The 56,543-nt window shown below is 73.5% G+C and carries 49 protein-coding genes, 1 tRNA gene and 1 pseudogene (2 of these 51 only partly in view); 19 read left to right on the top strand and 32 right to left on the bottom strand.

Annotation, left to right across the window (positions count from 1 at the left end; translation table 11 throughout):
• Positions 1-134 carry the 5' end (the start) of an ATP-binding SpoIIE family protein phosphatase gene (locus CRV15_RS13440; protein ID WP_003955388.1) on the bottom strand. 2,059 nt of this gene lie to the left of the window's left edge, so 134 of the gene's 2,193 nt are visible here — the first part of the coding sequence; it begins with the start codon at positions 132-134; the stop codon falls past the left edge of the window.
• Between the two features lie 256 nt (positions 135-390).
• On the opposite strand from CRV15_RS13440, the gene aspS reads away from it, so the two are divergent.
• The 4 genes from aspS to CRV15_RS13420 all read left to right on the top strand — a co-directional run bounded on the left by aspS (position 391) and on the right by CRV15_RS13420 (position 5,433).
• A complete protein-coding gene (gene aspS / locus CRV15_RS13435) occupies positions 391-2,172 on the top strand; it encodes an aspartate--tRNA ligase (RefSeq protein WP_003955389.1) in 1,782 nt (593 codons plus the stop codon).
• 310 nt (positions 2,173-2,482) lie between these two features.
• The gene (locus CRV15_RS13430; RefSeq protein WP_003955391.1) at positions 2,483-3,076 is read left to right on the top strand and encodes a SigE family RNA polymerase sigma factor; all 594 of its coding nucleotides are present in this window, start codon (positions 2,483-2,485) and stop codon (positions 3,074-3,076) included.
• Complete coding sequence (locus CRV15_RS13425; RefSeq protein WP_003961165.1) at positions 3,051-3,905, top strand: hypothetical protein; 855 nt, start codon at positions 3,051-3,053, stop codon at positions 3,903-3,905. Before CRV15_RS13430 ends, CRV15_RS13425 begins: the two co-directional genes overlap by 26 nt.
• Before the next feature lie 676 nt (positions 3,906-4,581).
• Positions 4,582-5,433: a L,D-transpeptidase family protein gene (locus CRV15_RS13420; RefSeq protein WP_003961166.1), complete on the top strand. Its 852-nt coding sequence runs from the start codon at positions 4,582-4,584 to the stop codon at positions 5,431-5,433.
• Positions 5,434-5,637: 204 nt separating this feature from the next.
• Here the strand turns inward: CRV15_RS13420 and metG are convergent, their stop codons facing one another.
• Positions 5,638-7,251, bottom strand: a complete 1,614-nt coding sequence (metG, locus tag CRV15_RS13410; RefSeq protein WP_003955393.1) for a methionine--tRNA ligase — start codon at positions 7,249-7,251, stop codon at positions 5,638-5,640.
• A gap of 154 nt (positions 7,252-7,405) precedes the next feature.
• Between metG and CRV15_RS13405 the strand changes: the two genes are divergently transcribed.
• Together CRV15_RS13405 and CRV15_RS13400 are read left to right on the top strand one after the other, a co-directional pair.
• Entirely contained in the window at positions 7,406-8,059 is a 654-nt protein-coding gene (locus CRV15_RS13405; RefSeq protein ID WP_003955394.1) for a response regulator transcription factor, read from the top strand.
• Positions 8,060-8,091: 32 nt separating this feature from the next.
• A complete protein-coding gene (locus tag CRV15_RS13400; RefSeq protein WP_003955395.1) occupies positions 8,092-9,342 on the top strand; it encodes a sensor histidine kinase in 1,251 nt (416 codons plus the stop codon).
• Here the strand turns inward: CRV15_RS13400 and CRV15_RS13395 are convergent.
• On the bottom strand, positions 9,323-11,569 hold the full coding sequence (locus tag CRV15_RS13395) for a VWA domain-containing protein (RefSeq protein WP_009996923.1): 2,247 nt from the start codon (positions 11,567-11,569) through the stop codon (positions 9,323-9,325). The genes CRV15_RS13400 and CRV15_RS13395 overlap by 20 nt on opposite strands.
• A gap of 393 nt (positions 11,570-11,962) precedes the next feature.
• On the opposite strand from CRV15_RS13395, the gene CRV15_RS13390 reads away from it, so the two are divergent.
• Complete coding sequence (locus tag CRV15_RS13390; RefSeq protein WP_003955397.1) at positions 11,963-14,035, top strand: PhoX family protein; 2,073 nt, start codon at positions 11,963-11,965, stop codon at positions 14,033-14,035.
• 93 nt (positions 14,036-14,128) lie between these two features.
• Entirely contained in the window at positions 14,129-14,515 is a 387-nt protein-coding gene (locus CRV15_RS13385) for an RNA-binding S4 domain-containing protein (RefSeq protein ID WP_009996924.1), read from the top strand.
• A gap of 59 nt (positions 14,516-14,574) precedes the next feature.
• Here the strand turns inward: CRV15_RS13385 and CRV15_RS13380 are convergent, their stop codons facing one another.
• The 6 genes and pseudogenes from CRV15_RS13380 to CRV15_RS13355 all read right to left on the bottom strand — a co-directional run bounded on the left by CRV15_RS13380 (position 14,575) and on the right by CRV15_RS13355 (position 20,279).
• Positions 14,575-15,627 (bottom strand): endonuclease/exonuclease/phosphatase family protein, encoded by a 1,053-nt coding sequence (locus CRV15_RS13380; RefSeq protein ID WP_003961167.1) that lies wholly within the window; start codon positions 15,625-15,627, stop codon positions 14,575-14,577.
• 203 nt (positions 15,628-15,830) lie between these two features.
• Positions 15,831-16,067, bottom strand: coding sequence for a hypothetical protein (locus CRV15_RS13375; protein WP_003955401.1), 237 nt, complete (start codon positions 16,065-16,067; stop codon positions 15,831-15,833).
• A gap of 146 nt (positions 16,068-16,213) precedes the next feature.
• Positions 16,214-17,464: a helix-turn-helix domain-containing protein gene (locus CRV15_RS13370; protein ID WP_003961168.1), complete on the bottom strand. Its 1,251-nt coding sequence runs from the start codon at positions 17,462-17,464 to the stop codon at positions 16,214-16,216.
• Positions 17,465-17,533: 69 nt separating this feature from the next.
• Positions 17,534-18,007 carry a PPOX class F420-dependent oxidoreductase gene (locus tag CRV15_RS13365; RefSeq protein WP_003955403.1) on the bottom strand — a complete coding sequence of 158 codons (474 nt, stop codon included), beginning with the start codon at positions 18,005-18,007 and terminating at the stop codon, positions 17,534-17,536.
• Positions 18,008-18,087: 80 nt separating this feature from the next.
• Positions 18,088-19,617 (bottom strand): annotated as a pseudogene (locus CRV15_RS13360) (MDR family MFS transporter); the annotation flags it as partial.
• 152 nt (positions 19,618-19,769) lie between these two features.
• On the bottom strand, positions 19,770-20,279 hold the full coding sequence (locus CRV15_RS13355) for a MarR family winged helix-turn-helix transcriptional regulator (protein WP_003955405.1): 510 nt from the start codon (positions 20,277-20,279) through the stop codon (positions 19,770-19,772).
• Positions 20,280-20,473: 194 nt separating this feature from the next.
• Here CRV15_RS13355 and CRV15_RS13350 point away from each other — a divergent pair, with 194 nt between their 5' ends.
• A complete protein-coding gene (locus CRV15_RS13350) occupies positions 20,474-20,701 on the top strand; it encodes a hypothetical protein (RefSeq protein WP_009996931.1) in 228 nt (75 codons plus the stop codon).
• Between the two features lie 367 nt (positions 20,702-21,068).
• On the opposite strand, the gene CRV15_RS13345 is transcribed toward CRV15_RS13350, so the two are convergent.
• From CRV15_RS13345 to CRV15_RS13305, 10 genes are all read right to left on the bottom strand, one after another.
• Positions 21,069-21,947 (bottom strand): RNA polymerase sigma factor SigF, encoded by an 879-nt coding sequence (locus CRV15_RS13345; protein ID WP_009996932.1) that lies wholly within the window; start codon positions 21,945-21,947, stop codon positions 21,069-21,071.
• Between the two features lie 236 nt (positions 21,948-22,183).
• Entirely contained in the window at positions 22,184-23,191 is a 1,008-nt protein-coding gene (locus CRV15_RS13340; protein ID WP_003961170.1) for an RNA polymerase sigma factor SigF, read from the bottom strand.
• 262 nt (positions 23,192-23,453) lie between these two features.
• Complete coding sequence (locus CRV15_RS13335) at positions 23,454-23,747, bottom strand: Dabb family protein (RefSeq protein ID WP_003955410.1); 294 nt, start codon at positions 23,745-23,747, stop codon at positions 23,454-23,456.
• Between the two features lie 49 nt (positions 23,748-23,796).
• Positions 23,797-23,961 carry a hypothetical protein gene (locus CRV15_RS35920; protein ID WP_009996934.1) on the bottom strand — a complete coding sequence of 55 codons (165 nt, stop codon included), beginning with the start codon at positions 23,959-23,961 and terminating at the stop codon, positions 23,797-23,799.
• 419 nt (positions 23,962-24,380) lie between these two features.
• The gene (locus CRV15_RS13330; RefSeq protein ID WP_003961171.1) at positions 24,381-26,639 is read right to left on the bottom strand and encodes an N-6 DNA methylase; all 2,259 of its coding nucleotides are present in this window, start codon (positions 26,637-26,639) and stop codon (positions 24,381-24,383) included.
• Positions 26,640-26,655: 16 nt separating this feature from the next.
• Positions 26,656-27,315: a hypothetical protein gene (locus CRV15_RS13325; protein ID WP_003955414.1), complete on the bottom strand. Its 660-nt coding sequence runs from the start codon at positions 27,313-27,315 to the stop codon at positions 26,656-26,658.
• 457 nt (positions 27,316-27,772) lie between these two features.
• Positions 27,773-27,860 (bottom strand) — tRNA-Ser (locus CRV15_RS13320).
• 88 nt (positions 27,861-27,948) lie between these two features.
• Positions 27,949-28,377 (bottom strand): tRNA adenosine(34) deaminase TadA, encoded by a 429-nt coding sequence (gene tadA / locus CRV15_RS13315; protein WP_003955415.1) that lies wholly within the window; start codon positions 28,375-28,377, stop codon positions 27,949-27,951.
• A 210-nt stretch (positions 28,378-28,587) separates the two neighbouring features.
• Entirely contained in the window at positions 28,588-29,115 is a 528-nt protein-coding gene (locus CRV15_RS13310; protein ID WP_003961173.1) for a tRNA adenosine deaminase-associated protein, read from the bottom strand.
• Positions 29,116-29,294: 179 nt separating this feature from the next.
• Positions 29,295-29,564: a hypothetical protein gene (locus tag CRV15_RS13305; RefSeq protein ID WP_003961174.1), complete on the bottom strand. Its 270-nt coding sequence runs from the start codon at positions 29,562-29,564 to the stop codon at positions 29,295-29,297.
• A gap of 73 nt (positions 29,565-29,637) precedes the next feature.
• Between CRV15_RS13305 and upp the strand changes: the two genes are divergently transcribed.
• Positions 29,638-30,273: a uracil phosphoribosyltransferase gene (gene upp, locus CRV15_RS13300; RefSeq protein WP_003955418.1), complete on the top strand. Its 636-nt coding sequence runs from the start codon at positions 29,638-29,640 to the stop codon at positions 30,271-30,273.
• A 51-nt stretch (positions 30,274-30,324) separates the two neighbouring features.
• Here the strand turns inward: upp and CRV15_RS13295 are convergent, their stop codons facing one another.
• Both CRV15_RS13295 and CRV15_RS13290 read right to left on the bottom strand, forming a co-directional pair.
• On the bottom strand, positions 30,325-30,951 hold the full coding sequence (locus CRV15_RS13295) for a LytR C-terminal domain-containing protein (protein WP_029182984.1): 627 nt from the start codon (positions 30,949-30,951) through the stop codon (positions 30,325-30,327).
• 114 nt (positions 30,952-31,065) lie between these two features.
• Complete coding sequence (locus tag CRV15_RS13290) at positions 31,066-31,362, bottom strand: type II toxin-antitoxin system VapB family antitoxin (protein ID WP_003955420.1); 297 nt, start codon at positions 31,360-31,362, stop codon at positions 31,066-31,068.
• 98 nt (positions 31,363-31,460) lie between these two features.
• Here CRV15_RS13290 and CRV15_RS13285 point away from each other — a divergent pair, with 98 nt between their 5' ends.
• Positions 31,461-33,011, top strand: a complete 1,551-nt coding sequence (locus CRV15_RS13285; RefSeq protein ID WP_009996938.1) for a helicase HerA-like domain-containing protein — start codon at positions 31,461-31,463, stop codon at positions 33,009-33,011.
• A gap of 157 nt (positions 33,012-33,168) precedes the next feature.
• On the opposite strand, the gene CRV15_RS13280 is transcribed toward CRV15_RS13285, so the two are convergent.
• From CRV15_RS13280 to CRV15_RS13265, 4 genes are all read right to left on the bottom strand, one after another.
• Positions 33,169-34,701: a M28 family metallopeptidase gene (locus CRV15_RS13280; protein ID WP_003961176.1), complete on the bottom strand. Its 1,533-nt coding sequence runs from the start codon at positions 34,699-34,701 to the stop codon at positions 33,169-33,171.
• A gap of 152 nt (positions 34,702-34,853) precedes the next feature.
• Positions 34,854-35,450, bottom strand: a complete 597-nt coding sequence (locus CRV15_RS13275) for an HhH-GPD-type base excision DNA repair protein (protein ID WP_003955423.1) — start codon at positions 35,448-35,450, stop codon at positions 34,854-34,856.
• Positions 35,451-35,610: 160 nt separating this feature from the next.
• Positions 35,611-35,814 (bottom strand): hypothetical protein, encoded by a 204-nt coding sequence (locus tag CRV15_RS13270; protein ID WP_003961177.1) that lies wholly within the window; start codon positions 35,812-35,814, stop codon positions 35,611-35,613.
• Positions 35,815-35,980: 166 nt separating this feature from the next.
• Positions 35,981-36,679, bottom strand: a complete 699-nt coding sequence (locus CRV15_RS13265) for a GmrSD restriction endonuclease domain-containing protein (RefSeq protein ID WP_029182985.1) — start codon at positions 36,677-36,679, stop codon at positions 35,981-35,983.
• Positions 36,680-36,970: 291 nt separating this feature from the next.
• Between CRV15_RS13265 and CRV15_RS37415 the strand changes: the two genes are divergently transcribed.
• Positions 36,971-38,251, top strand: coding sequence for a helix-turn-helix transcriptional regulator (locus tag CRV15_RS37415; RefSeq protein WP_009996942.1), 1,281 nt, complete (start codon positions 36,971-36,973; stop codon positions 38,249-38,251).
• Positions 38,252-38,396: 145 nt separating this feature from the next.
• On the opposite strand, the gene CRV15_RS13255 is transcribed toward CRV15_RS37415, so the two are convergent.
• Complete coding sequence (locus CRV15_RS13255) at positions 38,397-39,134, bottom strand: TetR/AcrR family transcriptional regulator (RefSeq protein ID WP_003961179.1); 738 nt, start codon at positions 39,132-39,134, stop codon at positions 38,397-38,399.
• Between the two features lie 250 nt (positions 39,135-39,384).
• Here CRV15_RS13255 and CRV15_RS13250 point away from each other — a divergent pair, with 250 nt between their 5' ends.
• The 3 genes from CRV15_RS13250 to CRV15_RS13240 all read left to right on the top strand — a co-directional run bounded on the left by CRV15_RS13250 (position 39,385) and on the right by CRV15_RS13240 (position 42,728).
• A complete protein-coding gene (locus CRV15_RS13250; protein ID WP_003961180.1) occupies positions 39,385-40,899 on the top strand; it encodes an MFS transporter in 1,515 nt (504 codons plus the stop codon).
• A 480-nt stretch (positions 40,900-41,379) separates the two neighbouring features.
• Positions 41,380-42,075 carry a hypothetical protein gene (locus CRV15_RS13245; RefSeq protein ID WP_003961181.1) on the top strand — a complete coding sequence of 232 codons (696 nt, stop codon included), beginning with the start codon at positions 41,380-41,382 and terminating at the stop codon, positions 42,073-42,075.
• Positions 42,076-42,098: 23 nt separating this feature from the next.
• Positions 42,099-42,728, top strand: a complete 630-nt coding sequence (locus CRV15_RS13240) for an RES family NAD+ phosphorylase (protein ID WP_003961182.1) — start codon at positions 42,099-42,101, stop codon at positions 42,726-42,728.
• 25 nt (positions 42,729-42,753) lie between these two features.
• Here the strand turns inward: CRV15_RS13240 and CRV15_RS13235 are convergent, their stop codons facing one another.
• Genes CRV15_RS13235 through CRV15_RS13220 form a run of 4 tightly spaced genes read right to left on the bottom strand, consistent with a single transcriptional unit; the run spans position 42,754 to position 49,923 of the window.
• Positions 42,754-43,446: an FHA domain-containing protein gene (locus CRV15_RS13235; protein WP_003961183.1), complete on the bottom strand. Its 693-nt coding sequence runs from the start codon at positions 43,444-43,446 to the stop codon at positions 42,754-42,756.
• Positions 43,443-45,620 carry an AAA family ATPase gene (locus tag CRV15_RS13230; protein WP_009996944.1) on the bottom strand — a complete coding sequence of 726 codons (2,178 nt, stop codon included), beginning with the start codon at positions 45,618-45,620 and terminating at the stop codon, positions 43,443-43,445. Before CRV15_RS13230 ends, CRV15_RS13235 begins: the two co-directional genes overlap by 4 nt.
• 26 nt (positions 45,621-45,646) lie before the next feature.
• A complete protein-coding gene (locus CRV15_RS13225) occupies positions 45,647-47,266 on the bottom strand; it encodes a hypothetical protein (RefSeq protein ID WP_003961185.1) in 1,620 nt (539 codons plus the stop codon).
• Positions 47,263-49,923 (bottom strand): serine/threonine-protein kinase, encoded by a 2,661-nt coding sequence (locus CRV15_RS13220; protein WP_009996946.1) that lies wholly within the window; start codon positions 49,921-49,923, stop codon positions 47,263-47,265. The genes CRV15_RS13225 and CRV15_RS13220 overlap by 4 nt, the downstream gene beginning before the upstream one ends.
• Before the next feature lie 336 nt (positions 49,924-50,259).
• Here CRV15_RS13220 and CRV15_RS13215 point away from each other — a divergent pair, with 336 nt between their 5' ends.
• Entirely contained in the window at positions 50,260-51,348 is a 1,089-nt protein-coding gene (locus CRV15_RS13215; RefSeq protein ID WP_044972215.1) for a macro domain-containing protein, read from the top strand.
• A 25-nt stretch (positions 51,349-51,373) separates the two neighbouring features.
• Here CRV15_RS13215 and CRV15_RS13210 read toward each other — a convergent pair whose 3' ends face one another.
• Positions 51,374-52,249, bottom strand: a complete 876-nt coding sequence (locus CRV15_RS13210) for a 4Fe-4S single cluster domain-containing protein (protein WP_003961188.1) — start codon at positions 52,247-52,249, stop codon at positions 51,374-51,376.
• A 336-nt stretch (positions 52,250-52,585) separates the two neighbouring features.
• On the opposite strand from CRV15_RS13210, the gene CRV15_RS13205 reads away from it, so the two are divergent.
• The 3 genes from CRV15_RS13205 to CRV15_RS13195 are packed head-to-tail and all read left to right on the top strand — an operon-like array spanning position 52,586 to position 55,891.
• On the top strand, positions 52,586-53,407 hold the full coding sequence (locus CRV15_RS13205; protein ID WP_009996952.1) for a hypothetical protein: 822 nt from the start codon (positions 52,586-52,588) through the stop codon (positions 53,405-53,407).
• Positions 53,404-54,300, top strand: a complete 897-nt coding sequence (locus CRV15_RS13200) for a hypothetical protein (protein WP_003961190.1) — start codon at positions 53,404-53,406, stop codon at positions 54,298-54,300. Before CRV15_RS13205 ends, CRV15_RS13200 begins: the two co-directional genes overlap by 4 nt.
• Complete coding sequence (locus tag CRV15_RS13195; RefSeq protein WP_230864148.1) at positions 54,278-55,891, top strand: hypothetical protein; 1,614 nt, start codon at positions 54,278-54,280, stop codon at positions 55,889-55,891. Before CRV15_RS13200 ends, CRV15_RS13195 begins: the two co-directional genes overlap by 23 nt.
• A gap of 153 nt (positions 55,892-56,044) precedes the next feature.
• Here CRV15_RS13195 and CRV15_RS13190 read toward each other — a convergent pair whose 3' ends face one another.
• Positions 56,045-56,543 carry the 3' portion of a hypothetical protein gene (locus CRV15_RS13190; protein WP_003955031.1) on the bottom strand. Its footprint extends 215 nt past the window's final position, so only the last 499 of its 714 coding nucleotides appear in the window; its start codon lies beyond the right edge, outside the window — the gene reads right to left on this strand; it ends in the stop codon at positions 56,045-56,047.

Genomic DNA, 56,543 nt, shown 5'->3' with positions numbered 1-56,543 from the left:
GACTCCGGGCAGAGACGGGAGTCGGGCAGCTCAAGCAGCCGGGCGGCCTCCGCGTCGAGGGTGACCGTCCCGGCTGCGTTGTCCCACCGCCACAGGCCGGTCGCGATGGCGGCCAGGACGTCCTCGGTGCGCATTGCCTCACTTTATTCCGATCCGCGGGCGGGTCACCCGTCCGGTACCACCCACGGGGGACACGGGATCGCACCCGCGATCCCCTGGGGATATCGGGGGTGCGCGACAGGCGGACCGGGGCGGGCGCCGTGCCGCGGCGGGGTCCGGTGGTGCGACGCGGTGAGTGACGTGTCTATGCCAGTGGGCCGGTTCGGGGGCGGGCGGTAACCTGGACGGGCCCGGCTCCTGAACAAAATCACCAAGACTGGATGAACGAAGATGCATCGGTACAGGTCCCACACCTGCGGCGAGCTCCGCGCCTCTGACGTCTCCACGGACGTCCGGCTGAGCGGCTGGCTGCACAATCGCCGAGACCTGGGCGGCATCCTCTTCATCGATCTCCGCGACCACTACGGCATCACCCAGCTGGTGGCCCGCCCGGGCACCGCGGCCAACGAGGCGCTGAGCCACCTCACCAAGGAGACCGTCGTCCGCGTCGACGGCACGGTCGTCGGCCGGGGCGCGGACAACGTCAACCCCGAGCTGCCCACCGGTGAGATCGAGATCGAGGTCACCGGGATCGAGGTGCTGGGCGCCGCCCAGCAGATCCCGTTCACGATCAACGCCGACGACGGGGTCAACGAGGAGCGCCGGCTGGAGTACCGCTTCCTCGACCTGCGCCGTGAGCGCATGCACCGCAACATCATGCTGCGCACCGCCGTCATCTCCGCCATCCGGCACAAGATGACCGCCCTCGGCTTCAACGAGATGGCGACGCCGATCCTCGCCGCGACCTCCCCCGAGGGCGCGCGCGACTTCGTGGTCCCCTCCCGGCTCAACCCGGGCAAGTTCTACGCGCTGCCGCAGGCCCCGCAGCAGTTCAAGCAGCTTCTGATGATCGCGGGCTTCGACCGCTACTTCCAGATCGCGCCCTGCTTCCGGGACGAGGACGCCCGCGCCGACCGCTCGCCCGGCGAGTTCTACCAGCTCGACGTGGAGATGAGCTTCGTCGAGCAGGAGGACGTGTTCCAGCCCGTCGAGAAGCTGATGACGGAGCTGTTCGAGGAGTTCGGCGGCGGTCGCCATGTCACCTCGCCGTTCCCGCGGATTCCGTTCCGCGAGGCGATGCTGAAGTACGGCTCCGACAAGCCGGACCTCCGCGCCCGGCTGGAGCTGGTGGACATCACCGATGTCTTCGAGGGCTCCGCGTTCAAGGCGTTCGCGGGCAAGCACGTCCGCGCGCTGCCGGTGCCGGACGTCTCCGCCCAGCCGCGCAAGTTCTTCGACCAGCTCGGCGAGTACGCCGTCGAGCAGGGCGCCAAGGGCCTGGCCTGGGTCCGGGTCGCGGAGGACGGGACGCTCTCCGGCCCGATCGCCAAGTTCCTCACCGAGGAGAACGTCAAGGTCCTCACCGAGCGTCTGGGCCTGGCCGCCGGGCACGCCGTGTTCTTCGGCGCGGGCGAGGCCGCCGAGGTCTCCAAGATCATGGGCGCGGTCCGGGTCGAGGCCGCCAAGCGCTCCGGCCACTTCGAGGAGGGCGTCTTCCGGTTCTGCTGGATCGTGGACTTCCCGATGTACGAGAAGGACGAGGAGACCGGGAAGATCGACTTCTCCCACAACCCCTTCTCCATGCCGCAGGGCGGGATGAAGGACCTGGAGGAGAAGGACCCGCTGGACATCCTCGCCTGGCAGTACGACATCGTCTGCAACGGCATCGAGCTGTCCTCCGGCGCCATCCGGAACCACGAGCCCGAGATCATGCTCAAGGCGTTCGAGATCGCCGGGTACGAGCGGGAGACGGTCGAGCGCGAGTTCGCGGGCATGCTCCGCGCCTTCCGTCTGGGCGCCCCGCCGCACGGCGGCATCGCCCCCGGCGTCGACCGCATCGTGATGCTGCTCGCCGACGAGCCGAACATCCGCGAGACGATCGCGTTCCCGCTCAACGGCAACGCGCAGGACCTGATGATGGGCGCCCCGAGCGTGCTGGAGGAGTCCCGTCTCCGCGAGCTGAACATCGCCCTGCGCAAGCCGCCGGCCGGGAAGAACTCCGCCGCGGAGTGACCCCGCCGCCCCCGCTGTGACGCACCGGCGCCCGCCGCCGGACCGCCGCGCCGACGGGGAGCCGTCCGCCCCGGGCCCGTACCGACCACCTCGGTACGGGCCCGGGGCCGTTTCGTTGCGGGACCGCACGGCTTCGTTCCGGGACCGCACGGCTCGTCCTCGGGATCGCGGTCCGTCCTGGGGATCATGGTCCGTTCCGGGGATCGCGGTCCGTTCCGGGAAATCACGGCGGGCGGGCAACCGGCCCCCCGCTCCACCGCGTTCTCCAGATGTGACCAACGGAGGACAGACCCGGGGCGGGGGCGGTGGGATGCGATCCTTCGGCGACAGCGGTGGTGCCGGTGGCAGCAGCGGCGCCGGGAGCGGCGGCGGCGGGGACTTCGAGACCTTCGTCGCCGCACGGGGGCCGCGGCTGCTCAGAGTGGCGTGGCTGCTGACCGGAGACGCCCATCTCGCCGAGGACCTGCTCCAGACGGTGCTGGCGAAGGTGTGGCCCAAGTGGCAGCGGATCGCCACCGACAGCCCCGAGGCGTATGTGCGCAAGGCGCTCGTGCACACCCACGCGAGCTGGTGGCGCCGCCGCTGGCGCGGCGAGGTCCCCCACGGGGAGCTGCCCGACGCGGTCGGGGCCGCCGACGCCTACGCCTCGGTGGACCTGGAGCAGTCGCTCGCCGCCGCCGTCCGCGCCCTGCCGGTGCGGCAGCGCGCGGTGGTCGTCCTGCGCTACTTCGAGGATCTGAGCGTCGAGGAGACGGCCGCGACCCTGGGCTGCGCCCCGGGCACGGTCAAGAGCCAGTCGGCCAAGGCCCTGCGCTCCCTGCGGGCGAGCGTCCCGGGCATGGCGTCCGACAGTGATGACGCGAAGGAGGAGAGCATCGATGGCAGCTACGCGCGATCCGCTTGAGCGCGCCGAACACGATCTGCGCACCCTGCTGGAGCTGGGCACCCCCCGGCTGACCGCCCCCGAGGGGCGCGTCGGCCAGATCCGGGCCCGCGTCGTCCGCAACAGACGCCGCCGGGCGGGGGCGGTGCTGGTGACGATGTCCGCGCTGGCGGTGACGGGGCTTCTGGTGCCGCACGCGCTCCAGGGCGACCCGGGCGGGGTGCGGCAGTCGGTGCCGCCCGCCGCGCCCCCCCCGCTGATGACGCCCGAGGACCGGGAGGTGCGGTTCAACGGCCTGGAAGGGCTCACCCTGAAGGCGCCCGCGGCCTGGCACGCCCTGGAGGTCGGCCGGGACTACGCGCCGCTCGTGGAGCCCGGGGGCTTCCTCGGCACCCAGCGGCTCACCGCCCGGCCCCCGTCCTGTGTCCCGGTGGACGAGGGCGCCTGTCCCCCGTTGAAGCGGCTGGGGGAGCGGGATGTGCTCATCAGGGTGTCGGGGTTCAAGGCGGTGGCGGAGACCTGGAATGGCCAGCCCTTCCAGCGCTCGGAGTACGTGGACGGCTTCTGCGAGCAGATCGGCGGCACCCGGTCGTACATGAAGAGCTTCGCCGTCGAGAGGGCATCGGGCGGCCTCGGCGCCGTCATCCAGGTCTGCGCCGGGGAGAAGACCTCCACCGCCACGATGACCAGGGTTCGGTCGGTGGCCGACAGCGCGCGCTTCCCCCAGGAAGGCGGCGTGTCCGCGCCCACCGCGTCCGCACCCGGGGGAGCGGACGAGAAGAGCACCTCGGGCACGGCGGACGGCCGCTCCGGCTCGGCCCCGGACCGGCAGCCGCCCCGGACGCCCTGACGGCCGGGACGCCCTGACGGGTGCGGGGGCCTGATGGGCCGGGTGCCCGGTGGCCGTCCCGGACTCCGCCCCGGCGGAACGGGGGCGGGCCCCCGCGGTCCGGGTCCCGGCCCGGGTCCGTGATGCCCGGTGGCCCGGGGACGGTGGCGTCGGCTCCACGCGGGACCATGACCGTCCCGGACGGTGGGCCGCCCCGGCGGAACGGGGCCCGACGGAACGGGGCCCGACGGCCGGGAGCCCGGGGCCGGAGCGCCAGCGCCCAGGGTCTCGACGGCCCGGGGCCGTGAGGTCCGCTGGCTCCGGCGGTGGGTCGGGTCCCGACCAGGGGCACGGCGCCCGATGGCTTCGGTGGGCCGGTGGGCCGGTGGCCTGGAATGCCAGGGGCGGTCGACCATCCGCCCCCGGCGTCCCGGGCCCGACGGCTCGCGACCCCGGCGTCCCGGGGCCCTGATTCCCGGTGGCTCCGGCGGCCCGGTGGCGGGCCGGGGCCGTGACGGCCCGCAAGCCGGTGGCCCCGGCCCCGCAGCACCGGCCCCGTCGGCCCGACGGCCTGAGGCGCTGACGGACCGGGTGCCCAGCAAGGGGCCCCGGGGCCCGCCGCCCCGGAGGTCCGCCGCCCGACGACTTGATGCAGCTCGTTGCAGCTCGTTGCCACTCGATGAGAAGAGGACCGATCGTGTCCGCACGCACTCCGTCCGTCCCCCTCCCCGCGCGGGTCCGTGCCCGTGCCGCCCTCGCCGCCGGGCTCGCGGCGGCGGCGCTGCTCACCGGCTGCTCGGCCGGTGCCGGTGGGGTCCGCCCCGCGGCGGAGCCCCCTCGGTCGTCCGGACCCTCCGGACCGCCCGGAGGGAAGCCGGAGGCCGTCTCCGACCGGAAGGCCGCCGCCGCGGGCGGGGCCGGTGCCCGGGTCCGTGCCGGGGACGACAGGCCGCGCCTCGCGATACCCGGCCTCGGCCCCCGGACCATGGCCCGCGTCGGGCAGCGCACCCGCCAGGTCTTCGTCGTCAGCGCCGACGGGGCGGGTGCCAACCGCTCCACCGCCGCCCTCTGGGAGCGGCACCCCGCCGAGGGCTGGCGGCGCACCGCCGGGCCCTGGCCCGCCCGCAACGCGCTCAAGGGCTGGACCGACGACCACCGGATGGACGACCTGCGCTCGCCCACCGGCGTCTACGGGCTCACCGACGCGGGCGGGCTGCTGCCCGACCCGGGCACCGAGCTGCCCTACGACCGGGGCCCGGCGTTCCAGGCGCCGCCCGGGACCAACTTCGACGGCGAGCCGCTGACCGGGGCCTTCGACCATGTCGTCGCGATCAACTACAACCGCGTCCCCGGTCGGACCCCGCTCGACTGGGAGACCCCGCTCGGCCTCGGCAAGGGCCGGGGCATCTGGATTCACGCCGACCACGGCGGCGCCACCCGGGGCTGTATAGCGGTCGCCCGGACGAAGGTCGCCGAACTGCTGCGGAAGCTCGACCCCGGCGCACGGCCGGTGATCGCCATGGGTCCGGAGACGACCCTGGCCCGCTGACCGCCGTTCGACCGCTGCCGCTGCCGCTGCCGCTGCCGCTGCCGCTGCCGCTGCCGCTGCCCCCCGTTCGACTGCTGCTGCCGCCGACCGCCGCGCCTCCGGCACGGATTCCGTGCGTCCGGCGGCGCCCGCGCACGACTGAGGCCGCGGCCCCGGGACATCCCCGGGGCCGCGGCCTCAAGCCTGTCGGCCGACGAGCGGCGGCTACTGGTCCTTCTTCTCCTCAAGCCGCGGGAAGAGCACCGCGCCCTTGGTCACCGTCGCCCCGGCGGGCAGCAGCCCCCACGTACCGGCGTCCTGCACCCGCTGCTCGGCGAGGGCGCCGAGCGCGGCCTCGGCGCCCAGCGAGTCCCACAGCGCCTGCGAGGTCCGCGGCATCACCGGGTTCAGCAGCACCGCGACACCGCGCAGCGCCTCGGCGGCCGTGTAGAGGATCGTCGCCAGCCGGGCCTGCCCCTCGGGCGAGGTGTCCTTGGCGACCTTCCACGGCTCCTGCTCGGTCAGATACCCGTTGACCTGCTTGACGAAGTCGAAGACGGCGAGGATGCCGCCCTGGAAGTCGATCTCGTCGCCGATCTTCCGGTCGGCCTCGGCGACGGCCTTCGCCAGGCCCTCCTGGACCGCGCGCTCCGCCTCGCCGGCCGCGGTGGCCTCCGGCAGCGAGCCGCCGAAGTACTTGCCGACCATGGCGGCGACCCGGGAGGCCAGGTTGCCGTAGTCGTTCGCCAGCTCGCTGGTGTAGCGGACGCTGAAGTCCTCCCAGGAGAACGAGCCGTCCTGGCCGAACGAGATCGCGCGCAGGAAGTACCAGCGGTAGGCGTCGACGCCGAAGTGCGAGGTCAGGTCCTGCGGCTTGATGCCGGTCAGATTGGACTTCGACATCTTCTCGCCGCCGACCATCAGCCAGCCGTTGGCGGCGACGCGGCCCGGCACCGGCAGCCCGTTCGCCATCAGCATCGCGGGCCAGATGATCGCGTGGAAGCGCAGGATGTCCTTGCCGACGAGGTGCACGTTCGCCGGGAAGGTCGAGGCGAACTTCTCCGGGTTCTCGTTGTAGCCGACGGCGGTGGCGTAGTTGAGCAGCGCGTCGATCCACACGTAGATCACGTGCTTCTCGTCCCACGGCACCTTCACGCCCCAGTCGAACGTCGACCGGGAGATCGACAGGTCCTGGAGCCCCTGCTTGACGAAGTTCACGACCTCGTTGCGGGCGGACTCGGGCTGGATGAAGCCCGGGTTCGACTCGTACAGCTCCAGCAGCTTCGGGCCGTACTCGCTCAGCTTGAAGAAGTAGTTCTCCTCCTTGAGGAGTTCCACCGGCTTCTTGTGGATGGGGCAGAGCTTCTGCCCCGCGTACTCGCCCTCGCCGTCGATCAGATCGCCGGGGAGCTTGTACTCCTCGCAGCCGACGCAGTACGGGCCCTCATAGCCGCCCTTGTAGATCTCGCCCTTGTCGTAGAGATCCTGGACGAACTCCTTCACCCGGTCCGTGTGCCGCTTCTCGGTGGTCCGGATGAAATCGTCGTTCGCGATGTCCAGGTGCTCCCAGAGCGGCTTCCACGCCTCCGAGACGAGTTTGTCGCACCATTCCTGGGGGGTGACGCCATGCGTCTCGGCCGTGCGCATGATCTTCTGACCGTGCTCGTCCGTGCCGGTGAGGTACCACACCTTCTCACCGCGCTGGCGGTGCCAGCGGGTGAGCACGTCGCCTGCGACGGTCGTATAGGCGTGGCCCAGGTGAGGAGCGTCGTTGACGTAGTAAATGGGGGTCGTGACGTAGTACGCCGCCCCCTGCTTCTCGTATCCAGTGGCCGCCATGGGCGAAATCCTACTGGTCTCCGGAAGTCCGTCTCACCCGTGAACGCCCACCCGGAACGCTCACCTGTGAACGGGGGGGCGGCGGAGCGGATACCGAAAAGCGGGCGGAGGATCGGGGGTACGGGGCAGGACGAGGGAAAGGGGCGGGACGCGGATGCGGATTCTGGTCGCCGAGGACGAGAGGGCGCTGGCGGCACTGGTCGCCACCGGGCTGCGGCGGGCCGGTTTCGCCGTGGACACCGTGCACCGGGGCGACGAGGCGCTGGAATGGCTGGGGCTGTACGACTACGACGTGGTCGTCCTCGACCGCGATCTGCCCGGGCTGCACGGGGACGAGGTCGCCCGCGCGCTCGTCGCCGCCGCCGCGCGCACCCGGATTCTGATGCTGACGGCGGCCACGGCCGCGCGGGAGCGGGTGGCGGGGCTCGACCTGGGGGCGGACGACTATCTGGGGAAGCCCTTCGACTTCCCCGAGCTGGTCTCCCGGGTCCGCGCGCTGCGGCGGCGCAGCGCCCGCCCCGTGCCGCCGCTGCTGGAGCGGCGGGGGATACGGCTGGACCCCGCCCGCCGCGCCGCCGAGCGGGAGGGCCGGGCGCTGGATCTGTCGCCGAAGGAGTTCTCGGTGCTCCAGTTGCTGCTGGAGGCGGACGGCGCGACCGTCTCGGCGGAGGAGCTGCTGGAACGGGCGTGGGACGTGCACACCGACCCGTTCACGGGCGCGGTACGGGTCTGCATGAGCAAGTTGCGGGCGAAGCTGGGGGAGCCGCCGTTGATCGGGACGGTGCAGGGTGTGGGGTACCGGCTGTGACGGGACGGACCCCCGGGCGGCCGGGGTCGCGGATGTCCGGCGGCGGTCGCCGCGGCGGCGGTCCGTCGCGCGGCGGGCCGTCGCACGTCGGACCCGGGCGGCTCGGGCCGGGCTCCGCCATCCGGCTGCGGATCGCGCTGGTCTACGGGGTGGCCTTCCTGGTGCTCGGCGGGGTGCTGCTGGCGCTGGTCAACCTGTTCGCCCGGGCCGGGACGGCGTCGGAGGCGGCGGAGATCGCCCGCCGGGCGGAGGGCTCCCCGGGGCCGGTGCCCGTGCCCATCGCGGGGGCCGACCCGGTGGGGGGCGGTGAGCTGGCCCGGCTGACCGGGACGGTGAGCGACGCCGCCGCCGGGCAACTGCTCTTCTGGTCGTTCACCGGGCTGCTGGCGACGGCGCTGTGCGCGGTCGTCGTGGGCTGGTGGACCGCGGGGCGGGTGCTGCGGCCCGTCCATGAGATGACGGCGAGGGCCCGGCGGCTGTCGGAACGCAATCTGGGCGAACGGATCGCGGCGAGCGGCCCCGACGACGAGCTGAAGGAGCTGGGGGACACGCTGGACGCGCTGCTCGCCCGGCTGGAGGGGGTCATGGACAGCCAGCGGCGGTTCATCGCGAACGCCTCGCACGAGCTGCGGACCCCGCTCGCCACCCAGCGGGCCGCGATCCAGGTGGGGCTCGACCCGGAGCACCCCGAGGACGTGGCGGCCACGCGCGAGATCCTGCTGGAGGCCAATCTCCGCAGCGAGCGGCTGATCGACGGGCTGCTGACGCTGGCGCGGGGGGAGCGGGGGCTCGGCGGTTCGGCGGACGACCGGGAGGACGTGGACCTCGGCGGGGTCGCCGTGGAGGAGGCGGGCCGGTACGGGGTGGGCGGCGCCGCCGTGCGGGTGGTGCGCGCCGGTCCGGTCCGGGGGAACCGGGCCCTGCTCGGGCGGCTCGTGGGCAATCTGGTGGCGAACGCGGTGGCCTACAACGTGCCGGACGGAACGGTGTCCGTGCGGGTGGAGGGCGGGGTGCTCACCGTGGAGAACACCGGCCCCGTGGTGGAACGGGACCAGGTCCCGGCGCTCTTCGAACCGTTCCGGCGGGGGGAGGGCCGGGACCGGATGGGTCCCGGCGCCGGTCTCGGACTCTCCATCGTCCGGTCGATCGCCCACGCCCACGACGGGGAGGTGACGGCCCGGCCCGGGCCCCGGGGCGGGCTGACCGTCACGGTGTCGCTGCCGCTGTCCGGGCCCGCCGGGGGAGGCGGGCCCGGGGACGGGGTCAGGGGCGCCAGGCCGTGAGGAGCCCGTCGTACAGCGCGGCGTCCGTCAGCGCGGCGGGCTCGGGGCCCGCGTGGAAGAACCCGGCGTTGGGCGCGGCGAGCCGGCGCAGATAGTCGAACGCCTTGGCGTCGCGCTCGCCGAACGCCACGAACTGCCAGAACATCCCCGGCTCGGCCGTGGCCGCCGAGGCGAGCGCTGCGGTGGCGGCGGTCTTGGACTCGGGCGCGCCGTCGGTCTGGAAGACGACGAGGGCGGGGGCGCCGGGGGCGGCCTTGGCGTGCCGGGCGAGGACCTCCTCGACCGCCAGGTGGTAGCTGGTGCGCCCCATCCGGCCGAGGGAGCCGTGCAGCTCGTCGATCCGGCCCCTGTGGGCGGTGGCCGTCAGCTCGCCGGTGCCGTCGATCTCCGTGGAGAAGAAGACGACCTCGACCCGGGCGGCCTCGTCGAGGTGCGCGGCGAGGGCGAGCACGCGCTCGCCGAGGTTCTGGGCGCTGCCGTCCTTGTAGTACGGCCGCATCGACCCCGACCGGTCGAGCACGAGATACACCCGCGCGTCGCCCTTCGCGGCGACCCCGGCCCGCTCCAACGCCTTCCCCGCGGCCGCCCACCGCCGCCGGAGCCCCACGGGCACGATGTCGGCCCGTGGCCGGGGCGTGCTCGCCAGGGTGGCGGGCGCCCGCTCCTCGTCCTCGTCGCCGGGCTCGGTTTCCGCTTCCCGCTCGCTCCGCTCCTCGGCCTGCGGCGGGGGGGCGCTCTCCACGCGGCTTGAGGTGGGCGCCTCGGCGCTGGGCTGTGCTTCCGGTGTGCTTTCCGCCGCCGCTGCCGCCGGGGTGGCGGGCGCCCGCTCCCCGGCCTCGTCGCCGGGCCCTGCTTCCGCTTCCCGCTCGCTCCGCTCCTCGGCCGCCGACCGGGACGCGTCAACGACTCCGGCCGCGCTCTCCCCGCTGCCCGCGACGGGCTGCTCGGCCTGCGGGGTGGTGGCCTCGGGGGCGGTCTCGGTGCCCGGCCCGGTCTTGTCGGCGGTGTCGGGCGCCTCGGCCGCGCTCTCCCCACCGTCCGCGACGGGCTGCTCGGCCTCCGGCCCGGTGACCTCCGGGGCGGTCTCGGCGCCCGGCTCGGGCCCGTCCGTGGCGGCGGTCTCGGTCCGGGCCCCGGCCTCGGGGGCGGCTTCCGGGCCCGGTCCGGTCTCGTTCCGAGCGTTCTTGGCAGTCTCGGCCGCCGTCTTCCCGCCGTCTGCGGCGGGCTCCCCGGCCTGCGGCCCAGTGACCTCGGGGCCCGTCCCGGTCCCGGTCGTGCCGGGTGCGTCGGCCTCGGGCGTGGTCCGTGTCGTGCCCGTGGTCATCGGCTCGGCGCCGGGGGCGGTCTCCGGGCTGTCGGGCTCGGTCTCGTCCGGAGTGTTTCCGCGGGCTTCGGCCGCCTGCCGGTCGGTGTCCGGCTCGGGTGCGACGAGGCCCGCCGTCTCCGGCTCGGCGCCGGGGACGACTGCCGAGCCCGGTCCGGTCCCGGTGGCGGTGGTCTCGGGTACCTCGGCTGTCCCGCGGTCGGTCTCCGGCTCAGGCGCGTCCAGGACGGTACCGGTCCGCGCTCCGGCCTCGGCGCCCGGCCCGGGCCCGTCCGCGACGGCGGTCTCCGTCCGGGCCCCGGCCTCGGGGGCGGCTTCCGGGGCACCCGGCCCCTCCGCCACGGGTACGGGCTCTTCGGCGACCGGGCCGGTCGTCACGGGAGCGGCTTCGTCCGGAGCGGACCCGGTCTCGGGGGCAGCGCTCTCGGGTGCCCCAGCCGTCCCGCGACCGGTCTCCGGCTCCGATTCCGACTCCGGCTTCGGCTCGGCCGCCCCGGCGGCCACGGGTTCGTTCTCCGCCTCGGGCACATTGTCCGGCGCGGGCCCGCCCGTGGTGGCGGCGGTGGGCTCGGGGGTGGCCTTCTGCGCGGGGACGGTGGGCTGCGGCTCCGGCGGGGTCGGTTCGGTGCGGAGCTGGGCCGGGACCGAGGCGGCGCGGGGCCGGGCCTGAGGAGTGTCGAACGCGGCCGAGACCAGGTCCGCCGCCCGGTCCTCCGGTGTGCGCGACACCGTGGGCCCGGCCGGATCCGATGCGTCTCCCGTCACCGCGGCCTCCGCGACGGCATCCCCGGCGGGGGCTTCCGCGCGGTCGGACTGGGGCGGTACGGAAGGTGCCGCCCCCGCCTCGGCGGACTCCGAACGATCGCGGCGGAACACCTTGCGCAGCAAGTTCCGAATGCCCATGTGCGGGGCCTTTCGCATCGGTTGTGTGGAGTTTTCTCCGCACTTGCACCAGGTCGTCCGTACCGGACACCAGGTCGTCAGTGACGCGTACCCGGGGTGTCCGTGCTCAGTCCCGGCCAGGGCGGACACGTAAGGTTAGCCGCCACCCGCCGCAATCCCCCGCAGGGGCGGTGCACCCCACCCGGGAGCTGACGCCCGTACCCCGCGCCCCGGCACGGACTCGGCACGGCCCCGGCCCCCGACACCCGCCTGGCCGGTATTCGCCCTTCTCATCCTGGGATTCATCCCGCGTTCACTCCGCGTCCGCCACTTCGCACCGATTCACCCCTAACGTCTCGCCCGGAGGGTTTCCGACAGACTGTCGGCGCCGGTGTGCGCCGGAGGAGGATTCAAGTGCGCAGACTGCTGCCGCTTCTCAGCACCGCGCCGCACGCGGGCGGACGTTCCGCACTCACCTGCCGCTACCGCTGTGGCGACGCCTGCTTCCAGGAGGTGCCGAACACCAGCGACAACGAGTACGCGGGTGACATCATCGCCCGCGCCCTGTCACGGCGTTCCATGGTGCGGGCCGCCGCCGTCGTGACGGTCGCCGCCGCGGGGGCCTCGGCCGCCCTCGGCGGGCCGGGCGCGGGCCGGGCGGTCGCCGCCCCCGCCACCCGCGGCGGCCAGGGGCACGGCCATGGCCACGGCCACGCCGCCGACGGCGCGCGCGGCCTGCGCTTCCCCCCGGTCGCGCCGAACAGGAACGACAAGGTCACCGTCCCGTCCGGGTACACGCAGGACGTCGTGATCCGCTGGGGCGACCCCATCCTGCGGGGCGCGCCCGCGTTCGACCCGGAGCGGCAGTCGGCGCGTGCCCAGGCGGGCCAGTTCGGCTACAACAACGACTTCCTCTCCCTGCTCCCGCTGCGCGGCGAGCGCGGCCGTCAGGTCCTCGTCGCGAACCACGAGTACACCGACGAGGTGCTGATGTTCCGCGGGTACGACCCGGCGAACCCCACCCGGGAGCAGGTGGAGATCGCCTGGGCCGCGCACGGCCTCTCCGTGGTGGTGGTCGAGGAGGAGCGCGGCTCGGGACGGCTCACCCCGGTCCGCCGCCACCACCTCAACCGGCGGCTCACCGCGACCAGCCCGTTCAAGGTCACCGGCCCGGCGGCGGGCAGCCCGCTGCTGCGGACCTCGGCCGACCCCACGGGCACCCGGGTGCTGGGCACCCTCAACAACTGCGCGGGCGGCACCACCCCGTGGGGCACGACGCTGCACGGCGAGGAGAATTTCAACCAGTACTTCGCGAACGCCACCAGCGCCACCGACCAGCGGTACGGCCTCGGCAGCGGGGCCTCCGAGCGCAAGTGGGAGCGGTTCGACCGGCGTTTCGACGCCGCGAAGGAGCCCAACGAGTCGCACCGTTTCGGCTGGGTGGTGGAGCTGGACCCGTTCGACCCGGACTGGACGCCGCGCAAGCGCACCGCGCTGGGCCGCTTCAAGCACGAGGCGGCGCAGCCCCGGCTGACCGACGACGGCCGTCCGGTGGTCTACATGGGCGACGACGAACGCTTCGACTACTTCTACAAGTTCGTCTCCTCGCGGCGGATGCGCCGGGGCGACTCGCGGGCCGCGCGCGAGCACAACCGCACCCTGCTGGACGAGGGCACGCTCTATGTCGCCAAGTTGACGGGCGACAGCCCCGAGGACATCGACGGTTCGGGCAGGCTCCCCGCCGACGGCGAGTTCGACGGCTCGGGCGTGTGGATTCCGCTGGCGACGGGCGAGGTGTCGCATGTCCCGGGGATGACGGCTGACGAGGTCTACGTCTTCACCCGGGTCGCCGCCGACAAGGTGGGCGCGACGAAGATGGACCGCCCGGAGGACGTGGAGCCGTCCCCGCGCACCGGCCGGGTGTATGTCGCCCTGACCAACAACAAGGACCGGGGCGCGGCGGGCAAGCCCGGCGCGGACGAGGCCAATCCGCGCAACGCGAACAAGCACGGCCAGATCCTGGAGCTGGCGGAGCACTGGGACGACCCGGCGTCCGACGGGTTCGCCTGGCGGCTCTTCCTGGTGGCGGGCGACCCGAAGGACCCGTCCACCTACTTCGCGGGCTTCCCCAAGGAGAAGGTCAGCCCGATCTCCTGCCCGGACAATGTGGCCTTCGACGACCACGGCAATCTGTGGATCTCCACGGACGGCAACCAGCTCGGCTCGCACGACGGCCTCTTCGGGGTGGCGACCCACGGGGAGCGGCGCGGTGAGCTGAAGCAGTTCCTGACCGTGCCGACCGGGGCCGAGACCTGCGGCCCGGTCATCCAGGACCGGCGGGTGCTGGTCGCGGTGCAGCACCCGGGCGAGGTGGACGGGGCCTCCGTGGAGAAGCCCGCGAGCACCTGGCCGGACGGTCCCGGCAGGCTGGTCCGCCCCTCGGTGGTGGCGGTCTGGCGCAAGGACGGCCGGGACATCGGCGTCTGAGCCGCCCGCCCTCCGGGTGGCCCACCGCCCCCGGCACGGCCCACCGGCGGAAATCCCCGCCCGTGGGCCGTGCCGGGGCCGTACAGTCGGGGCATGGATACCGAAGGGACGGCAGGGACCGTACGGGTCGACTCCTGGATCTGGTCGGTACGGCTGACCAAGAGCCGCTCCCAGGCGTCGACGGCCTGCAAGGCCGGACATGTCCGGATCAACGGCACCCGGGTGAAGGCTTCCCAGACCGTCAAGCCGGGGGATCAGGTCCGCCTCTTCCACGCGGGCCGCGAACGGATCGTCGTCGTCACCAAGGTGATCGCCAAGCGGGTGGGCGCGCCGGTCGCGGCCGAGTGCTACGTCGACAACAGCCCGCCGCCCCCGTCGAAGGAGTTCACCGCGCCGGTCGCGGTCCGGGCCCGCGGCATGGGCCGCCCGACCAAGCGGGACCGCCGGGAGATGGAGAAGCTCCAGCAGCCCCCGCACTGACCTCCTGGGTGCTCCGTGCTCCAGTGCTCTCGCGCTCCCGCTCTCCCGCGCCCCCGTGCTCAGCGGGACGCGTGCAGCTCCAGACCGACCAGCAGCGCGCGGTGATCGGTGTCCGGCAGCTCCAGGAAACGGGCGCCGCGCACCGAGAGGTCCCGGCCGATCAGCACATGGTCGATCTGCGCGCCCAGCGGCCGGAACACGGCCGTGGGCCAGGACGGGGTGCGTGAGGCCCCGCCGAGCGCGGCGCTGTCGCGCAGCCCGCCCGCGTCCAGGACCCGGCGGAAGCCCGCGTGGTCCTGGGTCGCGTTGAAGTCCCCGGCGACGATCGCCGGGGCGTCCTTCACCCCGGCGGCATACGCGCGGATGTGCCCCAGTTCACGGTGCCAGTCGTCCACCATGCCGGGGATGGGCGGCAGCGGATGGACGAGCTGGAGCCGCACCTCGCGCCCCGCGATCTCCGCGACCGCGCCCGGCATGGCGAGACTCCCCGGCACACCGGCCGTCTTCCGCAACGGGTGCTTGCTGAGGATTGCCGCGCCGTCCGCGCCATAGCCCTCGACGACATGGCGGTACGGGTACTCCGCGCGGGGGATCTCCTCGGCGAGCGCGCGGGAGCAGGTGATCGGGCACTCCTGGACGAAGACCAGGTCCGGCTGTTCCCGCCGGACGGTGGCGACCAGCGCGGGGGCGGCGTTGCCGTACTCCACGTTCGAGGTGAGCACGGAGAGCCGGGCGATCACCGGGCCGGAGGGCCGGTCCGCGAGCCCGGTGTCGTACGGCCGGACGAACCACTCGACGACGGCGAGCACCAGCACCGCCCACACCAGCCCGAACCGCCAGCGGGCCAGCAGCGCGAGCAGCAGGGCGGCGCCCGCGGGCAGCAGCAGCCAGGGCAGGAAGGCCAGGAGCTGCGGCACGGGGGTGACCCCGTCGGTCCCGGCAGCCCGGCAGCCGACGACCGCGGTCACCACGAGGAGCAGCAGCCCCGCGCACCAACGGGCGGCCCGCGACCGCCCGCGCGGCGCCTTCGGCCCGCTCGGGGCGGGTGCCGTGGCACCGGGCCCGGTGTCCGTCGGTATCGCCTCCGATGTCGTCGAAATGACGCGGTCCACGGTGTTCCTTCCGGCAGCGCTGCGTGTGCCTGTCCCGCCCACCAGTCTCACCGATCACCGCGCGGAACGGCCCGGAGCCCCGGGGGAGTCGGCCCCGCCCCGGTCAGACCCGCTCGGCGAAGCCCGCGCCGACAAGACCCAGGAAGGACACCCAGGTCACGACGGTGAGACACGACGCGGACCACCACACCCCCCACCCCCGCTCACCCTTCACCGCGCCCCCAGCTCCCGAACCGCCGCCGCCGCGCGATGTCCGCCTGGATCTCGGCCCGCACCCGTTCGAGCGCGGGGCGCCCCGCGTCCCGGCTGCCCCGGCTTCTCAGCCCCAGGGGCGGCCCGCCGGACTTGAGCGGACAGTCCGGCAGTGGACAGCGGCAGGGGCCGAAGGCGAGGACGTTGTCCTCCGTCCCGTGATGGAGGTGGGGACGGCGCTCGATCATCCGCCCACCTGCTTCCCCTGCGGCATCGACGTCTTCGCCGGCTCCATGTCGTCACACTCCGTCCCGATTCGTTCGTCCAGGAGCACGGAACGCTAGAGGGCGGCGAGCACGGGAAGGGGGACGGGGCGTCCCCCCACCCGATGGGATTACGCGGCTACGCCGATCGATTCGGCGAGGGACACGGCCTCGGACTTGAGAGGGCCCGTCGCCGTGCGGGTGAGTTCGGCCGCGAGCCCGCGAGCCATGGGGACATACCGGATGGCCTCGGGGCTGACACGGAACGCGTGCCCCAGATAGTGCAGGGCCGCCGCCGACTCCTGCTTCTGCACATGCCCGGCCGCGATGTCCAGCAGCAGCCGGGAACGGCGCTCCAGTGAGCCGATCGCGGCCGGATCGACGGTCTGTGCGCGCCGCAGGGCCTCACCCGGGGACATGAGTCCCACACTCGTACTCACCCGGTGGATGACCACGTTGGAGCCGTCGAAGGCCGACGGGGTGTGTGTATAGCCCCCGGGCAGCCGGGCCGCCGTACGGTCCGCCTCGGCCAGATAGCGTTCGGTGTCTCCGGCCCGGCCGTCCAGCCCGCAGGAGATGGCCGCCTGGAGATTCAACGCGCCGTACACGCCCAGGACTTCCGCGTCCCCGTCTTCCAGCCGGTCGCGCAGCAGCGCCATCCCGTTCTCGTCCGTCCGCACGGCTTCCTCGGCGAAGCCCGCCGCGCGCTGGCCGATCGCCGTCGACCAGGCCGCCAGGGCCAGGCTGACGGGCTGGTCCGCCTCTTCGCTGTGTGCCCGTCCCCGGTCGAGCGCGACCCAGTACAGCTCGGGTTCGCAGATGTGCGCGAGCAGTCGCTGCACCAGCCGGTAGAGGTCGGCGGTGGCGGCGTGGGCGGCCCGGCGCTCCGCCCCCGTGTGGGCCCGTACACAGGCGTGCGCGTCCCGGACCAGCTCCGGCAGCAGCGCCCCGACCTCGGTCCGCTGATGCCTGCTGCGGTGCCAGAGCCGCCACGCCTCCTCCACCCGTCCCTTCAGAACCTCGGCAGACCCCGGCGGCACGGCAGGATCTCCGGCGAACGACACACTGTGCAGCGCCTCTCTGATCCCGGGGACGCAGGCGTGGGACAGCTTCCCGACGGCGTCCGCCGGAATGGCCAGGTCCGCACCGGTGAGCCTGGCCACATCGCTGACGCGAAGCGCGTTGGCCAACTGCACGAGATGGGTGATCGACCGGATCTCCCGGACCCCGGTCTCGATCTTCTTGAGCCAGTCGGGCAACTTCCCGACCAGCCCGGCCAGCACGGGGCGGCTCATCCCCCGGCGTTCCCGGAGGAGACGGATGCGCTCACCTGTTGTCAGTTCTTCGGGCAGTTCCGACAGGTCCTTGGACGTGTCCTTCATCGTTGCTCCCTGACATTGGTAGCAGTCCTCACGAGCGTACGCCCGGCGTCCTGACCCGATCTGCCCCGATCAGTGGTCGCCGTCGGCGACCCGCGCCGGGAAGCCGCCCGTCGCCACCGGCCCCCACCGCCGGGGCGTGACCCGGATCAGCGACTTCCCCTGACGGAGCATCGCCGCGCGGTACTCCGCCCAGTCCGGGTGCTCCCCCGCGATCACCCGGAAGTACTCCACCAGCGGCTCCACCGAGTCCGGCGCGTCGATCACCTCCGCGTCGCCGTCGATCTGGACCCAGGGGCCGTCCCACTCGTCGGAGAGGACGATCACACTCACCCGGGGATTCCGCTTCGCGTTGCGCGTCTTCGCCCGTTCCGGATAGGTGGAGACCACGATCCGCCCCGACCCGTCGACCCCGCAGGTCAACGGGGAGCCCTGCGGGGAGCCGTCCGAACGGGTGGTGAGCAGGATCGCCCGGTGCCGGGGGCGGACGAAGTCCAGCAGGGCGGCCAGGTCCACCGTGGTGTTGGTGGCGATATGGGGTGCCATGGGGCGCAGCCTAGGGCAGCTCCCGGGGCGGGAGGGCCGAACGGCCGCCCGCCGCCGAGGAGTCGTCAGGAGTCGGCGCGGGCGTTCCCGCCCGCAGGCGCGTCCGCGGGGGCGTCGCTCTTCAGCGCGACCTCCTTGATGAAGACCGTCACCACCAGCGCGACCAGGGCGAACGGCGCCGAGTAGAGGAAGACGTCCGCGACTCCGTGCCCGTACGCGCTCTCCATCACCGCCCGCAGCGGCTCCGGCATGGCGGACAGGTCCGGGATGGCCCCGGTGTCCGCGCCCGACTGCCCGAGGGCCGCGCCCTCGGGGCCCAGCTCCTTCAGACCGTCCTCGACATGGCCGCTGACCCGCGTGCCGAGCACCGCGCCGAGCGCGGAGACGCCGACCGCGCCGCCCAGCGAGCGGAAGAAGACGACGACGGAGGAGGCGGCGCCCAGGTCGGCCGGGGAGACCTGGTTCTGGGTGCACAGCACCAGGTTCTGCATCATCATGCCGAGCCCGAGGCCCATGACCGCCATCGCCGCGGCGAGCTGCCCGTACGGGGTGTCGTGGCGGATGGAGCCCAGCAGCGCGAGGCCCGCCGTCAGCAGCGCGCCGCCGCCGACCAGCCATGCCTTCCAGCGGCCCGTCCGGGTGATGATCCAGCCGGAGACGGTGGAGGAGAGGAAGAGGCCCGCGATCATCGGGATGGTCGCCAGGCCGGACATGGTGGGGGAGAGCCCCCGGGCGAGCTGGAAGTACTGGCTGAAGAAGACCGTGCCCGCGAACATCGCCACACCGACGAAGAGCGAGGCCGCCGACGACAGGGCGATGGTCCGGTTCCGGAACAGCCGCAGCGGGATGATCGGCTCGCTCGCCCGGGACTCCACCCGGAGGAAGAGCGCGCCGAGCGCCACCGCGCCCGCGACCATCGCGGCGGTCTGCCAGGAGGCCCAGCCGTAGCTGTCGCCCGCGAAGGTCACCCAGATCAGCAGCAGCGAGACCGCCGCGCTGATCAGCCCGGCGCCCGCCCAGTCGATCTCGACCCGGCGCCTGACCACCGGCAGGTCCAGCGTCTTCTGGAGCACCACCAGCGCGATCAGCGCGAACGGCACACCGACGTAGAAGCACCAGCGCCAGCCGAGCCAGTCGGTGTCCGTGATGACCCCGCCGAGCACCGGTCCGCCGACCGTCGCCACGGCGAAGGTCGCGCCGAGGTAGCCGCTGTAACGGCCGCGCTCCCGGGGCGAGATCATCGCGGCCATGATGACCTGCGACAGCGCGGTGAGGCCGCCGACGCCGATGCCCTGGACCACCCGGCAGGCGATCAGCATCCCCGTGGACTGGGAGAGCCCGGCGACCATCGAGCCGGCTATGTAGATCAGCAGGGATATCTGGACGAGCAGCTTCTTGCTGAAGAGGTCGGCCAGCTTGCCCCAGAGCGGGGTGGTGGCCGTCATCGCCAGCAGCGCGGCCGTCACCACCCAGGTGTACGCGCTCTGCCCGCCGCCGAGATCGCTGATCATCTGCGGCAGCGCGTTGGACACGATCGTCGACGACAGCATCGCGACGAACATGCCGAGCAGCAGCCCGGAGAGCGCCTTCATGATCTGCGGATGGGTCATGGGCGCCGGGGCGGTGCCCCCGGCCGTCGCGGGCGTGCCCGTCGCGTTCGTCGTATGCGTCGGGCTGTTCGTACTCGTCGGGCCGGTTGTCGGGGTGCCCCTTCCCTGGGCGTCCGCTCCGGCGGATGTGGTCGCGGCCATCGGGGCCTCCTTCAGCTCTCGGGTCCGTCGTGGGGGAGCGCACGGCAGACCCCGAAGGAGTCGCGCAGCCGGGCGAGCATGCCGATCAGTTCACCGACCTCGTCGTCGGTCCAGTCGTGGAGCCTGCGGGCGAACAGCTCGGTCGTCCGCCGGTGCAGCTCGGTGAGCATGTCCCGGCCGCCGGGGGTCAGCCGCAGGATGCGGGAGCGTCCGTCCTGGGGGTCGGGGGCGCGTTCGACCCAGCCGCGGTCGACGACATGGGCCACATGTCTGCTGGAGACCGAGGCGTCGACGCCGAGCAGCTCGGCGAGTCCGCTCATCCGGAGTTCGCCGTGGCGGCCCAGCAGGGCCAGCACGGCGGCGGGTCCGGAGGGGCACTCGACGGGCAGGGAACGGGCGAGCCCGCGCCGCAGCACGCCGATGGCGCTGAGGTGGCGGGCCAGCTCCGCGTACTGGCTCGGTGCGGCCACGGTGTTCGTCCCCCCGGGTTCCAGGTCTCCAGGTCCGGAGACCCCATACATCCATTGCTTAGGGCAACGATATATTCGGATGGTTGCCGCAAGCAAACTAATGCGGAGGCATCGGCCCGGTACGGCGGTGGGAGAGCGGACGAGGGAACGGGCGCGGGCGCGGACCGGCGCCGGCGCGCCACGCCGAAGTGCCCCGGGGCGCCCCGAGTTGGGCCCGGTACCCGGGTTCGCTAGGGTCGTGCCCCATGGCACACAACCCCCATGCCCCCCAGGGCCAGGACCCGCAGGGGTACCAGGACCCGGCGGGCAGCACCCAGATGTTCCGCGCGTTCGTCGACGAGGGCGCGCCCGCGGGGCGCCGGTCGGCCGCCGCCGCCCCGCAGTCCTCCGGCCCCCGGGCCGGGCTGATCATCGGAGTCGTCGCGGGCGTCGTCGTCCTCGGCGCGGTGGCCTGGCTGGCCTTCCTCGGATAGGTCCCGTCCGGCCCCGGCACTCCGCTGAACGGGCGGCTCAGCGCGTCCCGGGGCGGGCGTGGCGCGGGGCGCGCCCGCCGTGCGGGTGGCGGCACGGGGCGGTACCGGGACCGGGGAGATCCTCGGGTCCCGTTGTCTTCGGTTCTGGTGCGTCCGGTCTGGTGCGTCCGGTTCCGGACGGTCTTCCGGCGGGGACCCGGACGGGTGCCCCGGTGGGGGAACGGCCCGGTGGGCCCGGCCCGGGGATCAGGCCGTTCCGGGCGGGCACGGTCCGGGAACAGAGACCGTCCCGGTCGGGCTCAGCCCGCGGTCGGTCCAAACGGTCGGACTGTCCCGGACGGGCTCAGGCCGCGGTCGGTCCAAACGGTCAGTCCGCGATCAGACCGTCCCGGAGCTGCGCGAGCGTCCGCGTCAGCAGCCGCGAGACATGCATCTGCGAGATGCCGACCTCCTCGCCGATCTGCGACTGCGTCATGTTCGCGAAGAACCGCAGCATGATGATCTGCCGTTCCCGGGGCGGCAGTTTGGCCAGCAGCGGCTTCAGGGACTCGCGGTACTCCACGCCCTCCAGCGCCGTGTCCTCGTACCCCAGCCGGTCCGCGAGCGAGCCCTCGCCGCCGTCGTCCTCCGGGGACGGCGAGTCCAGCGAGGACGCGGTGTACGCGTTGCCGACGGCCAGCCCGTCGACGACCTCCTCCTCCGACACCCCCAGTACCGCGGCGAGTTCGGGCACGGTCGGCGAGCGGTCCAGGCGCTGCGCCAGCTCGTCACTGGCCTTGGTGAGCGCGAGCCGCAGCTCCTGGAGCCGCCGCGGCACCCGCACTGACCAGGAGGTGTCCCGGAAGAAGCGCTTGATCTCGCCCACGACCGTCGGCATGGCGAACGTCGGGAACTCCACGCCCCGTTCGCAGTCGAACCGGTCGATCGCCTTGATCAGACCGATCGTCCCGACCTGGACGATGTCCTCCATCGGCTCGTTGCGGCTGCGGAAGCGGGCCGCGGCGTACCGGACCAGGGGCAGGTTCAGCTCGATCAGGGTGTCGCGCACATAGGTGCGCTCGGGGCTGACGACCGGTCCGTCGGGTCCCTCCGCGGCCTCCGCGTCCAGGGCGCGCAGCCGCAGGAACAGGGAGCGGGACAGGGTACGGGTGTCGATGGTCCCCGAGCTGTCGGCTGTGGCCGGCGCGGGTGCGCTCGGTACGGGCGGAAGCGTGAGCACCTTCGAGCTGCCCTGTTCTTCGGACATGCCACCCCCTTTGAGGTCGCGTACGGTCGCGGGTGGCCGCGACCAACGGAGGAACGCAGCCTGCACCTGAAATACCGGCCACACGGCTGCGGCAAACGCGTCTTCCGCAGAATGTCACATGTCGGCAACACGCCGAAGAGATAAATCGACACTGCTCTGGAGAATCGCCGCAGCGTGCGAGGGGTGCGCCAGGGTCCTCCCGGGGGACCGGTCCCTACCGGGTCTACCCGTTCCGGCTACGCTTCGATCCTGTTTGCGGATCGCAATCGGGCGAAGCTCCTGGCCAACAGTCTTGACACATGCATCTGGGAGACCCCCAACTCCTGGCTGATCTGTGACTGCGTCAGATTGCTGTAATAACGGAGCATCAAGATCCGCTGCTCACGCTCGGGCAGTTGCACCAGCAGATGGCGGACGAGGTCCCGGTGTTCGACCCCCGCCAGCGCCGGGTCCTCGTATCCGAGCCGGTCGAGCAGGCCCGGCAGGCCGTCGCCCTCCTGCGCGGCCTCCAGGGACGTGGCATGGTAGGAGCGGCCCGCCTCGATGCAGGCGAGCACTTCGTCCTCGCCGATGCGCAGCCGTTCGGCGATCTCCGCGGTGGTCGGGATTCGGCCATGCGCCGTGGTCAGATCCTCGGTCGCGCCATTGACCTGGACCCAGAGTTCATGGAGTCGCCGGGGGACATGGACCGTGCGGACATTGTCGCGAAAGTAGCGTTTGATCTCGCCGACGACGGTGGGCATGGCGAAGGTCGGGAACTGTACACCCCGGTCCGGGTCGAAGCGGTCGATCGCGTTGATGAGTCCGATCGTGCCGACCTGGACGACGTCCTCCATCGGCTCGTTGCGGCTGCGGAAGCGGGCGGCGGCGTACCGGACCAGCGGGAGGTTTGCCTCGATCAGGGCTCCGCGCACCCGGGTGTGCTCGGGGGAGCCGGGCTCCAGCGTCTTCAGCTCGGCGAAGAGCACCTGGGTGAGCGCGCGGGTGTCGGCCCCCCGGCCGCCTCCCGGGCGGGCCTCCGCCGGCTCCGTCGTCTCCGCCGTCTCCTGCGGGTCCCCGCCCGGCCCCCCGTCCGCCGCGGCGCCGGTGCCGTCGGTGCCGTCGCGGGTCCCCGTCCCCCCTCCGGCCCCGTTGTCCGGGGTGTCGTCGGTGTCGTTCTGCCGGGCGGGGGTGACGGTGGCGGGCGGGCTGTCGTCCGGGCGCTCGTTCTGGGGCAGTGCTTCAGGCGCGGTGCTGGCCGGCACAGTGACGCCACCCCTTCGCGGTCATCGGTCATCGGTCATCGACGACAACTCATCCATCAAAAGCGGTCATAGCATCACAAGACATGTCCACTGTGTGCAAGCACCCGATAACACCGTGTTGAAGGCAAGTTGGGCCCCTTAATGTCAAAGGACCCCCTGCCCTGAGGGCAAGGGGTCCCGGGGGGTGCCGTCCGATCGGCACTCGCTCCTGTGTGCGAAAGTCCGTACGCGTGTCTGACGGACGGCTGTGCGGGAAGCGGGCTCAGATCTCGTAGTCCGCGATCACCCAGGTGGCGAACTCCCGCCAGCGATCGGCGGCGGCCTGGTGGGCCGGGTGCTGGAGATAGCGCGTCAGCGCCGCGTGGTCGGCCACGGCGGAGTTGATCGCGAAGTCATAGGCGATGTCCCGGTCGGTGATGTTCCAGGCGCACTCCCAGAACTCCAGTTCGGGCACCAGACCGCCCAGCTCCTCGAAGGCCCGCACCCCGGCGGCCACCCGCGGTTCGTCCCGGGCGACGCCCTCGTTCAGCTTGAAGAGGACCAGATGACGGATCACGGAGGGGCTCCTCGGTGGGGCGGGGCGGGTGCGGTGTCCTGCGCCGACCCTATTCGAGCAGCTCGGACAGGAAGTCGCCGACGCTCTTCGCGGCGCTCGATATCCCCTCGAAGCCTATCTGCACAAGATCGGCCGCCCGGTCCGGGGCGGTGACGATGATGTAGAGGAGGAAGGCGGCGACGAGATAGATCGCGACGTTCTTCGCCCGTGCCATGGTTTTCTCGTCCTCCCCGATGTTCCCGCCGGCCCCTGTCCGCTCCCCGATCCCGGCGGACCCTGGAGAGTCGCGGAAGTCTAACCGAGTCTTTAAGGACCAAGGGCCCTCGGATCGGGGTCGTTCGTCGTCGGTCCCGCCGCCCCCGGGGCCGCACGATGGAGGAAGCGCCCGCGGGAATCTGGCAGGAGTCCGGCGGGCAGGGGACCGTGCCACGCTGCGGGGCCCACGTCCGCATCAACCCCCCCCCGACTGCGGACATGGGCTTGCTGGACCGGTCTCCCTCGCCGGGGGAAGCGGCCTCCGCACGACGCCGCTTCCCCCGACCCGACACTGAAGAAGCCCCGTCCCCCTCACCGGACGGGGCTTCTTCCCGTCCGGGGGCCCGGCGGGGGGCAAGAGCTTCGACGGCCCTCCCCTCAATCCTGGTCATCCGGGCGTACGCGGCCGGACAGGAGCAGATCGGCCAGCTCGGCGCGGTACTCGTCGAGCGTCGCGACGACGGAGGTATGGACCCGTCGGCGCTCGTCCAGCCGGTGCAGCAGTCGGCCGATGCGCTCCCGCTCGTCCTCCGGAGGGAGAAGGACCGGCAGCCCGGCGAGACTTTTCGCGGATACATGGCGTACGCCGGTGGTCCCGGCGGCCCGCCGGTCGATCCAGTCCTGCGTCCCGGGGCGGGTCAGGAAGCCGAGAAGGTAGTCCGACCAGACAGGGGAGTGGGGCCGAATCCGCACCAGATGGGTGCCGAAGAGCCAGCCGTCCTCCGCCGCCGTGACGAGCGCGCACCGGCCCACCGTGCCGCTGCGCGTCATCACCAGGTCCCCGGCCCTGAGCCGGTAGCGGGGGTGCGCTTCCGCCTCCTCCCAGGGAACCGTTCCGGTGTCCCCGTGCAGGATGCGGTGTCCGCTCACATGTCTCGCGCGGACCACGGGGACACCCGCCGAGGGCTCGCCCGTCCCCTCGGGCCACTTGCCGCCCGGCCCTGTGGTGATCTCCGCCAGCTCGCCGAGGGTCGCCTCCCGCCACCCCGGGGGGTAGCTCTCCGAGGGGCCCCCGTCAGCAGCCGGAGCCGCTGTCCATCGCTCTACGGTGCCCAACCGCGCCGCCTCGTCGCTCAGCTCCCGCAGCCGTTCCACCGCCGCCTCCAGTCGCTCCAGCCGACGGCCGAGGCTCTGCCCGGTGGAGTCCGGTGCCGCGAACGGGGTGTCCGGACCCACCAGTGCGTGGGGAGTGAGCCGGTACTCCCACTCCCGGATCTCGTCGAGGCCGAGAGCGCGGAAGGGCACGGAGGGGACATCGGAGGCGGCCCCGCCCGGGTCGGCTCCGTCCCCGCCGTTCCGCCAGGTGCTGTACGCGCCCACCAGCGCGGCGATGTCCGCGTCGGTGAACTCGCGCGAGGCCGGGCCGGTCATGGCACCGAGTGCCGAGCCGTCGACGAAGAGGACATCCCGTCGCCGGGTGCCCGGCCGGGGGCGGGTCAGCATCCAGATGCTGACGGGGATCGCCGTGTCGGAGAAGAGATGGGGCGGCAGTTCCATGACGCACTCCACGACACCGTCGTGGACCATCCGGGCACGGACGGTCTGCGCGCGGCCACCGGCGAACCCGGCACCGTTCGGCATCACCACCGCCGCCCGTCCGCCCGGGGCCAGCGACTCCACCACATGCTGAAGCCAGGCGAGGTCGCCCCGTGAGCCGGGCGGCCCATAGGGCCAGGGCCGTCCCCACCGCTCGCGGGCCTCGTCGGACAGCTTGAACCCGAAGGGGGGATTGGTCGCGACCCAGTCGGCACCGTGCCCTTCGCCGGGACCGGCGAACGGGTCCTCGATCTCCATGCGGTGCCGGAGCGCCGCCTCCTCCGCGCCATGGAGGGTGAGGTTCATACGGGCGAGCGCCAGGGCGTCCACGCCGGGTGCCGAGCCCGTGACCAGGGGTTCCGCCTGAGCGGGCAGCTCGGCCAGCAGAGCCGTCAGTACCTCCCCGGCCCGGCAGAAGGGGTCGTGCACCCGCTCCGGCGGGTGCCCGGCGGCGGCAAGAAGCCGGGCCATGGTCCGTGCGACGGACCTCGGGGTGAAGAACTCGCCTCCGTCCCTCCGCCCCTGCGTGCTGCGGTAGTGGTCCAGCAGCAGATCGAAGACCGCCGCGCACTCCTCCCGCCGCGCGGGAACCTGCTGAAAGACGAAGTCCGCGAGGTCCGCGGTCTCGCGGTGACCGGCGATCCGGGGGGCGAAGTCGAACAGCCCCAGCGCTTCCTGGTACGCCTCCCCCCGAGTGGCATCGGTACCGCTCCTCCCCCAGGCATAGACCAGTGCGAGCAGCAGTTTCAGGTACTCGTCGGAGGCGATTTCCCCGCGGAACCGATCCTGCCGGGCCAGGAGGTGATGGACGAACTCCGATGTGATGAACCGGCGGTCGCCCAGTGCCCGGCGGAATCGGTCCCCGAACGTCGTACCGGCGGGTTCCCAGTCCCGCCGCCCGCTCGACTGGATCTTGCGCCGGTCCAGCCAGACGGCGATCCGGTCGGCCCGGAAGACATCCACGCCCGGGTGGTCGGGGGACCGCGTCGGCGCGGGGAAGTCGCCGTACCGTCGCTCCCAGTTGGACACGGCAGGACGCTGGACGCCCGCGAGACGCGCGATGTCGGCGCGGGTGACGACGTACCGACCGAGATCGGTCACGGGATGCTCCTCCGGATCAGAAACGGGTGGGCCGGGTACCGGCGAGCGCGGCGGCACGGACGGCCAGCACATCGGGGAACCGGTCCATGACTTTGGCCTCCACCACCAGCTCGGGGCTGAGGTACCCGAGCATCCGGTAGATCTTGGCATGGTCGGCCGCGAGATCACGGTGGTGCACGGGTTCATGGTGCATGATCCGGTTCCGCAGCAGCACCAGCGACGAGAGGCCGTCGTGAAGCTGCTTGCGCGGCTGGTCCAGCAGCGGGAACGCCTTGTGCAGCACGGGCACCCACAGACCCCGGTCGTACCGTCGGCTCAGCAGCGAGACCCAGAAGCCGAAGGACAGCTCCGCGACGACGGCGTCGGGCGTGGGGGCGGTCCCCCTGCGCTCGCACTTCCGCCGGGCGTCGGTCACCAGCCGCTGGCCGTGGTGGTCGAGAGGGGCCGTCTCCCACCAGTCGGGACGGCCGTACGCTTCGCTGAGCCGGTCGTGCAGGGCGTTGCGCAGGGCCAGTTCAAGGCAGTGCAGCGGGCCGTACAGCGCGCCGCATGCCTCGATGTTCCACCAGTACAGGCGGACCGCGGTCCGCGGGTCGCCCTGGGCGGCCACGACGTACCTGCTGAGACGCGGGCGGGAAAAAGCGCGGATCAGCCACACCGGCAGTTTCTCGAACATGGATGTCCCCCTCCGGACATGGCTCCGCCTGCGCGGACCCGGCTACAGGAATCGACGGCGGTGGTACGGTGGCCACGAAAGCCCCGGGTCCGCCGCTGCTCTGCACGCCACCCGGGGCACGGCTCTTCGAACCCCTGGCAGCACGCGGCTGCCAGGGGTTTTGCCTTTGTCCAACGTCCCCTCGGTGGTGGAACGACCGTAGCGAAGCCCAGCCCACCCGCGCAAGCGCAGTGCCATGCGCACGAAACTGTTAACAGTGTATTCGGTGTGGGTGGACGACGAGGGCCGCGCGGAAGGAGGTGAAGGGAGTGCGCCCTGGGTGGCGCGATACTCGTGCGGCCTTCCGGGGCAAGGGGGTTGAGGCGGGTCGTGGACGGGCGGCTGCGCGCACTCGCTGCGGGTGCCCGCACGCAAAACACCCCCTGACCACGTTTCCGCAGATCAAGGGGTGCAAGAGCGGTAGCGGAGGGATTTGAACCCTCGGTGACGGGTTACGCCACACTCGCTTTCGAGGCGAGCTCCTTCGGCCGCTCGGACACGCTACCGGGAGAGAGCTTAGCCCAAGGTGGGCCGTGGACCGAAATCCGATAGCGGGAGGGGGCGAGGGGGAGGCGGCCGGGGCGGGGCCGGGGGTCAGCGGTGGCGGAAGAAGTCCGTCATCAGCCGGGCGCACTCCGGCTCCAGGACGCCGATGATCACCTCGGGGCGGTGGTTGAGTCTGCGGTCGCGGACGACGTCCCACAGGGAGCCCACCGCGCCCGCCTTCTCGTCGCGGGCCCCGTAGACCACCCGGCCCACCCGGGACTGGGTGATCGCGCCCGCGCACATCGTGCACGGCTCCAGGGTGACCACGAGGGTGCAGTCGGACAGCCGCCAGCCGCCGATCCGCCGCGCCGCCCGGCGGATCGCCAGGACCTCGGCGTGGGCCGTGGGGTCGCCGGTCAGTTCGCGTTCGTTGTGGCCCGTGGCGAGCCGGGTGCCGTCCGCGGCCAGAACGACGGCGCCGACCGGCACATCGCCGGACAGCGCCGCGCGTTCGGCCTCGGCCAGGGCGAGGCGCATCGGCGCCTCCCACCGGGTCCGTACCGGGTCCGGGCCGGGGCCCGGTTCAGTCCATGCCGTCACCGGCGTACCGCTCCGTCGTTCGTCCGTCTCGTCCGTCTGTTCCGCACCCGCCGTGCGGGCCCGGGGCCGCGCCCGGTGGATCTGCCGCCGCCCGCGCCCGATCACCACGACACCCCGGGCGAACCCGGTCCGGGGACTGTCCGGGGACTAGCGGACGGTCTCCAGAACCTCCGAAGCGCCCAGCGCGTCCGCGATCTCTCCCAGTGCGTCGGTGTCCAGTGCCAGCAGTTCCCCCTCCGTCAGGCCCAGGTCGGCCAGGATATGACGGTCGCCGAGCGGGCCGGCCAGGGCCGACCCGGCATCGGTGTCCCGGTCGGGGTCCTCGTCCCCGTCCGGCTCCCCGTCCTCCGTGCCGTCGAGGTCCAGCGCGTCCAGATCCTCGGCGGGGTCGTCCTTGTCCCCGCCGAGCAGTTCATCGGTGAGGATCTCCCCGTACGAGGAACGCGCCGCCGCGGCCCCGTCGGAGACATAGATACGGGGATCGTCCTCGCCCTCGACCCGGACGATGCCGAACCAGGCACCCTCCTGCTCGATGAAGACGAGCACCGTGTCCTCGTCCTGCGCGGCTTCCCGGGCCAGATCAGCCAGATCCGACAGGGTCTCCACATCGTCTAGCTCTGTGTCGCTCGCTTCCCACCCGTCTTGAGTGCGCGCGAGCAGTGCGGCGAAGTACACCGTGACTCTCCCACTGATCAGAGGTGTGACGACTGACGGAGCGCAGGTGCGTGCCCCGCCCACTCGGAATCGTGGCAGAAACCGGAGCTTTGCGAGAGGTCTTCCGTCGTTGCGTCGTCCATCAGTTCTCAACTGGGCCTTTCACGCGTAACCGCCGATCGGGCGATCGCCGCTCCGGGTCACCAGCGGAATGTCCGCATACGCATCTGCTGGCGCATCCTCGCCGCACGGGCCCGGCGGGGCTGGACCCGTTCCCGCAGCGCCTTGGCCTCGTTCAGCTCTCGGAGGAACTGGGCCCGGCGCCTGCGGCGCTCGGTGTCCTCGGCGCCCTGCGGGCCCCCCTCAGGACCGCTCTCGTCGCCCGGTGCGTCCAGGGCGTGTTCCACGGTGTGTTGCTCCTGCTCCTGATTCCGCTCGGGATGTCCGGACTCCGGCACCGGCCTCACCACCCCATGGCTGACGTTGTGCCTCCACCTTCCCTCCGGAGGCCCCCTTGAAGCGAGCCGGGCTACTGTTGAGGTCATGCGGATTCATGTCGTCGACCACCCGCTGGTGGCGCACAAACTCACCACGCTGCGCGACCGGCGCACCGACTCCCCCACCTTCCGGCGGCTCGCCGACGAGCTGGTCACCCTGCTCGCCTACGAGGCGACGCGGGACGTGCGCACCGAGCAGGTGGACATCGAGACCCCGGTGGTCGGGACGACCGGCGTCAAGCTCTCGCACCCGCGTCCGCTGGTGGTGCCGATCCTGCGGGCCGGGCTCGGCATGCTCGACGGCATGGTGCGGCTGCTGCCCACGGCCGAGGTCGGCTTCCTCGGCATGATCCGCAACGAGGAGACCCTGGAGGCGTCCACGTACGCCACCCGGATGCCGGAGGACCTCTCCGGCCGCCAGGTCTATGTCCTCGACCCGATGCTGGCGACCGGCGGCACGCTGGTCGCGGCCATCCAGGAGCTGATCCGGCGCGGCGCCGACGATGTGACCGCCGTGGTGCTGCTCGCGGCCCCGGAGGGCGTCGAGGTCATGGAGCGCGAGCTGGCGGGCGCGCCCGTCACCGTGGTCACCGCCGCCGTCGACGAGCGGCTGAACGAGCACGGCTACATCGTGCCCGGCCTCGGCGACGCCGGTGACCGGATGTACGGCGCGGCGGAGTAGCAGGCCGCGCGGCGGTCCGTCCCCGTCGCCGTCACGGCACCGGGACGGACCTCAGCACTTCTTCTTCGGGGCGGGCGCGGGTTTCGCCAGGGCGGCGAGGGCCGCGTCCGCCGCGGGCTTCGGGGTCAGGGTCGTGTAGGCCGTCCCGAGGATCAGGTCCACATCCGCCGTGCGCCGGGTGTCCGTCCGGGTGGTCGCGCCCTTGAGCTGGGTGCCCAGGACCTGGAACGAGCCCCTCACCGCGGTCTGGGAGCCCAGCAGCACCCCCGAGTTCCGGACCTTCTTGTCATAGGACGCGGCGGCGTTCCCCACCTTGCCGATGCGGAAACCGCGCTTCTTGAGTTCGTCGGCGGCCGCCTTGGCCAGGCCCCCGCGCGGGGTGGCGTTGTAGACGTTCACGGTGATCTGCCGGGGCTGGAGCCGTACGGTCGCGGGCGCCGCCGAGGCTCCGGCTGCGGGCGCGCACTTCGTGTGCCCGGCCGCCCGCGCGGAGCGGCCATCGCCGGTGTAGACGTCCACGAGCTGCACGGTCCCCCAGCCGGCGAGCCCGAGCACGACGGCCCCGGTGATCATCGCCGTGATGACCCTGCGCCGTTTCTGCGGACGTCGCATACGGGGGTATCGATCGCCCGTGACACGGTACTTTCCGCCCATGCCGGGAGGAGTCAGCATGCTCATGGGCGCAGCGTAGTGCGGCCCGGTGCCCATCCCTACAAGATGATCGACTGACTGCGTCCGTACGGTCCCGTAAAGAGCCCGAAAGGGTCAGTCGGCGGGTCCGGGCGGTGGGGATCAGCCCAGTTCCAGGACCCGGGCGTGCAGGACCTGCCGCTGCTGGAGCGCCGCGCGCACCGCGCGGTGCAGACCGTCCTCCAGATAGAGATCGCCCTGCCACTTCACGACATGGGCGAAGAGGTCGCCGTAGAAGGTGGAGTCCTCGGCGAGCAGCGTCTCCAGATCGAGCTGGCCCTTGGTGGTGACGAGCTGATCGAGGCGGACCGGGCGCGGCGCGACATCCGCCCACTGGCGGGTGCTTTCCCGGCCATGGTCGGGGTAAGGCCGTCCGTTTCCGATGCGCTTGAAGATCACACGGAAAGCCTACCGGGCAACGACCTCCGGGCGCAGCCATGGCGGCCGAATGCGATCCTGGGCAAAACTCCTCAGACCCGGAGAATCAGGGGTTCAGCATGGCCGAGAGCATGCCGCCGCAGGCCCAGGAGATCGCCTCGGGGTACGCGTTCACCGGGCCCGCGCTGGAGCTGGGGGCGCTGCTGTGGGAGGGGGAGCCGCTGGCCGCGGCCCCGGTACGGGTCCCGCTCGCCCTGCTCAACCGGCACGGTCTGGTCGCGGGGGCGACGGGCACCGGCAAGACCAAGACCCTTCAGCTGATCGCCGAACAGCTGTCCGCGCAGGGGGTGCCGGTCTTCCTCGCCGACCTCAAGGGCGATCTGTCCGGGATCTCGGCGCCGGGGCAGCCGGGCGCGAAGGTCGCGGAGCGGGCGGCGCAGGTGGGCCAGGAGTGGTCGGGGGAGGGGTTCCCGTGCGAGTTCTACGCGCTCGGGGGCATCGGCCCGGGGATTCCGCTGCGGGCGACGGTGACCGACTTCGGCCCGGTGCTCCTGGCCAAGGTGCTCCAGCTCAACCAGACGCAGGAGCAGTCGCTCGGGTTGATCTTCCACTACGCCGACGGCAAGGGCCTGGAGCTGATCGATCTGAAGGATCTGCGGGCGGTGGTGGCCTTCCTCGTCTCGGACGAGGGACGGGGGGAGCTGAAGGGGCTCGGCGGGATCTCCCCGGCGACGGCGGGGGTGATCCTGCGGGCGCTGACCGCGTTCGAGCAGCAGGGGGCGGGGCCGTTCTTCGGGGAGCCCGAGTTCGACACGGCCGAGCTGCTGTCCCTCGCCCCGGACGGGCGGGGCACGGTCTCCGTGCTGGAGCTGCCGGCGGTGCAGTCGCAGCCGCAGCTCTTCTCGACGTTCCTGATGTGGCTGCTGGCGGACCTCTTCCACGGGCTGCCGGAGGCGGGGGACCTGGAGCGGCCGAAACTGGTCTTCTTCCTGGACGAGGCGCATCTGCTCTTCACGGGCGCGAGCCGGGCGTTCCTGGAGTCGATCACCCAGACGGTGCGGCTGATCCGGTCGAAGGGGGTGGGGGTCTTCCTGGTGACGCAGACGCCGCGGGATGTGCCGGCCGAGGTGCTGGGGCAGCTCGGCAACCGGGTGCAGCACGCGCTGCGGGCCTTCACCCCGGAGGACGAGAAGGCGCTGCGGGCGACCGTGCGGACGTTTCCCCGGTCGGCGTACGACCTGGCGGAGGTGCTGACGGGGCTGGGCACGGGGGAGGCGGTGATCACGGTGCTGAGCGAGTCGGGGGCGCCGACGCCGGTGGCCGCGACCCGGCTGCGGGCGCCGCGGTCGCTGATGGGGCCGGTGGCGCCCGAGGCGCTGGAGGCGGCGGTGGCGGCCTCGTCCCGGTATCCGCGGTACGCGCGGGCCGTGGACCGGGAGTCGGCGTACGAGAAGCTGGCGGGTACCGCGGCCGGGGCTCCCGCTCCCGTGGGGACGCCCGTACCGGCGGCGGACCCGGGAGTTCCGGCGGGCGGGCCGGAGCGGGAGCGGACCCTCGTCGAGCAGGTCGTCGACAGCGGGGTCTTCCGCTCGCTGGCCCGTTCCGTGGGCACGCAGATCGGCCGGGAGGTCACCCGTTCCCTCTTCGGCACCACCCGCCGGCGCCGCTGAGCCGACCGGGGGCGACCGACGCGGGCGGGGTGCCCGGGAGGCGGCACGCGGGCGGGTGCCCGGGGGGACGACAGGCGCGGGCCCCGCCCGCTGGGGGGCGGGGCCCGCCCGCTGGGGGGCGGGGCCCGCGCTCAGGTCCCGTGGCGGTGGTCCCGCGTCAGCGGGTGGCCTCGGTGTGGCCCGTCCTCGACGTGCCCTGGACGGTCGGCGCGGACGGCGCGACCGGCTTGGTCAGGGAGCTGATGTCGTGGGCGTAGGTGCCCGTGGCGTTGGCGATGACGGCGAGGTTCGCCTTGAGCGCCTTCAGGCTGATGTTGGTGATGTCATCGCCCTTGCCGTGGTAGTTCGGGTCGTACGCCTGGCCCGCCGTACCGCCGAACTTCGCCGCCTGCGCGGCGGTCTTCACCACTTCCGCGCCGGTGAAGGTGCCACCGGCGGGAATGCCGACCTCGATGAACGGGCCGTAGTCCGAGCGGCCGGTGAAGTCCGTGCCCTCGTGCGGGATGCCCTTGCGGTCCATGAACGAGGTGATGTCCCGCTCCAGCTGGGCCGAGCCCTCGGGGCCCGGGCCCGCGCCCACGCCGTCCGAGTCGTCGCCGTCGTAGACGAACAGCCCGTAGTTCGGCGAGGCGATCATGTCGAAGTTCAGATAGAGCTTGATCTCCTTGCGGCCCAGGGAGCTGAGCCCGGCGACATACGCCTCGGAGCCGAGCAGCCCGTTCTCCTCGGCGCCCCACCAGGCCAGCCGCACCTTGTTGGCGGGCCGCTTCTCGGCCTTGGCCAGCTCCTCGGCGACCTCCAGCAGACCGGCCGAGCCGCTGCCGTTGTCGTTGATGCCGGGGCCCGCCTGGACACCGTCGAGGTGGGAGCCGAGCATCACGGTGTTCGCCGCGTTGCCGTGCCGGGTCTCGGCGATCACATTGTGGGTGGTGCGGACCTGCTGGAGCTGGCGGACCTCCAGATTGACCTCGACGGGTCCGGCCCCGAGCGCGGCGACGAGCGCCTCGCCCTCGGCCTGGGTGACTCCGCCGACGGGGAGCTTGACGGTCCCGTCCGCGCCCAGGGTGCCGCCCATCTCGCCGGGCACGTTGTTCCAGACGACGACGCCGACGGCGCCCGCCTGCGCGGCGGTCTCCTGCTTCTGGAAGAAGGTGCAGCCGCCCCGCTTGACCAGGGCTATCTTGCCGGTGAAGGCACCGGCGGCGTAGTCCCCGGGCTCACAGCCGCTGGTCGCGTCCACCGGGACCGCCGCCAGGTTGGCCCGGAGGCCGCCGACCGGCGTCGACTTGGTGTAGTCGAGCGCGTGGACCTTGATGTCGCGCGGCGCGGGGGAGACCACGGACAGCTTCTCGGCCTGGGTCTCGATGTAGCGGAAGGTGAAGGGCTCGAAGCGGACGTCGTATCCGTACTTCTTGAGCTGGTTGTAGACATACGCGGCCGACGCGTCGTAGCCGATGGTGCCCGCCGCGCGGTTGCCGCCCGCGCTGTCGGCTATCTGCTGGAACCTCTTCAGATGCTTGTGGGCGTCGTTCACGGACGTCTTCGCGACGAGCTTCTGCGCGAGCTTCTTCGCCTCGTGCCCCGGGTTCTGCCGCTCGGCGGCGGACGGGGAGGCGGAGGCGAGCAGAAGCGGGGTCACGAGTGCTGCGGCGGCCATCGTGGCGACGGCTCTGCGGCGTGTTGCCTTCACAGAGTTCCTTCCCGGTGTGGACAAGTTGAAGGGAAGTTAGCGAGCGGAACACCGTTATGGGAACGCTTGTGCGTCAACTCACGTCTTTATTCATCTGCTTGGCATGCAAGGACCCGGAAGGTCCGGTTCGGTAAGCCCCTTTCAGCTGTTCTTTACGCTCTTTCTGGCTTTTGCTGCTTTTTCAGTTCCTGCTTCTGCGCCTGCTTGTACGCACGCACCTTGGCCAGGGACTCCGGCCCGGTGATGTCGGCGGCGGAGCGGTACGAGCCCTGCTCGCCGTAGGCGCCCGCCGCCTCGCGCCAGCCCTTCGGCCGGACGCCGTACTGCTTGCCGAGGAGGGCGAGGAAGATCCGTGCCTTCTGCTCCCCGAAGCCGGGCAGCGCCTTCAGCCGGGCCAGCAGCTCCGCCCCGTCGGCCGCGTCGCGCCAGACGGCCGCCGCGTCCCCTCCGTACTCGTCCACGAGGTACCGGCAGAGCTGCTGGACGCGCTGGGCCATGGACCCGGGGTAGCGGTGGACGGCCGGTTTCTCCTTGAGCAGCCCGGCGAAGCCCTCCGGGTCGTACGCGGCGATCGCGGCGGCGTCGAGGTCGTCGTGGCCCATGCGGCGGGCGATCGTGTACGGCCCGGAGAACGCCCACTCCATGGGCACCTGCTGATCGAGGAGCATCCCCACCAGCGCGGCGAGCGGGCTGCGGCCGAGCAGTTCGTCGGCCTCCGGCTGCTGGGCGAGGTGGATCTCGGGGCTCATGGTCCGATGGTCGCCCGGGTGGGGCGGGGCCGCACGGCGAAGCCCCCCGCCGTCGGCGGCGGGGGGCTTCGGTGGGGTCCGGAAGGAGTGCCGGGGGCGGCTCCGGGTGGGGTCCGGGGCGGGGGATCGGCCGCCGCTGCCGGGGTGCGGGGGCGGGGGATCAGCCGTCGCTGCTGGAGTCCCTGCTCAGGATCACCGCGTGCTCCAGGACGTCTTCCAGCGGATCGTCGATCTGGCCGATGTGGATCAGTGTGAAGCCGTTGTGGGAGTTGGTGTTGGTCTCGTCCGCCGCCGCTCCGGCGGTGGGCAGGACAGCGGTGAGCGCCAGTGCACCCAGGGCGGTAAGGGCTATTTTGACCTTCATATCTCTTTCGTCAATCTGTTCGTCGCTTACTCCGTTGGTTGGTCTATCCGGTCGGCCGGGCCGGAGGTCACGGTTGATCTGGACCAAGGTCGCGTATTCACCCGTTCGAGTGGTCCTGTGTTCGAACGGACCGGCCGGGTGTACGGGCGGCACCCGGCGGCGAGTCCTACTGGGCGGGGCCCGGGAGATGGCGGACGACGGTGGTCTCGCACATGTTGTCCGCGAACATCTTCAGCGCCTCCAGCTCGGCCTTGTCGGTGCTGAGGCCCCAGCGCAGCTTGGTGCCCACCCAGTCGCCCGCGTAGCGGCAGAGCGGCCCGGTCTCCGCGGGCTGCCAGCCGGAGATGTCCCGTCCGGCCTTCTCCTGGACCGTGCGCCGGGTCACCGCCGCGAGCGTGTACGGGGAGTCCTGGTCGTTGGCGTACGCCTCGCGCCGCTCGGCGGTCCAGGCGGAGGCGCCGGAGGCCCAGGCGTCGGCGAGCGGCACCACATGGTCCACGGCCAGGCTGGAGAGCTGGGTGGTGGACTGGTTGTCGTAGTACGAGACCCAGCGCCCGCCGGAGAGCGCGCAGGAGCCCGAGACGGCGGGCTCGTCGACGGCCTCGGTGCGCAGCACCTCGTTCTCGGTGGTGCAGCCGTCGGCGGGGTCCCGGCCCTCGTTCCAGTGCGGGAAGGCGGTGGGCGAGAACCCCGTACGGTCCTCCTCCACCTCCACCAGGAGGGAGATGGCGTCCTCCAGTTGCATGACCACCGGTTCGGCCGGCGGCTGCGCGGGGGCGGCCCGGACGGGTCCCGCCAGGGCGACGGGGACGAGGGCCAGGCAGAACGAGAGGGCGGCGACGGTGCGCCTCGGGTGACGGTTCATGACCGCTTGATAGCGCTCCGGGCCGCCGGTGTTGTACGGCTCCGGCCCCTTCTTCACCCCTCCGGGTGGAGGTTCCCGGGGCGGGTGGGTGAGGTGGTGACATCCGTTTGACGGGAGAACGGCGGCGGTGGGCCGGGGACCGGCGGCGCCGGGCCTCCGGGCCGGACCCGGCGAGCGGGTTTTCCGTCATTGTCGGCATCCCGCCGACGCCCGCGGCGGCGCACAATCGTCTGTCCCCCGGCGGTGCACCCCTCTACCGTCGATGGCCAACCGGCCACGGGGGGAAACGGAATGACCGGAAGTCAGAGTCACCGGCTCACCGATCTCGGGGTCTCCCCCGACGAGGAACTGCTCTACCGGGCCCTGCTCACCCGCCCCCGGGCCACCGCCGCTGAGCTGGCCGGGGCCATGGGCTGGGACGTCGCCCGGGTCCGCCGCCGCACCGGCTCCCTGGAGCGGCGCGGGTTGCTCACCCGGTCCCCCGGCAGGCCTGCCCGCTATCTTCCGGAGCCGCCGGACGCGGCGATCGAGGCGCTGGCCTTTCAGCGGCGGGCGGAGATCGAACGGGTCCGGCTGGCGGCCGCCTCGCTCGGGCAGGAGTTCCACGCGCTCCGGCGGCAGCCGGGGCCGGAGCTGAGGACCGTCGGCGGGCGGGAGGCGGTCGACCGCTGCTTCTCCCGGATCGAGCGCACCACGCGGGACGAACTGCTCGTCCTGGACCTGGCGCCCTGCCCCGTCCAGCGGGAACTGCTCGCGCGGGGCGTGCGCTGCCGGGCGATCTACGGCCATGGCTCCCTGGAGACCCCCGAACAGCTCGGGGCCTGCCGGGAGCTGGCGGGGCTCGGCGCGCGGAGCCGGGTGCTGGCCGAGGTGCCGCTGACCCTCGTGGTCTCGGACCGGCGGACGGCGCTGGTTCCGCTGGGGCGTGATGGCGACGGTGGTGGTGACGGCGGTGACATCGGTACCGGTGGTACCGGTGGTGGCCGTGGTGGTGGCGACGGGGTGGGCGATGTGCTGGTGCTGAAGGTGCCCGCGCTGCTGGAGGGGCTGGTGATTCTGTACGAGCTGCTGTGGCAGCGCTCCGTGCCGCTCTGGCCCCGGGGGCCCCAGGGGCCTTGGCCCTCCGGACCGTTCGACGACGGCTCCTGCGAGGTGCGGGGGGTGGGGGAGGCGGGTGGTGCGCGTGATGCCCGGGTCCCGGGGCCCTCCGGCCGCTCGGGTGTCTCCGGGCCCTTCCGCTCCCCGGGCGTCGCCGGGGCCTCCGGCGCGTCTGTTCCGTTCAACGGGGCCGGTGGGGCCGGTGGGGCCGGTGGGGCCGGTGGGGCCGGTGGGCCTGGTGGGTCCGGTCTGTCCGGGGAGGACGAGCATCTGCTCGCGCTCTCCGCCTCCGGTCTGACCGACCGGGCGATCGCCCGCCGGCTGGGCGTCGCCCAGCGGACCGTGGAGCGCCGGATGCGGCGGATCATGGATGTCCTGGGCGCCCGGACCCGGCTCCAGGCCGGTCTTCAGGCGGCCCGCCGGGGCGTCCTCGTCGAGACCCGCCCCGGTCCGGGCGTCCGCGGACCGCGCTGAGCGGAGCCCGTGACCGGCCGCCCCCACCGAGCCGCCCCGGTCGCACCGGTGTGCCCCGGGCCCGGCTCGGGCGGCGCGGGCGGTGAGACGGCGGTCGGCGGGGCGGCGCGGGCTCAGGCGGCGTGGGTGGTGAGGCGGCGCGGGCTCAGACGGCGCGGGCGCGCAGGGCCGCCAGGCCGTCGAGGACCACGTCCAGGCCGAGATCGAAGTCCGAGCCCCTGATCTGCTGGGACGCCGCGTCCATCCGGGCCTCGAACTGCCCGCGCAGCCGGGGGAAGGGCCGTACGGCGGCCTCGGCCGCGGGCAGCATCCGGGCCATCCACTCCTCCTCGCTCTGACCGCTCCGCGCCAGCTTGGTCAGCCAGGCCGCCTCGCTCGTCGTCTGGCCGAGGACATAGGCGAAGAGCGTGCCCAGCGCGGTGTTGGCGCCGTCCGGGTCGAAGCCGCCCTCCTCGAAGAGGGTCAGCAGCCCCTCGGACATGCGCAGCATGTTCGGCCCCAGCGAGGCGCCGCTGACCTCGCCCAGCACCGACGCGATCCACGGGTGGCGCAGCACCGCCGTCCGCAGGCTGTGGGCGCTGGTCCACGCGGCGGCACGCCAGTCGTCGGGGGTCGTGAGCGGCGGGATCTCGATCTCGCGGTAGATCTCGTCCACGGTCAGCTCGATCAGCTCGTCCTTGCTGCTCACATGCGAGTACATCGAGGTCGCGCCCGCGTTCAGCCGGGTGCCGAGCTTGCGCATGCTCAGCGCGTCCAGGCCCTCCTCGTCGAGGAGGGCGATGGACTCGGCCACGATCTGCTCCCGGCTCAGCGACGGCTGCTCCCGGCGCTGCCGCTGCGGACGTGCCCACACCGACGGGAACGCCTGTTCCTTGGCTGTCATACGACGGCCTCCTCCCTCTCTCCGGCTCCTGCGCACCTGACGGACCGGGCCCAGCCTAACGCAGCGGACCGCACGACGTACGGTCTTGCGAACACTGTGCGGCCTCCGTACAGTGTTCGTCATGCCGCACATCGTTCGGAACGGTGTGCGTATCGATGGCGTCGCCCGTCGCGCCCGTCTCGGTCGCATTGCCGTCCCCGTGCCGCACGTTCGGGTGCCGCACGTCCCTGTGCCTCAGAAAGGTCTGGTCATGGAACGTCATCCCCGGCGCTGGCTCATCCTGGTGGTGCTCTGCCTCAGCACCCTGGTCCTGGTGATCGACAACATGGTGCTGACCGTGGCGATCCCCTCCATCGCGGAGGATCTGGGGGCCACGTCCCAGGACATTCAGTGGATCATCGACTCCTACATCCTGGTCTTCGCCGGGCTGCTGCTGACGGCGGGAAGCCTCTCCGACAAGTACGGCCGCCGGAAGGTGATGGTCGTCGGCCTGGTGGTCTTCGGTGCGGCCTCGGTGGTCGCGACCTGCGCCACCAGCCCCGAACAGCTCATCCTCGGCCGGGTCCTGATGGGCGTGGGCGGCGCGCTGGTCATGCCGAGCACGCTGTCGATCCTCATCACCGTCTTCGACGAGGAGGAGCGCCCGAAGGCGATCGCCGCGTGGAGCACGGTCGCGATGGTCGGCCTGGTCGGCGGCCCCGTCCTCGGCGGCGCGCTCCTCGACCGCTTCGACTGGGGCGCCGTCTTCCTGATCAATGTGCCGATCGCCCTGCTCGCGATCGTCGCGGCCCTGGTGCTGATGCCCGAGTCCAAGGGCCCCTGGCGCAAGGCCGACCCGGTCGGCATGGTCCTCTCGATGGCCGGTATGACCGCGCTGGTCTGGACGATCATCGAGCTGCCCCACGGCGGCCTGGACCACACCGGTACGCGGATCTCCCTCGCGATCACCCTCCTCGGCCTGATCGGCTTCGGAGTCTGGGAGACCCGGGGCACCGACTCGCCCATGGTGCCGCTGTCGCTCTTCCGCAACCGCACCTTCACCGGCGCCAGCCTCTCCCTGGTCCTGCTGACGTTCGCCAACGGCGGTCTGATGCTCGTCCTGACCCAGTACCTCCAGTTCGTCCTCGGCTACACCCCCACCGAGACCGGCCTCGCCTTCACCCCGATGGCCCTCGCGGTGATCGTCTTCAATGCCGTCGGCGCCTCGCTGCTCGCCAGGACCGGCAACCGGGCCCTGGCCGTCATCGGACTCCTGGTCATCGCGGGCGGGTTCGCCCTGCTGGCGAGCCTCTCCGCGGGGGACGGCCGGGGGCTGCTGGCCACCGCGATGGTGCTGCTCGGCGCGGGGAGCGGACTGGCGATGCCCGCCGCGATCTCGGCCCTGATGGGCGCGGTCCCGACCGAGCACGCCGGGGTGGGCTCCGCCCTCAACGACACCATCCAGCAGGCCGGTGCCGCCCTCGGCGTCGCGATCCTGGGCGCGGTCCTGTCCAGCACCTACACCGACGGGATGGCCAAGGCCCCCGAGGAGGCACGGCACTCGATCTCCGACGCCCTCGCCCTCCAGGACGGCCCGGTCGCCGAACTGGCCCGGTCCGCCTTCACCGAGGCGATGTCCACCAGCTTCTGGGCGGGAGCGGCCGGTGTCATCGCCGCCGCGGTCCTGGCCACCGTGTTCATGGGCGGACGCAAGCAGGAGGCGGTGCCGGCGGGGGGCGCGGCGGCCGAGGGCGCGGAGAAGGGCGAGAACACCCTGGTCGGCTGAGCCTTCGGGGCCACGGGGCCCGGAGCGGACGGCGGGCGGGGCCCGTACGGTGCACCACGCCGTACGGGCCCCGCCGCCGTACGGCGTGGTGCTGTCGCGCCGATCGGCCGGTGGGTCCTCCCGGGGAACGGGAAACGGAGAACGGGGGGTGGGGGACGGGGGACGGCTCAGCGCCGGGACCGGCGTGCCCGGGGACGGGCTCCGGGCCGACGGCGTCCCCCCGGCCCGCGTGGGCCCGCGCGGACGCCCGTTGTCCCGGCCGCGTGACCGCGTGACCGCGTGGCCGGGCAGCCCCGCGCGGCTGCTTCGCGGACGTCTTCCGGGCGGTTTCCGGGAAGTGCGGCGTTCCACCCCCGTGCCGGCCCGGACGGTCCCATCATGGGCGGACGTGCCGTCCTCCACCAGGGCGGGCCCATCCTGCCGGAGGGCCCTGTTCCGGAAGGCCCGTACCGGCACGATCCGTCCCGAAGGGAGCCGCCCATGCGGACCGGGGAACTGCTCGGGCTGCTGCGCAGCCATCAGCCCGAGATCCACGCCTCGTTCACCCCCGACCAGTACATCCGCTACCAGGAGGCCGTCCGCGGCCTCCAGTCGGCGGGCAGCGATCCGCGCGCCGTACGGGTCGCGCTGCGGCGGATACGGGTGGCACTGCGGCCCCTGCCGCCCGGCAGCGAACTCGCCGAGCGGATCGGACAGTCCCGTTCTCCCGGCCCCGGAGCCGCCGCCGGAGTCCTGCCGGACGCCGATGAACTCGCCGCGCTGGTACGGCTGCTGGACTCGGTCGAGTGGCCACAGCTCGCCCCAGCGAGCGCGAACCTCTTCTGGGAGGCACGGAACGCGCTGCTCTCCGCACCCTCCCGAGGGGCGGACGCGCTCGACCGGGAGAGTGCCGACGACCCCGCGGCGGCCGGGCTGATCCGGCTCACCGGTCCCGGGGGGAGCCCGCGCTACCCGGAGTTCCAGTTCGACACGGGCACCGGCGGGCCGCTCCCCGTCGTCCAGAAGATCAACCGCATGATCCTCGCCGACCAGGACCCCTGGGGCGCGGCGAGCTGGTGGCTGGGGAGGAACCCCTGGCTGGACGGGACCCCCGCCGAACTGCTCGGCCGGGTCCCGGACGAGACCCTGACCGCCGCCGCCCGCGCGCTGACGTACGAGGGGGAGATCGCGTGGTGAGGACCCCTCCTCCACCGGTCCCGATGCGGCCGGCCCTCACGGTGCTCCCGGCAGGCGCCGAGCTGTGGCGCTGCCACACCACCCGCTTCCCGGCCACCGGCTTCAACCCGGTCCTCTCGCACCGGCACTTCGCCGGGGGACGGTTCGACGGCACGGCGGACGACGCGTACCGCTTCCTGTACGCGGCCCCGGAACCGCTCACCGCGCTCGCCGAGACCCTGCTGCGCGACGTCCCGTACTCCGACGCCGGGGTGCGTGTGGTGCCCTGGGCGCTGGCCGCGCCGCGTTCGCTGTCCCGGCTGACGGTCACCGAGGAGCTGACGCTGGTACGCCTGGTGACACAGGCGGACCTCGCCGCCGTCTTCCAGGACGCCTCGCTGCTGGAGGGCGGGGACGAGCGCTACGGCGCGACCCGGTTCTGGGCGCAGGAGATACGCCGGTACGCCCCCGGGGCACACGGGATGGTCTGGCAGTCCCGCCGCAACCGGCCCTGCCACGCGCTGGTGCTGTTCGGGGACCGCTGCGGGGACGAGCCGCTGAAGGCCGATCCGGAGCACGCGTACCGGCTGGGGACGTTCGAGGGGGCCGAGGAGGCGAACCGGCTGCTGGCACCGCTGCGGGCGGTGCTCGTACCGCCCGGGGTCAGGCTCTGACCGGGCTGCTCACCCCCGAGGGTCCTCAGAGATCCTCGAAGCTCTCGAAACCGCCGGTGCCGTCGGGGCCGCCCGCGCCGTGGATCCGCACGGTGAGACGGACGATCCGGCGGCCGAAGCGGATCTCGTCCCCGTTCCGCAGCCGTATCCGCTCGCCGGGGCCCACCGGCACCCCGTTGACCCGGGTGCCGTTGGCGCTGGGCACGGGCGGCTCCGCGACCCATACGGTGCCGTCGGGTTCCGCGGTGACCACCGCCTGGCGGCGGGAGACACACGTCAGCCCGGCGAGGGCGGCGGCGGTCAGCGGCGCCCAGCCGGGGTCCCGGCCCAGGTGGAGCGGGGCACCGGGGCGGACCGGGAGGGCCAGCGCCAGGGCGGGGCAGCTCAGGACGACGGCGGCGGAACGGGCGCTGCCGCAGGACGGGCAGCGCGGGGCCCCGGCGGCCAGCGGGTCATGGCAGTTCGCGCAGGTCTCCGGCGGCTCCGGTTCCGGTTCCGCCGCCCGGTCCCGTTCCCCTTCCGGCGCGGCGCCGGTACCGGCGGCGGTTCCACCGGCGTCGGCGGTGTCGGGTCCACCGGTGCCGGTGCCGGTGCCGGTGCCGGGTCCACTCGTGTCGGTGTCGGCGGTGGTGCCGGTGTCCGTCTCCTCTCGCCCGGGTCCGGTCGGCCCGTCGTCCGGCTCGGTCCACCAGGGGGCGTCGCGGGCCCCGGCGGTCACCGGTGGTCCCCCGGCGTCCCGTCCAGCGGCGCGACCCGGAGCGCGAGCGCCGGAGCCCCGTCCGGCCCCACCCGTACGTCCACCACCGTGACCTCGGTCCCGTACAGGGTCTCCCGGTCGAACAGCTCCCGCGCCAGCGGATTGATCAACAGGGTCTCCAGCAGCATGCCGATACCGCGTCCGCCGTTGTCGGTGTCGGCCGTGCACCGCGCGGAGAGGGTGTGCCGGGCCTCCTCCGTCAGCCGCAGCAGCACCCCCTGCTCGTCCCGCAGCACCCGCTGGATATTGCGGATCTGCACATCGAAGATCTCCGCGGCGACCTGGTCCGCGATGTAGTCGAAGACGACCACGTTGCCGCCGAGCCGGTTCATCAGCTCGGGCCTGCCGATCTCCTCCACGAAGTGGTGTTTGACGTTGCCGAGGACGACCTCCTCCAGCTCCTCGTACGGCATGCCGGGCCGCGCCACCCGCCCCGTGCCGCCCGCCGGGCCCCCGCCCCGTACCCCGAGGTTGGAGGTGAAGATGAGCACGCACTCGCTGAAGTACGTGGTCACACCCTGGCCGTCGGTCAGCCGTCCGTCCTCCAGGACCTGGAGGAACTTGTCGAGAACGCCCCGGTCGGCCTTGTCGATCTCGTCGAACAGCACCACCCGGAACGGGTCGTTGCGCACCGCCGTCGTCAGCTCGCCCCCCGCCTCGTACCCCACATATCCGGGCGGCGCGCCCACCAGCCGGTCCACCGAGTGCGCGGCGGAGAACTCGCTCATGTCGAAGCGGAGACAGGCGTCCTCGGTGCCGAAGAGGACCGTGGCCACCGACTTCGCCAGCTCCGTCTTGCCGGTGCCGGTCGGCCCGGCGAAGAAGAGGACGCCGCGCGGACGGCTGCCGGAGTGCGAGGCCTGGGCGCCCGAGAGGCCGAGGGCCGCCCGCTTGAGGATGTCGAGGGTCTTCGCGACGGCCTTCTCCTGACCCTTCACCCGGCCGCGGATGTACGACTCGCCCTTTCTGATCTGCTCCCGGACGGAGCCGCGCTGCCAGGGGTTGTCCTCGACGCCGAGCTGGTAGACGCGGACGGCGTCCCGCATCGCGCTGAACGGCAGCCCCCGGTCGAGCGCCATCCGGGAACTCTCCCGCATCGCCCGCAGGGTCAGCCCGGCGGTGCTCCGGGCGAACGCGTCGACGGCGAACGCGTCGGCGGTGGACGTGTCGTCGGTGAGTGCGGCGGCGGTGGACGGGTGGGCGGCGAGTGCGTCGGCGGCGGATGTGCGGGCGGTGGACGCGTCGGCGGTCGGCCGCTTGGTGAGACGTACGGGGGCGGGGCCCTCCGGGGCCGCCCCGGGCTCCGTGGCCCCGGCCTCCGCGCACGCCCGGTGGTCGGCGGCCAGGAGACGGGCCATCCGCTGCCGGGACCCGAGGTCGGGCAGCGGGATGCCGATCGTCCGGATCCGCTCGCTGCCCGCCACCAGCCAGGACGGCAGATCGCGCTCGCCCTCGACCAGCCAGATCAGCGGGTTGAACAGCCGCCGCCCGCCGTCCGGGGCGGGCAGCGGCCGGGCCTCCTCGGCGAGTTTCAGACAGCCGAGGAAGAAGTCCCGTTCGGGGTCGCTCAGCCGGGACACATCGGTGGGGATGCGCGCCGCGTAGTCGATCAGCAGGACCACGCGGTACGGGTCCTGCCGGGGGGAGAGCGGGAGGCGCGCGTCCCCCGGGCGGGACGGCCCCCCGCGCGGGCGGTGGTGCCGCCAGCCGGTGACGATCGAGTGGAGCAGGCGCTCCACGCCGGGCTGCGGCCCCGAGCCCTCCGCGCCCCGGCCCGCCGTACCGGGCCCGGGGGAGGGAGCGGGCCCGTTCCCGCCGGACGCGGACAGCAGCTCCCGGACCTCGTCCGCCGCCGTGCCCGTGACCACGGAGAAGCCGTCCAGGACGTTGTAGCGGACGAGCGCCTCGTACCCTTCGGGCCGCAGCGCGTTCCACAGCACCTCCGTGAGGCTGTGGGCCCGGTCGGGGGAGCGCCGGTCCCCGCCGCCGGGGGCGGTGTCGTGGCGTACGAGATGGACGTCCCGGATGTTGCCGTGCAGGACGTACTGGGCGTGCACCCCGAGGGTGCCGGTCAGCTCCTCCGTGAAGGCGGGGAGCCGCCGCTCGCGGCCCGCCCCCGCCCTGTTCCGCGGCATGCGCGATCCGCTCCCCTCCGCCGTGTTCACCGCCGGGGCTCCGGTCCGGGCCGGTCGGAACGCTTCGGACGGTCGGGACGGTCGGGACGGTCGAGGGCGCGGGCCTGGGGACCGTCGCCCCGCCGGGCGCGTGCGCGGTCCGCCGCGACGGGGGCCCGCGCGGCCGACGCTTCCGGCACGGAGACCGGGGCCGGGACGGGGACCGGGTCGAACGTCAGGCGCATCGTCACCTCGGCCCGGTCGAGCAGCCGCTCCAGCGCGCGCAGTTGACGGGGTGCCTCGGCACAGCGCCGCCGGTCGCGGTCCCGGTCGTCCTCGGTCTCCGTCCCGGCCGGGCGGGCGCGGTGCATGGTGACCACGCGGGCGTGTCCGCTGTCCGTCGGGATCAGCCGCAGCCAGTGCTCTCCGCCCCAGCCGGGCGGGGTCCAGTCCACGGTGCCCGGGGGGTTCCCCGCGTTCTGCGCGGTCCCCCGTCCGCGTTCGCGCGCCGGGGCGGCGGCCCGGGAGCCGTCGGCCGTGCGCCGGAGCACCGCCCGGACGACCTGGGCGGTGTAGAGCTGCCGCAGCGCGGAGGTCCGGTTCCCGACCCGGGCCCCGATCCGGGCGCGCAGGGCCTCGTCCGGTGGCTCTCCCCCGTCCAGTGTCCGTTCCAGCAGCGCGATCTCGTCCGGCGGGGCGGTGGGCAGCGCGTTCGCCGCCTCCGGCGGCAGACCGGCGGGGGCGTCCCGCAGAAAGCCGAGCTGGAGGGCCGCCCACTCCCGTGCCTCCCGCCGCCGCCCGGCCGCGCGGACCGCGCGGTCCGCGAACTGCTCGGCCTCCCGCAGATGGCGTCCGGCGGCCGCGGCCCGTCCGGCGGCGGCCTCCTCGGCGGCCACGGCGACCGCCTCCTCGACCAGGAGCCGGTCCGCGGGGTCCACATCCGGGGGAAGCCTGGCGATCAGCTCCACGCCGAAGGAGACGGCCGACTCGCCGGAGGGCGCGACGGGCCGCTCCGGCGGCCGGTCGCGGGGGGCGTCGGCGGACGTCGTGAGCGCGTACTCCGCGAGCGCCCGGGCCCGCCGCTCCCGCAGCCGCAGCGCGAGCCGGTCGCTCCCGGGGACCCCGGTGGCGACGAGGGGCGTCCGCTCCAGCTCGGCGCGGGCCTGGGCCGCCTCGGCCGAGCGCAGCCGCCGCTCGGTGGCGGCGAGCCGTTCCCAGAGCTGCCCCAGCGTCATGCCCACGGGGGACAGCGGCGGCGGGACCGGCGGGCCGTCGGGCCCCGGGGGCAGCTCCGCCTTCCGCACCCGGACGGCCAGGGTCTCGATCCGCGCGTTGACCCCGGCGGCGGCGAAGGCGGCCTGGCGCCAGCACTCGGCGGCCCGGCAGGCGTCGACGCGCTGCCGCCGCAGCTCCCGCTGCGCCCCGGCGGCCCGGATCGCGGCCTCCGCGAGCAGCTGCGTCCCGGCGAGGGCGGCCCGTCCGGCGAGCAGGGCGCCGCTGAGCGAGCCGAGCCCGACGAGGGCGGGGAGCAGCAGGTCCTGTGCCTGGTCCAGGGCGGCGTCCAGGACCTGTCCGGCCGCTTCGGAGGCGTCGACGGAGGGGGAGACGGGGAGGGACACGTCGGGCAGGACCGAGTCGACGGTGTAGTAGCCCATACCGGTGCTCATGCTCCGCCCCCGTTCCCGGGGCGCCCCGAGGGGAGTGGCCGTTCCCGCTCCGGGGTGCTGCCCGGACCGGGGCCGGGACGGGCCCCCGAACCCGCCCCCGCCCCGGCCCGGAGTCCGGTGGTGAATCGATGCCAGTCGTGGAGCCGCCGCACACTCCACCCGCCCAGCGCCAGGACGGTGACGAGGGGCCAGAGCCAGGGCGCGTGCACGACGGCGAGGCCCAGCAGCGCGAACGGGACGAGGAGCAGCAGCCCCCGGACCGGGAAGCGCGCGCCCGGCTGCCGGACGAACCGGGCCAGGGGCAGGGCACGGTCGACGAGCAGCCCCGCGAGCGAGCGGTCGGGGTGGTAGGCGGGGCTGCCGATCCGGTACGCCGTCAGCAGTTCGATCGCCAGCGTCGCGGCGGCGGCGGGCACCGCGAGCAGCCACGCCGTCAGCACGGTCGCGGGCGGGGCCCAGCCCAGCACGTCGCTCAGGCCGATGAGGAAGATCCAGGGGAGGATGAGCGCGAGGGCCCCGGCGACCGCCCGGCCGAGGGTGGGCGGCAGGTCCTGGCGGCGGAGCCAGCGCGCCGCCGCGTCCTCGTCCAGCAGCCCGCGGTGGATCGCCCGCTCGCGGTCGGCGCGGTGCCGCTCCTGCCAGGACTCGTTCTCGGCGAGTCCCGCGAGCCGGTCGGCGAGCGCGAGCCGGACGAGGTCGGGGAGGAACGACGGGGCCCTGCCCGGGCCCGTGCCCCTGCCGGTTCCTGTGCCTGTGCCCGGGCCCGTGCCCCTGCCGGTTCCTGTGCTCGTGCCCCTGCCGCCGGCTGTGCCGTCGGCCGCGTCCGGGTGGGCGGCCCCGTCCCGGTCCCGGACGAGACGTTCGTACCAGGGCACCGGGCACGGCAGCCCCGCGAGGGTGCGTTCCGCGCGTTCCGTCAGCGTGGTCCGGTGGGCCGCCGGATGGGCGACGAGCGCCAGCAGACCGGCCCTGCGGTGGTCGGAGACGGCCGTCAGACGGCGGACGACGTCCTCGGCGCCGCGCAGCGAGGGGAACTCCGCGAACAGGTTCTCCACCTGGCTCTCCCAGTGGGAGAGCGCGGCGACCCAGTCCCGGTCCAGCCGGCGGAGCCCCGCGCCGCCCGGCCGGTGGTCGAGCAGCGGCAGCAGGGTGTGCTCCCGCAGCTCCCCGACGACGGAGCCCGCGAGTTCGTCCCCGCCCAGGGCGGCGCGGGCCAGCTCCCCGACCCCCGCCCGGTCCAGCGGGTGGCCCCGGTAGGAGGCGTCGAGCCCCGGGCCGAGCCAGGAGACCAGCCGGACCAGCGTCGCGGGCCGGGGGGCGTCGGCCAGCAGCCCTGTCAGCGCGGCGCGTTCCGCCGGGTCCCGGCCCGCGACCCCGTCGAACTGCCCCAGCCAGCGGACGAACTCCTCCCGGCCCCGGCGTCCGCGCAGCGCCCTGCGCATGCTCTCCCAGTTCTCGGCGAAGACCGGGGCGAGCGCCTGGGGACGGGTGAACTCCTCGCCCAGGAAGGCGTACGGCTCGACGGCGAGCCCGTCCCGCTCCGGTGTCCCGTGCGGTGCCGCGCCCGCCGTCCGGCCCTCCGCCGGGGGCGCCACCGGGGGCAGTTCGCCCGCCAGCCACCGGGCCACCTCGTCGGCGCCCCAGCGGTGGTCCGGGTCGCGGGTCAGCAGCCCCCGGCACAGCACCAGCAGCCGGGGGTCGGTCACCCGGCGGAGGTCGGGGGCGCGGGAGACGATCTCCTCCTGGATGTTCTCGTCCCCGTGGTAACGGATGGGGTGGCGGCCACCGGCCAGCTCGGCGGCGATCATTCCCAGCGACCACCAGTCGGCGGGCCGGTGGATCGACTGGCTGCGGATCAGCGCCTGGGGGGAGAGATAGGGCAGGGTGCCGACCCAGTGCCTGCCCCGGGTGGCGCGCCCGTCGGGGGCGTACGCGGAGACACCGAAGTCGACCAGGGTCAGCTCGGGGTCGGCGGGGTCCAGGCTGCCGAGGACGAGGTTCGCGGGGCTGATGTCCCGGTGGACGACGCCGAGGCCGTGGAGCGTGGTCAGGGCCTCGTGCGCCTGACGGACGACGGCGGTGACGAACGGGACCGGGGCCGGGCCGGGTTCGGCGCGCGACCGTGCGGCGAGGTCGGTCTCCCCGTAGGAGGGGGCGAGGTCGTAGGGGTGGCCGTCGGCTCCGGCGGGGTCGGCCTCGACGAGGTGGGCGAGGCGGGGGTGGGGTGTGCGCAGCAGCTCCCACACCTCGGGTTCGGGGGCGTGTTCGCGGTCGTACCACTTGAGGACCCGGATCGCTGCTCCGTGGGCGGTGTCCCGGACCCGGAAGACGGCCGCCTGGTGCGGGTGTTCGGGCCTGCGGAGCACGGACAGCAGCCGGAAGCGGTCGTGGAGGGAGCGGGGGAGGCCGCCGGTGTCGCCCCGGAGGGAGCGGGAGGAAAACGAGGGGGACGAGGCGGACGAGGCGGACGAGGAGGAGGACGGGGAGGACCCGGGGGCCCGTCGGGGCCGGGGGCGGTCGCGGGGCTCGATGTCCGTGGCGGGCGCGACGCCGGTCACGGGCTCGACATCGGTGACCGGCCCGGCGTCCGTCGCCTGCTCGACATCGGTGACCGGCGGGTCGGGCGGTTCGTGCTCGGTGGGCGGAGGGAGGGCCACGGAGTTCACCTCGTACGGAGAACGGAGAGCGGAGGACGGAGGACAGAGCGCGGGGAGCGGGGAGCGGGGAGCGGAGAACGGGAGAGCGCAAAGAGCAGAAGGAGCACGCGAGAGGGAACGGGAAGTGGAGATCCTGAAGGGCAGGGGAAGAGGGTGGGAAGGAGAGCGGAAGAGGGTGGGAAGGGGGCCGGGGAGCCGATTTCCCGAATTTCTGTTCTGGAGTTGCCGGGGAACGTGGGACGAAAAGGGAAATCCGTTGTCCCGGCCGTGCGGAATGGCGGATTCCCTGCGTTCCGGGCATCGACCGCCGGACGCTCGCTCGCTAACCTGACGGCCATGAGTCAGGAGCAATTGCCCGCCTCGCCGCCCGCGTACGACCAACTCCTGGAAGAACTGCGGAACATCCGCAGGCCCGGTCTCGCCGGGCTGCGCGGCGGCGGTCACACGGCGCTGCGCACCGCCGCGCTCGCCGGTGGCTTCTGCGGCGGCCCCGACGACATACCCGCGGGCATCGAGGCCCTGCTCAAGGCGGCCGTGCGCCGGCTCGGCGAGGGCGATCTGCTCGGCCGGGCGGCGGCCCACACCTTCGGACTCCTCCCCGACCGCCGGGGCGCCCCCGCGCCCGACCGCCGCAAGATGGCCGCCGCCGTGTACGGGGTGACCTCCGAGCGCTTCCGCAAGCACCAGGAACCCCAGGTCCTCCAGCAGCTCGCCGAAGCCGTGCTGGCGGTGCTGCGCGAGCCGCCCGTCGCCGCGCTGCCCCCGGCGGCTCTCGGCGCCACCGGGCCCGAGCGGCCCCCGAAACGCATCGAGCAGGTGCCCGTGGGCGGACGGGGCACGGTGACGCTGCATGTGTCCCCCGTCGAACTGCTGCGGGACATCGACGTCCTGGTCTCGTCCGAGAACGTCTATCTGGAGATGTCCAAGACCTTCCGGCCCACGGTCTCCGGCTCGCTCCGGCTGGCCGCCGCCGTGCGCGACCCCGCCGGGGAGATCGTGGACGATGTCCTCGTCCGTGAACTGGGCGCCTGGCTGCGCACCCATGGCCGCCCCGGGCTCCCCGTACGGCCGGGGACGGTGGTCCCCACGTCGTCGGGCGCGCTCGCGGTCCGGGGCATCCGGCGGATCTACCACGCGGCGGTGGTCGTCCCGCACGAGGACGGCTACCGGGTCGACCCGTCGAGCATCGCCCGCGCGGTGAGCGCCTGTTTCGCGCTCGCGCGGGAGGAGAGCGAACGCGGGGGCACCCCCCTCCGCTCGATCTGCTTCCCCCTCCTCGGCGCGGGCCACGGCGGTCTCGACCGGGCCCTCAGCGCGACCTGGCTGCGCTGGGCGATCCGCGACGAACTGGCCAAGGACCCGGACCGGCAGGTGCATCTGGTGGTCCGCGACCGTGCGACGGCGGACGCCATCCGCCCCCGCTGACCCTCCGGCCGTCGGGGCGGACGGCTCAGGGGGGCGGTGGGTTGCCGGAGCGCCAGCCCACGCGGGTGAGGCGGATGCCCGCGTGCCGCAGCCCGCGTTCCAGCGCGGCGAGTTCACCGCTGCGGGGCACTCCGTAGAGGCGTAGCCGTCCATCGTTCCCTCCGTCCTCCCCCTCGGCCGCGTCCGCCGCGGCTGCTGTGCCCGCCGCACCGGCGGTGTCCGCTGTGCCCGCCGCACCAGCCGCGTCCGCTGTGTCCGTCGTGCCTGCCGTGTCCGCCGTCTCCGCCTGGAGCCGGGGACCGGGCTCCTCGGCCCGCTCCAGGTGCTCCGCGTACCGCGCCCGCCCCAGCGCGGTGAGGGGCCGCAGCCGCTGGTTCGCCGAGCCCCGCCAGACGAGACCGGTGGGCTCCGCGGCCCGGAAACGCCCGGTGACCAGCGCGTCGGCGGACCGGACGGCCGCCGTGCGCGCCGGGTCGCGGGCGATCTCGCCGTCCTCGTAACCCGTGTACAGGAGCAGATCGGCCGGGGCGGCCGGGCCCGCCGCCGCCGTGCGCAGCCGGGCCGCCCCCGCCAGCAGGGCGGCGACCCCCTCCGGCTGGTCCAGCGGTTCGCCGCCGCTGACCGTGAGCCCGTCCGCCCCGCGCGCCAGCGCCGTGCGCCACAGCTCCAGCAGCTCCGGAACCGTCCGCACGGTCCCGCCGCGCGGGTCCCAGGTGTGCCGCGACATACAGCCGGGGCAGGCGAGGACACACCCCTGGACCCAGATGCCGAGCCGCGCCCCCGGCCCCAGCGTCCGGACCGGGAAACGGATGTCGCCGACCCTGATCCGCGGCCGGGGCCCCTGACCGGCGCCGTCTCCGGCACCGTGCCCGAGACCGTCCCCGCGGTCCTTCGACTCCATGGCCACTCCGCCCCCCTTTCCCCGTCCTCCATTTGAGTATGGCCATGTCCGGACGGTTGTCCCGGGCGCTTCCCGGGTGATTCCCGGGCGGCTTCGGGGCGGGTTCGGACGGGACCCGGAAAAGGGCTTCTCCAGGGGTACGGGAAGCACGGGCCTTCGGTACCGTCGACCGCACCCGGCGCATTCTCCGCCGGGCTGTGCGAAGCCCGCGTGATCCCTGCGATCCCTGCGGCTGACGGTGCCGGACGAAGGCCCGTGTGCGTATCGCGCAGAAATGGTGATACCTCGTCCGGGCGCGGAAATTCCGTGTCCGGAGGAATGCGGGGGAAGTCATTCATGATCAGAACCGACAGCGTCAACGGGGTGGCCCGGCGCGGCGGACTCGGCCGTGCCGCGCGGCTGTTCGCCGGATGGAGCGGCAGACGGGACGGGGCCCGCGGCATCCCCCGCCTGCCGCTGCGTGCGGACGGCGAGCCCCTGCCCACCGGGCCGGCCGAGACGGATCAGCTCCTGGTGACCCCGTATGTCACGGCGGTCCGGATGAGCGCCCGGCGCAGCACGGAACAGATGCGGGCCGCGCTGATCCGGCGCGAGCGGGCCCGTATCGCCGAACTCCGCGCCGAGTCGGTGCGGGTGGTCACGCAGTACGACGTCCGGGGCGAGCCGTTGCCCGCCGCGCTGGCCCGTTACGGCCGCTGGGTGGGCGAGTGGCGGGTCCGTACGGATGTGTGCCGGGCCCACGCCCAGGCGGTGGCCGACCGGGCCAATCAGCAACTCGCCTGGTACTGGCGGTCCGTGCTGCTGGAGCACGAGCCGCTGGCCCTGCTGGAACGGCGGCCCGTGCCGGAGTGGCTGCCCGGCCGGGTGGAACTGGACACCACCTGGCGGCTGCCGGACGTCTGGCTGCTGGACGACGACGAGTGGGAGGGCACGGCGACCTCGCGGGCGCTGCGGCTGCTCGACGGCCAGGGCGGCGCGCCCGGCCCCCGTCGGCCCGCGCCGGACGCCCGGCACGGGTGGGACCCGGGCACCGCGCCGGGCGCGCCCGGCCCCCGCGCCGCCCCGACCGCCCCATCCAACACGCCCGCCCCATCCAACACGTCCAACACACCCGGCACCCCGGACACCGGCCACGCCGGAGGGAGGACCCCGTCATGACCGCTGGAGACCGAGCGGGCCGGGGGCGGCACGGCCCCGCACCCGCCCCCCACCGCCGCCGCGCACTCCCCCGTACCGTCCGTACCGCCCGGCCCGCCCGCCGGGCGGCACCCGCGCTCGTGCTCGTCCTGACCACCCTGCTCACCGGCTCCGCCTGCGGCCTCCTGAACGAGGAGAGCGAGCGGTACACCCGCGCCTGCGGGGTCGTGGTCGACGGCTCCGGTTCCGGGAGTGCCGGCCGGACCGGTTTCGACGCCCGCGCCAAACTCCGGGGCAGCCTGGAGCGGTTCCTCACCGACACCGGGTGCCGCACCCTCGCCTTCGCCCCGATCACCAGGGCGTCCCAGTCGTCAAAGTGCCAGGCGAACACGGTGGACCTCGATCCCGAACTCGCGGCCACCGAGGACCGCGAGCACTACCGGGGCCAGTTGCGGGCCGACGCGCTGAAGACGGCCGGTGAACTGCTGACGTGCGCGCAGCGGCAGCGGCCCGGTTCGGACGTGGTCGGGGCGCTGTCCCGGATGGCGCAGCACCGCCCGTCCGGGGAGCGGCCCGCCGAAGGGTCCGGTGAGGGGACCGGCACGGGGCCGGACACCGGGCCCGGGGGGCGGAAGGGCTCCTTCGCGGTGCTGGTGGTGAGCGACTTCGAGCAGAACGACGACGACTTCACGATGAGCGGGCAGAACCTGGCTACGGAGCAGGGCCGCGCCGAGGCGATCGGGAGGCTGCTGTCGTCGAACGGCACCCCCGATCTGTCGGGCGCGGACCTCTACCCGGTGGGCTACGGCATGAAGCACAAGACCCGGCCCGCCGCCTATCAGCGCTTCGACGCCTTCTGGACCGAGTTGCTCGAAGGGAGGCTCAAGGCCCGTGTCCACACCACCTATCGATAGGAACGGTACGGGGACCGGCGGCGGGAACGGCCCCGGGCCGTTGCGCCCGCTGCGCGGCACCCTCGGCGGAAGGGACCGGACCCATCGGTTCCGCGGACCGCGCCGGGGACGGCGGAACACCGGTGATCCACGCGAGGGAACCCTGCCGCAGCCCGAGCCCGTCGAGTCCCGGGCCGTCCGGGAGGCGGGGGAGCACCCGCTCGTCCGGCGCGCCCGCCGGGACGGCGCGCAGGCGGCGGCCCGCGGCGTCTTCGACCCCTGGGTCCTGGCCGCCGCCGACGGCCTTCCGTACCTCGTGGCACTGGAGTACCAGCGGGACCGGGTGCGGGCACGGCTCGTCGTGGCATCGGCGCGGGCCGACGAGGACGCCGTGCAGGAGGAGAGCCGGCTCCGCTCGCTCGTCGAGGAGGGCACCCACCGGCGGGCGCGGGCGGAACGGCGGCGGGAGCGGCTGGAGGTCCGGCGGGACACCGTCATCGCCCAGCTCGACCGGCTGGCCCGGCGCGCCGACCGCTGGGACGCCTTCCGTGACGGTCTCGTCGGGCGGTACGAGCGCCGCCGCCGCGCCGGGGCACCACCGGCCGCCGGGGAGGCCCCGGAGGGCCTGACGGGCCGCGGAGCGCGTTCCGGCCGGGACGTCCCCGTACGGCCCGGCGAGGACCCCCGTCGCACGGACCTCCGCCACGCGGACCCCCGTCACCCTGACGGCCGCCGCACGGACACCTGGCAGTCGCTCGCCGATCCCGGACACGACCCGGGAGCGGGGCACGGCACCGCCGAGGCCACCCGGGCGGCGTGGGAGGGGGCGAAGGCCCGCCCGGGACTCTCCCCGCTCGCGCGGATCGCCCTGCTCACCCTCCTCGCCCTGGTGGAACTCCCGGTCTACTACGTGGTGTTCCTGCGGCTGCACGGGAACGACAGGACGGGCGAGACCCTGTCCGTCAGTCTGACCCTCGCCGTCGCCACGGTGATGGTCATCGCGCCCCACTGCGCGGCCCGGGTCCTGCGGGGCCGTGCCGCCACCGGCGCGATCAAGCTCTCGGCCCTGCCCGCGCTGGGGATTCTCGCCGCCTGGGGCTACGGGGCCTGGATGCTCGGTCTGCTGCGGGCGAAACTGATCTTCGCCCCGCCGGAGACCAGAACGACCAACGGCAGAACGTACACACCGAAGAACTCGGTCGACGCGCTGGAGCTGTCGCAGACCAGTGTGTCGGCGATGTTCATCGCCCTGCTTCTGCTCTCCGGCGGGATCGCCTTCCTCATCGGACTGGGCGACGAACATCCCTATCTGGGCTCGTACCGCCATGTCGTGACCCGGCTGGACGCGGCGGAACGGGAGATCGCGGACGCCCAGCGGGACATCGAGCGGGCGTCGGCCGCGCTGAACTCGCTCGCGGAACGGCGGGCGGAGCGCCGGAGGGCACAGGAGGCACGGCTGCACGCGGTCGGCGGTCTCTACGAGTCGGCCGCCGCGTCCTATCTGAACGGGGTGGCGCTCGGGGCCCGGGACCCGGCGGTCACGGAGGCGGCGACCCGGCTGGCCCGCCGCTGGCCACTGCTGGCGGAGGCACCCGTACCGGTACGGGTGTGACCCGCGTACCGGCACGGCCGACGGCGCTGTGGCCCGGTCCCCCGAGGGGCCGGGCCACAGCGCCGTCACTCACGATCGTCCCGCCCGCCCGCGCGTCGGGAACAGTCGGACGGACGGACGGACGGATACCCGGACGGACGGTCCGCCGGTGATCTACGCCTTGCTGTCCGTCGTGCTCTCTGCGTTCTCTGCCTTCTCCGCCTTCTCCACGCCGTCGGCGCTGTCCGTGCTGTCGGCGCTGTCGGCGTTCTTGGCGCGCTCGGCTTCGGCTTCGGCTTCGGACGTGTCGTCGGCCTCCGGCTCCACCGCCTTCACCGCCTTCGCCGCTTTCCCGGCCGCGGGCGCCTCGCCGCTGTCGCCACCGTCGTCGAACCGGACGTCCAGAACAGCGTCCAGTTCGGCCGCCCACTGCTTGAGCTGCTCGCGGTTGGACGCCTCGACGTCATTCTCGAACCAGCGCTGCGGCGAGGTGTACACGACGACGCCGAAGCGCCGTCCGAACCGCGGAGTGTCGATCTCCACGGCCTTGATCTCGTCCCAGCCGAACTGCGCTTCCTCGGTGTCCAGCCGGAAGACGATGCCGGAGCCGTCGACGACGATCGCGCCGCGCCGGTCGCTCGCCTCGAAGACGGGTCCTTCGTCCTGCTGCTGC

Source organism: Streptomyces clavuligerus (assembly GCF_005519465.1).
GTDB lineage: Bacteria > Actinomycetota > Actinomycetes > Streptomycetales > Streptomycetaceae > Streptomyces > Streptomyces clavuligerus.
The sequence above is the reverse complement of the archived record's forward strand: the minus strand, read 5'-3'. Positions and strand labels throughout refer to the sequence as shown.

Bases quoted from the DNA above. Each gene is read 5' to 3' on its own strand.
- aspS (WP_003955389.1), top strand. From the start codon at position 391: ATGCATCGGTACAGGTCCCACACCTGCGGCGAGCTCCGCGCCTCTGAC.
- CRV15_RS13430 (WP_003955391.1), top strand. From the start codon at position 2,483: ATGCGATCCTTCGGCGACAGCGGTGGTGCCGGTGGCAGCAGCGGCGCC.
- CRV15_RS13425 (WP_003961165.1), top strand. From the start codon at position 3,051: ATGGCAGCTACGCGCGATCCGCTTGAGCGCGCCGAACACGATCTGCGC.
- metG (WP_003955393.1), bottom strand. From the start codon at position 7,251: ATGGCGGCCACTGGATACGAGAAGCAGGGGGCGGCGTACTACGTCACG.
- CRV15_RS13405 (WP_003955394.1), top strand. From the start codon at position 7,406: ATGCGGATTCTGGTCGCCGAGGACGAGAGGGCGCTGGCGGCACTGGTC.
- CRV15_RS13400 (WP_003955395.1), top strand. From the start codon at position 8,092: ATGTCCGGCGGCGGTCGCCGCGGCGGCGGTCCGTCGCGCGGCGGGCCG.
- CRV15_RS13395 (WP_009996923.1), bottom strand. From the start codon at position 11,569: ATGGGCATTCGGAACTTGCTGCGCAAGGTGTTCCGCCGCGATCGTTCG.
- CRV15_RS13385 (WP_009996924.1), top strand. From the start codon at position 14,129: ATGGATACCGAAGGGACGGCAGGGACCGTACGGGTCGACTCCTGGATC.
- CRV15_RS13375 (WP_003955401.1), bottom strand. From the start codon at position 16,067: ATGATCGAGCGCCGTCCCCACCTCCATCACGGGACGGAGGACAACGTC.
- CRV15_RS13370 (WP_003961168.1), bottom strand. From the start codon at position 17,464: ATGAAGGACACGTCCAAGGACCTGTCGGAACTGCCCGAAGAACTGACA.
- CRV15_RS13365 (WP_003955403.1), bottom strand. From the start codon at position 18,007: ATGGCACCCCATATCGCCACCAACACCACGGTGGACCTGGCCGCCCTG.
- CRV15_RS13355 (WP_003955405.1), bottom strand. From the start codon at position 20,279: ATGTATGGGGTCTCCGGACCTGGAGACCTGGAACCCGGGGGGACGAAC.
- CRV15_RS13350 (WP_009996931.1), top strand. From the start codon at position 20,474: ATGGCACACAACCCCCATGCCCCCCAGGGCCAGGACCCGCAGGGGTAC.
- CRV15_RS13345 (WP_009996932.1), bottom strand. From the start codon at position 21,947: ATGTCCGAAGAACAGGGCAGCTCGAAGGTGCTCACGCTTCCGCCCGTA.
- CRV15_RS35920 (WP_009996934.1), bottom strand. From the start codon at position 23,961: ATGGCACGGGCGAAGAACGTCGCGATCTATCTCGTCGCCGCCTTCCTC.
- CRV15_RS13325 (WP_003955414.1), bottom strand. From the start codon at position 27,315: ATGTTCGAGAAACTGCCGGTGTGGCTGATCCGCGCTTTTTCCCGCCCG.
- tadA (WP_003955415.1), bottom strand. From the start codon at position 28,377: ATGCGCCTCGCCCTGGCCGAGGCCGAACGCGCGGCGCTGTCCGGCGAT.
- upp (WP_003955418.1), top strand. From the start codon at position 29,638: ATGCGGATTCATGTCGTCGACCACCCGCTGGTGGCGCACAAACTCACC.
- CRV15_RS13295 (WP_029182984.1), bottom strand. From the start codon at position 30,951: ATGAGCATGCTGACTCCTCCCGGCATGGGCGGAAAGTACCGTGTCACG.
- CRV15_RS13285 (WP_009996938.1), top strand. From the start codon at position 31,461: ATGGCCGAGAGCATGCCGCCGCAGGCCCAGGAGATCGCCTCGGGGTAC.
- CRV15_RS13275 (WP_003955423.1), bottom strand. From the start codon at position 35,450: ATGAGCCCCGAGATCCACCTCGCCCAGCAGCCGGAGGCCGACGAACTG.
- CRV15_RS13270 (WP_003961177.1), bottom strand. From the start codon at position 35,814: ATGAAGGTCAAAATAGCCCTTACCGCCCTGGGTGCACTGGCGCTCACC.
- CRV15_RS13265 (WP_029182985.1), bottom strand. From the start codon at position 36,679: ATGAACCGTCACCCGAGGCGCACCGTCGCCGCCCTCTCGTTCTGCCTG.
- CRV15_RS37415 (WP_009996942.1), top strand. From the start codon at position 36,971: ATGACCGGAAGTCAGAGTCACCGGCTCACCGATCTCGGGGTCTCCCCC.
- CRV15_RS13255 (WP_003961179.1), bottom strand. From the start codon at position 39,134: ATGACAGCCAAGGAACAGGCGTTCCCGTCGGTGTGGGCACGTCCGCAG.
- CRV15_RS13250 (WP_003961180.1), top strand. From the start codon at position 39,385: ATGGAACGTCATCCCCGGCGCTGGCTCATCCTGGTGGTGCTCTGCCTC.
- CRV15_RS13245 (WP_003961181.1), top strand. From the start codon at position 41,380: ATGCGGACCGGGGAACTGCTCGGGCTGCTGCGCAGCCATCAGCCCGAG.
- CRV15_RS13240 (WP_003961182.1), top strand. From the start codon at position 42,099: ATGCGGCCGGCCCTCACGGTGCTCCCGGCAGGCGCCGAGCTGTGGCGC.
- CRV15_RS13230 (WP_009996944.1), bottom strand. From the start codon at position 45,620: ATGCCGCGGAACAGGGCGGGGGCGGGCCGCGAGCGGCGGCTCCCCGCC.
- CRV15_RS13225 (WP_003961185.1), bottom strand. From the start codon at position 47,266: ATGAGCACCGGTATGGGCTACTACACCGTCGACTCGGTCCTGCCCGAC.
- CRV15_RS13215 (WP_044972215.1), top strand. From the start codon at position 50,260: ATGAGTCAGGAGCAATTGCCCGCCTCGCCGCCCGCGTACGACCAACTC.
- CRV15_RS13210 (WP_003961188.1), bottom strand. From the start codon at position 52,249: ATGGAGTCGAAGGACCGCGGGGACGGTCTCGGGCACGGTGCCGGAGAC.
- CRV15_RS13205 (WP_009996952.1), top strand. From the start codon at position 52,586: ATGATCAGAACCGACAGCGTCAACGGGGTGGCCCGGCGCGGCGGACTC.
- CRV15_RS13200 (WP_003961190.1), top strand. From the start codon at position 53,404: ATGACCGCTGGAGACCGAGCGGGCCGGGGGCGGCACGGCCCCGCACCC.